At 70.5% G+C, this 57671-nt stretch carries 49 protein-coding genes and 4 pseudogenes; 19 read left to right on the top strand and 34 right to left on the bottom strand.

From position 1 onward, the window contains the following. Window positions 1–108: 108 nt before the first annotated feature. On the bottom strand, window positions 109–978 hold the full coding sequence (locus MDN94_RS17505) for a universal stress protein (RefSeq protein WP_482726680.1): 870 nt from the start codon (window positions 976–978) through the stop codon (window positions 109–111). A gap of 350 nt (window positions 979–1328) precedes the next feature. Between MDN94_RS17505 and MDN94_RS17500 the strand changes: the two genes are divergently transcribed. After that, window positions 1329–2198 carry a universal stress protein gene (locus tag MDN94_RS17500; protein ID WP_482726679.1) on the top strand — a complete coding sequence of 290 codons (870 nt, stop codon included), beginning with the start codon at window positions 1329–1331 and terminating at the stop codon, window positions 2196–2198. Between the two features lie 245 nt (window positions 2199–2443). On the opposite strand, the gene MDN94_RS17495 is transcribed toward MDN94_RS17500, so the two are convergent. Further along, entirely contained in the window at window positions 2444–3169 is a 726-nt protein-coding gene (locus tag MDN94_RS17495; RefSeq protein WP_482726678.1) for a response regulator, read from the bottom strand. Window positions 3170–3561: 392 nt separating this feature from the next. On the opposite strand from MDN94_RS17495, the gene MDN94_RS17490 reads away from it, so the two are divergent. Beyond that, window positions 3562–3888, top strand: a complete 327-nt coding sequence (locus MDN94_RS17490; protein ID WP_482726677.1) for an STAS domain-containing protein — start codon at window positions 3562–3564, stop codon at window positions 3886–3888. A 147-nt stretch (window positions 3889–4035) separates the two neighbouring features. Then, window positions 4036–4500, top strand: coding sequence for a pyridoxamine 5'-phosphate oxidase family protein (locus MDN94_RS17485; protein WP_482726676.1), 465 nt, complete (start codon window positions 4036–4038; stop codon window positions 4498–4500). Between the two features lie 162 nt (window positions 4501–4662). On the opposite strand, the gene MDN94_RS17480 is transcribed toward MDN94_RS17485, so the two are convergent. From MDN94_RS17480 to gap, 4 genes are all read right to left on the bottom strand, one after another. After that, window positions 4663–6357, bottom strand: a complete 1695-nt coding sequence (locus MDN94_RS17480) for a sensor histidine kinase (RefSeq protein WP_482727100.1) — start codon at window positions 6355–6357, stop codon at window positions 4663–4665. 95 nt (window positions 6358–6452) lie between these two features. Further along, complete coding sequence (gene adhE, locus MDN94_RS17475) at window positions 6453–9113, bottom strand: bifunctional acetaldehyde-CoA/alcohol dehydrogenase (protein ID WP_482726675.1); 2661 nt, start codon at window positions 9111–9113, stop codon at window positions 6453–6455. Between the two features lie 143 nt (window positions 9114–9256). Further along, complete coding sequence (locus MDN94_RS17470; RefSeq protein ID WP_482726674.1) at window positions 9257–9817, bottom strand: Rv1733c family protein; 561 nt, start codon at window positions 9815–9817, stop codon at window positions 9257–9259. Window positions 9818–9858: 41 nt separating this feature from the next. Further along, window positions 9859–10887, bottom strand: a complete 1029-nt coding sequence (gap, locus tag MDN94_RS17465) for a type I glyceraldehyde-3-phosphate dehydrogenase (protein ID WP_482726673.1) — start codon at window positions 10885–10887, stop codon at window positions 9859–9861. Between the two features lie 243 nt (window positions 10888–11130). On the opposite strand from gap, the pseudogene MDN94_RS17460 reads away from it, so the two are divergent. From MDN94_RS17460 to MDN94_RS17440, 5 genes and pseudogenes are all read left to right on the top strand, one after another. Continuing rightward, window positions 11131–11286, top strand: a pseudogene (locus MDN94_RS17460) (zinc-dependent alcohol dehydrogenase); the annotation flags it as partial. Between the two features lie 157 nt (window positions 11287–11443). Continuing rightward, window positions 11444–12109, top strand: a complete 666-nt coding sequence (locus MDN94_RS17455; RefSeq protein ID WP_482726672.1) for a CBS domain-containing protein — start codon at window positions 11444–11446, stop codon at window positions 12107–12109. A 399-nt stretch (window positions 12110–12508) separates the two neighbouring features. After that, window positions 12509–12769 carry an SHOCT domain-containing protein gene (locus MDN94_RS17450; RefSeq protein WP_482726671.1) on the top strand — a complete coding sequence of 87 codons (261 nt, stop codon included), beginning with the start codon at window positions 12509–12511 and terminating at the stop codon, window positions 12767–12769. Next, window positions 12766–13389, top strand: a complete 624-nt coding sequence (locus MDN94_RS17445) for a hypothetical protein (protein ID WP_482726670.1) — start codon at window positions 12766–12768, stop codon at window positions 13387–13389. The genes MDN94_RS17450 and MDN94_RS17445 overlap by 4 nt, the downstream gene beginning before the upstream one ends. A 283-nt stretch (window positions 13390–13672) precedes the next feature. Continuing rightward, window positions 13673–16366: a bifunctional acetate--CoA ligase family protein/GNAT family N-acetyltransferase gene (locus MDN94_RS17440; RefSeq protein ID WP_482726669.1), complete on the top strand. Its 2694-nt coding sequence runs from the start codon at window positions 13673–13675 to the stop codon at window positions 16364–16366. Window positions 16367–16640: 274 nt separating this feature from the next. Here the strand turns inward: MDN94_RS17440 and MDN94_RS17435 are convergent, their stop codons facing one another. Both MDN94_RS17435 and MDN94_RS17430 read right to left on the bottom strand, forming a co-directional pair. After that, a complete protein-coding gene (locus MDN94_RS17435; protein ID WP_482727099.1) occupies window positions 16641–18116 on the bottom strand; it encodes a bifunctional aminoglycoside phosphotransferase/ATP-binding protein in 1476 nt (491 codons plus the stop codon). A gap of 103 nt (window positions 18117–18219) precedes the next feature. Continuing rightward, a complete protein-coding gene (locus MDN94_RS17430) occupies window positions 18220–19095 on the bottom strand; it encodes a universal stress protein (protein WP_482727098.1) in 876 nt (291 codons plus the stop codon). A 189-nt stretch (window positions 19096–19284) separates the two neighbouring features. On the opposite strand from MDN94_RS17430, the pseudogene MDN94_RS17425 reads away from it, so the two are divergent. The 4 genes and pseudogenes from MDN94_RS17425 to MDN94_RS17410 form a co-directional block, all read left to right on the top strand. After that, a pseudogene (locus MDN94_RS17425) lies at window positions 19285–19587 on the top strand (universal stress protein); the annotation flags it as partial. Window positions 19588–19763: 176 nt separating this feature from the next. Then, window positions 19764–21113, top strand: a complete 1350-nt coding sequence (locus MDN94_RS17420; protein WP_482726668.1) for a nicotinate phosphoribosyltransferase — start codon at window positions 19764–19766, stop codon at window positions 21111–21113. A gap of 48 nt (window positions 21114–21161) precedes the next feature. After that, the gene (locus MDN94_RS17415) at window positions 21162–21446 is read left to right on the top strand and encodes a DUF1876 domain-containing protein (RefSeq protein WP_482726667.1); all 285 of its coding nucleotides are present in this window, start codon (window positions 21162–21164) and stop codon (window positions 21444–21446) included. A gap of 316 nt (window positions 21447–21762) precedes the next feature. Further along, on the top strand, window positions 21763–22677 hold the full coding sequence (locus MDN94_RS17410) for a pyridoxamine 5'-phosphate oxidase family protein (protein ID WP_482726666.1): 915 nt from the start codon (window positions 21763–21765) through the stop codon (window positions 22675–22677). A gap of 119 nt (window positions 22678–22796) precedes the next feature. Here the strand turns inward: MDN94_RS17410 and MDN94_RS17405 are convergent. Beyond that, window positions 22797–22973, bottom strand: a pseudogene (locus MDN94_RS17405) (BON domain-containing protein); the annotation flags it as partial. Window positions 22974–23475: 502 nt separating this feature from the next. Here MDN94_RS17405 and MDN94_RS17400 point away from each other — a divergent pair. After that, window positions 23476–23895: a CBS domain-containing protein gene (locus tag MDN94_RS17400; RefSeq protein WP_482726665.1), complete on the top strand. Its 420-nt coding sequence runs from the start codon at window positions 23476–23478 to the stop codon at window positions 23893–23895. Between the two features lie 753 nt (window positions 23896–24648). On the opposite strand, the gene MDN94_RS17395 is transcribed toward MDN94_RS17400, so the two are convergent. Further along, complete coding sequence (locus tag MDN94_RS17395; protein ID WP_482726664.1) at window positions 24649–25308, bottom strand: DUF4389 domain-containing protein; 660 nt, start codon at window positions 25306–25308, stop codon at window positions 24649–24651. Window positions 25309–25681: 373 nt separating this feature from the next. On the opposite strand from MDN94_RS17395, the gene MDN94_RS17390 reads away from it, so the two are divergent. Further along, entirely contained in the window at window positions 25682–26356 is a 675-nt protein-coding gene (locus tag MDN94_RS17390) for a hypothetical protein (protein ID WP_482726663.1), read from the top strand. A gap of 576 nt (window positions 26357–26932) precedes the next feature. Here MDN94_RS17390 and MDN94_RS17385 read toward each other — a convergent pair. From MDN94_RS17385 to MDN94_RS17365, 5 genes are all read right to left on the bottom strand, one after another. Beyond that, a complete protein-coding gene (locus tag MDN94_RS17385; RefSeq protein ID WP_482726662.1) occupies window positions 26933–27130 on the bottom strand; it encodes a hypothetical protein in 198 nt (65 codons plus the stop codon). A 193-nt stretch (window positions 27131–27323) separates the two neighbouring features. Further along, window positions 27324–28847, bottom strand: coding sequence for a YfcC family protein (locus tag MDN94_RS17380; protein WP_482726661.1), 1524 nt, complete (start codon window positions 28845–28847; stop codon window positions 27324–27326). Between the two features lies 1 nt (window position 28848). Continuing rightward, window positions 28849–29802: a carbamate kinase gene (locus MDN94_RS17375; protein WP_482726660.1), complete on the bottom strand. Its 954-nt coding sequence runs from the start codon at window positions 29800–29802 to the stop codon at window positions 28849–28851. 32 nt (window positions 29803–29834) lie between these two features. Next, complete coding sequence (gene argF / locus MDN94_RS17370; protein ID WP_482726659.1) at window positions 29835–30836, bottom strand: ornithine carbamoyltransferase; 1002 nt, start codon at window positions 30834–30836, stop codon at window positions 29835–29837. A 66-nt stretch (window positions 30837–30902) separates the two neighbouring features. Next, window positions 30903–32126 carry an arginine deiminase gene (locus MDN94_RS17365; RefSeq protein ID WP_482726658.1) on the bottom strand — a complete coding sequence of 408 codons (1224 nt, stop codon included), beginning with the start codon at window positions 32124–32126 and terminating at the stop codon, window positions 30903–30905. Between the two features lie 822 nt (window positions 32127–32948). On the opposite strand from MDN94_RS17365, the pseudogene MDN94_RS17360 reads away from it, so the two are divergent. Further along, window positions 32949–33242, top strand: a pseudogene (locus MDN94_RS17360) (S8 family serine peptidase); the annotation flags it as partial. Here MDN94_RS17360 and MDN94_RS17355 read toward each other — a convergent pair. The 5 genes from MDN94_RS17355 to MDN94_RS17335 all read right to left on the bottom strand — a co-directional run bounded on the left by MDN94_RS17355 (window position 33128) and on the right by MDN94_RS17335 (window position 38314). Next, on the bottom strand, window positions 33128–33925 hold the full coding sequence (locus MDN94_RS17355; protein WP_482726657.1) for an FAD:protein FMN transferase: 798 nt from the start codon (window positions 33923–33925) through the stop codon (window positions 33128–33130). The pseudogene MDN94_RS17360 and the gene MDN94_RS17355 sit on opposite strands and share 115 nt — an antisense overlap. Window positions 33926–33965: 40 nt before the next feature. Further along, window positions 33966–34616, bottom strand: coding sequence for an FMN-binding protein (locus tag MDN94_RS17350; protein ID WP_482726656.1), 651 nt, complete (start codon window positions 34614–34616; stop codon window positions 33966–33968). 69 nt (window positions 34617–34685) lie between these two features. Further along, entirely contained in the window at window positions 34686–36059 is a 1374-nt protein-coding gene (locus MDN94_RS17345; RefSeq protein WP_482726655.1) for a ferredoxin reductase family protein, read from the bottom strand. A gap of 249 nt (window positions 36060–36308) precedes the next feature. Beyond that, window positions 36309–37208 (bottom strand): universal stress protein, encoded by a 900-nt coding sequence (locus tag MDN94_RS17340; protein ID WP_482726654.1) that lies wholly within the window; start codon window positions 37206–37208, stop codon window positions 36309–36311. 230 nt (window positions 37209–37438) lie between these two features. After that, window positions 37439–38314 (bottom strand): universal stress protein, encoded by an 876-nt coding sequence (locus MDN94_RS17335; protein WP_482726653.1) that lies wholly within the window; start codon window positions 38312–38314, stop codon window positions 37439–37441. Between the two features lie 269 nt (window positions 38315–38583). Here MDN94_RS17335 and MDN94_RS17330 point away from each other — a divergent pair, with 269 nt between their 5' ends. Continuing rightward, window positions 38584–39018, top strand: coding sequence for a hypothetical protein (locus MDN94_RS17330; protein WP_482726652.1), 435 nt, complete (start codon window positions 38584–38586; stop codon window positions 39016–39018). 703 nt (window positions 39019–39721) lie between these two features. On the opposite strand, the gene MDN94_RS17325 is transcribed toward MDN94_RS17330, so the two are convergent. The 4 genes from MDN94_RS17325 to MDN94_RS17310 form a co-directional block, all read right to left on the bottom strand. Next, complete coding sequence (locus MDN94_RS17325; RefSeq protein ID WP_482726651.1) at window positions 39722–40126, bottom strand: hypothetical protein; 405 nt, start codon at window positions 40124–40126, stop codon at window positions 39722–39724. A gap of 112 nt (window positions 40127–40238) precedes the next feature. Further along, the gene (locus tag MDN94_RS17320; RefSeq protein ID WP_482726650.1) at window positions 40239–42530 is read right to left on the bottom strand and encodes an RHS repeat domain-containing protein; all 2292 of its coding nucleotides are present in this window, start codon (window positions 42528–42530) and stop codon (window positions 40239–40241) included. A gap of 368 nt (window positions 42531–42898) precedes the next feature. Further along, on the bottom strand, window positions 42899–44227 hold the full coding sequence (locus MDN94_RS17315; protein ID WP_482726649.1) for a class I SAM-dependent RNA methyltransferase: 1329 nt from the start codon (window positions 44225–44227) through the stop codon (window positions 42899–42901). Window positions 44228–44314: 87 nt separating this feature from the next. Beyond that, window positions 44315–46363: an APC family permease gene (locus MDN94_RS17310; RefSeq protein ID WP_482726648.1), complete on the bottom strand. Its 2049-nt coding sequence runs from the start codon at window positions 46361–46363 to the stop codon at window positions 44315–44317. A gap of 185 nt (window positions 46364–46548) precedes the next feature. Here MDN94_RS17310 and MDN94_RS17305 point away from each other — a divergent pair, with 185 nt between their 5' ends. After that, the gene (locus MDN94_RS17305; protein WP_441266615.1) at window positions 46549–47217 is read left to right on the top strand and encodes a potassium channel family protein; all 669 of its coding nucleotides are present in this window, start codon (window positions 46549–46551) and stop codon (window positions 47215–47217) included. Continuing rightward, window positions 47217–47894: a potassium channel family protein gene (locus tag MDN94_RS17300; protein WP_482726647.1), complete on the top strand. Its 678-nt coding sequence runs from the start codon at window positions 47217–47219 to the stop codon at window positions 47892–47894. Before MDN94_RS17305 ends, MDN94_RS17300 begins: the two co-directional genes overlap by 1 nt. Window positions 47895–47989: 95 nt before the next feature. On the opposite strand, the gene MDN94_RS17295 is transcribed toward MDN94_RS17300, so the two are convergent. The 8 genes from MDN94_RS17295 to MDN94_RS17260 all read right to left on the bottom strand — a co-directional run bounded on the left by MDN94_RS17295 (window position 47990) and on the right by MDN94_RS17260 (window position 55558). Continuing rightward, window positions 47990–48727 (bottom strand): DUF3159 domain-containing protein, encoded by a 738-nt coding sequence (locus MDN94_RS17295; protein ID WP_159686014.1) that lies wholly within the window; start codon window positions 48725–48727, stop codon window positions 47990–47992. Between the two features lie 3 nt (window positions 48728–48730). Continuing rightward, window positions 48731–49156 (bottom strand): OB-fold nucleic acid binding domain-containing protein, encoded by a 426-nt coding sequence (locus MDN94_RS17290; RefSeq protein WP_005310940.1) that lies wholly within the window; start codon window positions 49154–49156, stop codon window positions 48731–48733. Between the two features lie 33 nt (window positions 49157–49189). After that, window positions 49190–49873: a response regulator gene (locus MDN94_RS17285; RefSeq protein ID WP_482726646.1), complete on the bottom strand. Its 684-nt coding sequence runs from the start codon at window positions 49871–49873 to the stop codon at window positions 49190–49192. Window positions 49874–49937: 64 nt separating this feature from the next. Further along, window positions 49938–52481, bottom strand: coding sequence for a DUF4118 domain-containing protein (locus tag MDN94_RS17280; RefSeq protein ID WP_482726645.1), 2544 nt, complete (start codon window positions 52479–52481; stop codon window positions 49938–49940). Window positions 52482–52743: 262 nt separating this feature from the next. After that, window positions 52744–53472, bottom strand: coding sequence for an ABC transporter ATP-binding protein (locus MDN94_RS17275; RefSeq protein ID WP_482726644.1), 729 nt, complete (start codon window positions 53470–53472; stop codon window positions 52744–52746). Between the two features lie 172 nt (window positions 53473–53644). After that, window positions 53645–54424, bottom strand: a complete 780-nt coding sequence (locus MDN94_RS17270) for a DUF3710 domain-containing protein (RefSeq protein ID WP_482726643.1) — start codon at window positions 54422–54424, stop codon at window positions 53645–53647. Between the two features lies 1 nt (window position 54425). Further along, a complete protein-coding gene (dut, locus tag MDN94_RS17265) occupies window positions 54426–54938 on the bottom strand; it encodes a dUTP diphosphatase (protein ID WP_441266621.1) in 513 nt (170 codons plus the stop codon). Then, window positions 54938–55558: a PaaI family thioesterase gene (locus MDN94_RS17260; RefSeq protein ID WP_482726642.1), complete on the bottom strand. Its 621-nt coding sequence runs from the start codon at window positions 55556–55558 to the stop codon at window positions 54938–54940. Before MDN94_RS17260 ends, dut begins: the two co-directional genes overlap by 1 nt. A gap of 58 nt (window positions 55559–55616) precedes the next feature. Here MDN94_RS17260 and MDN94_RS17255 point away from each other — a divergent pair, with 58 nt between their 5' ends. Beyond that, a complete protein-coding gene (locus MDN94_RS17255) occupies window positions 55617–56075 on the top strand; it encodes a DUF3093 domain-containing protein (protein ID WP_482726641.1) in 459 nt (152 codons plus the stop codon). Between the two features lie 17 nt (window positions 56076–56092). On the opposite strand, the gene MDN94_RS17250 is transcribed toward MDN94_RS17255, so the two are convergent. Beyond that, window positions 56093–57079: a hypothetical protein gene (locus MDN94_RS17250; RefSeq protein ID WP_482726640.1), complete on the bottom strand. Its 987-nt coding sequence runs from the start codon at window positions 57077–57079 to the stop codon at window positions 56093–56095. A 13-nt stretch (window positions 57080–57092) separates the two neighbouring features. Continuing rightward, complete coding sequence (locus tag MDN94_RS17245) at window positions 57093–57389, bottom strand: DUF4193 domain-containing protein (protein WP_005310959.1); 297 nt, start codon at window positions 57387–57389, stop codon at window positions 57093–57095. Between the last annotated feature and the right edge of the window lie 282 nt (window positions 57390–57671).

Genomic DNA, 57671 nt, shown 5'->3' with positions numbered 1-57671 from the left:
GGGAGAGGCGGGGAGGTACCCGCTGGTGCCGCTCGGCTGCCTCACCTGTCCTGGGTGGATGCAGGACGGGCGGGCAGCGTCGGTGTGCCGCTGGGCCTTCGGGCCCGTTCAGTCGTGCGGGACGACCGCGACCGGGGCCAGGCAGTGGTGCAGGACCGCATGGGTGACGGCCCCGATGTGGGTGCCGATCCGCGCGCGCCGGACCCTGCGGCCGACGACGACGAGCCGGGCGTCGTGCGACAGCTCTATCAGGTCCTGCGCCGGCCGACCCTGGCGGCAGTCGGGAACCACAGGCACACCCGGGAACTTCTCGGTCCAGGGGGCCAGCGCCTCGTCGAGCGCCCGTCGTGCGTCTTCGGCGACCTCCGTCATGAGCAGCGGCAGTGCGCCGCCCATGTCGGGTCCGTAGAGCGCCGGAACGGCCCAGCTGTGCACCACCCGCAGGCCGCAGCCGTACCGGTCGGCCGCGGCGAAGCCGAAGGCGAGCACCTCGTCGCTGGGGGCGGACACGTCCAGACCGAGCACCACCTCCCCCGTGCGGTCCTGACGGGGCACCAGGGGGTTGTCCGGGCGGACGAGGACGACAGGTCGCCGCGTGCGGGCGAGCACGGCCAAGGAGACCGACCCGGCGAGGAAGCCGGCCAGGCCGCCCATACCGCGGGAGCCGAGTACCAGCAAATCCGCGTCCTCGGCAGCGGCGAGCAGTTCCTCCACCGGGTCGCCGGCCACCCACTTCGTCTCGACGTCCAGGCCCGGGTGGCGGCGCCGCAGCCGCCTTTCGGCGGTGGCGAGCGTGCGCTCACCCCATCCGCGTGCCGTTGCCGGGTCGACGAGACGGGTACGCGCGTCCTCGTCGCTGCTCCATGCCCGGAGAAGCCGCAGCGGCACCGCGCGGCGCAGTGCCTCCTGGGCCGCCCACTGCGTGGCGGTGAGACTTTCCTGGGATCCGTCGAGGCCGACGGTGACGGTGCGGGTCATGGGGACTCCGTAGGTCTGGCGGCCAAAGGGCCGGATGCGGCATACGTGGGCCGGCCTTCAGCGGCTCCCAGGGGAGTTGGCCGTTCGGCACTCCGGGGCGCCCTGACGGTGGGCCTGCCCTCCACAGTGGTCGGCCGGGGCGGTTCGGCGCAGGGGGCCACAGGTCCCTGTCGTGGGCCGGTGGACCTCGCGGCCGCGCATCACCGGCTGGAGGTTCACGACGCCGTGACCGAATGGCCGGCAGACAGGGCCGATGGGCCCTCGGAGGATCGTCGCCTCCTCACGGATGCTGAGGACAGGAAAGGGCGGCCGAAGCGGCCGTGACCGTCGAACCGTATGGAGGCACCCCCATGACCAGCGCCATCACTGTAGGAGTGGATGGTTCCGCAGAGAGCCTCGCAGCGGCCGATTGGGCGGCACGCGAAGCCGAACTGCGCGGGAGGCCGCTGCGTATCGTGCACGCCTGGCTCTGGCAGCCGCTGGACGTCCCGGTCGTCCAGGACAGGGAGACGCAGGCCAAATCCGCCCACACGGTGCTGCGCGAAGCCGAGACACACGTCGCCGGCCGTCACCCGGCTCTCACCGTCACCGCCGAAGTGGTCCAGGACACCGCTGTCGCCGCTCTGCTGAGGGAGGCCGAGGCGTCCGAGATGCTGGTGCTGGGTTCGCGGGGGCACGGGGCGTTCGTCGGCTTCCTCCTCGGCTCCTACGGTCAGCAGGTGATCGCCGCCGCGACACGGCCCGTCATCTCCGTGCGCGCCCATGACGGGCAGACGCAGGCGGAGGGCGGCGAGATTGTCGTGGGCCAGCAGGGCACGCCCGAGGACAGTGACGCGGTGCTCGGTTTCGCCTTCGCGGAGGCGGCCGCACGCGGCGCGGCCGTGCGTGCGGTGCGGGCCTGGAGCCTGCCGCCGATCTTCGCCTACGGCGCCGGCTCGATGCGCCTGGCGGACGAGGCGGGCGGACTGGAGCCGTTCGAGAAGAAGGCGCTGGCGGAGGCGCTCGCCCCGTGGCGGGAGCGGTTCCCCGACGTCCCCGTGACCGAGCACGTCGAGATCGGCAGCGCGGGACAGGTACTGCTGTCGGCCGTGTCGCACGCCCAGCTGCTCGTGGTCGGCCGACGGACCCGCCGCGCGACCGTCGGTACCCGCATCGGATCGGTCGCCCACGCCGCCCTGCACCACGCCCCGTGCCCCGTCGCTGTCGTGCCGCACGACTGACCACAAAGGCCCGAGTGCCGTGGCGGGGGACGGACGCGCGGCCGTACCCCGCCACGGAGCCGGGCACCTTGACCCGTTGTGGTACGTGATGACGGCCGTCGGCGGTCGACGCGCGGAGGCCCGGCGGTCGGCCGCCGGGCCGGTGATGTTCCTCGTACGCCGGGGAAGCGGACTTCAGCCCCTGCTCGCGGCCCCACGCCCAGAGCAGGGGCTGCTTCGTCGTAGCCGTGCGTGCGGGTCGGCGTTCAGCCTCGCGGGCGGCCTTCCCGCCCGGCCGAACCACCCCGGTCCTCCTGGACAGCCAGTGCCTGGGTAGCGATGACGGCGGCCTGCACCCGGCGTTCGACACCCAACTTGGCGAGCAGCCGGGAGATGTTGTTCTTGACGGTCTTCTCCGCCAGGTACAGCCGCTTGCCGATCTCCCGGTTCGTCAGCCCTTCTCCTACGAGAGCGAGGATCTCCCGCTCCCGCTCCGTCAGCCCGGGCAGCCCCTGCGGCTGCTCCACCTGGGGCGATCCGCCCCGCAGCCGGGCCATCACCCGGGCCGTGGCGCCGGGGTCGAGCATGGACTGGCCGGAAGCGACCGTGCGCACGGCGGTGACCAGGTCGGTGCCGGTGATCTGCTTGAGGACGTAGCCGGACGCGCCGGCCATGATCGCGTCGAGCAGCGCCTCTTCGTCGTCGAACGACGTCAGCATCAGACAGGCCAGGTCGGGCATGCGCGAGCGCAGCTCCCGGCACACGCTCACACCGTCCCCGTCCGGCAGACGCACGTCGAGGACTGCGACCTGCGGGCGCAGTGCGGGCACCCGGACCAGTGCCTGCTCGGCCGTGCCTGCCTCCCCGACGACGGTCAGGTCGGGCTCGGCGTCCAGCAGATCGTGCACACCGCGGCGCACCACCTCATGGTCGTCGAGAAGGAAGACCCTGACCGGTTCCTTCTCGGAGAGGCCGCCGCTGCTGTCTGTCATCACACACTCCGTGTTCGCCGAGTTCTCCGCCGAAGGCGGATCCGACTGCATCGTGCCGCTTCACCGGGTCTGCCGGCCAGGGCCGGATGGCCCTCATCCCCATGTCAGACCCCGGAACTCCGGTACCCGGTGCCGCTGAGCCCATGCACTGCCTGGGGTCGATGATCTCGGGAACGGGCGCACGGCGCACGGATCGTCAGCCCCGTCGTGTCCGCTCACGCGTCCCTCTCGTGACGACGAGGCAACACCGGCAAGGGACCTTCGGCCCTCTGGGAGGGACCCGCCGGACCTGCTGCCTTCGCTCGCGTTCTGATGGACTTCCCTGCGCCGGCACGGCCGGGGCAATCAGGGCCCCGGGACACCGCCTGGATCGCGAAAGTAGGGCTGCCGCCATGACGACGCCCCGGATCAGCCTGACCACGACCCCGCTGGACCACCGCACGACGGCCGTCGCCCTGGCCGGGGAGCTCGACCTGTACACCGTTGCGCACATCGAGGCGGAGCTGACCCGTCTCACACGGCAGACCGAGCGTGAACTGCTGCTCGACCTGACAGACATCACCTTCTGTGACAGTTCCGGCGTGGCGCTTTTCCTGCGCATGCACCACCGGTGCTTGGCGGCCGGCGTGCGCTTGAGCCTGTGCCGCATCCAGCGGCTTCCTGCTCGCGTCATCCGCGCCCTCGGTGTGGACCGCGACGTGCCCTGCTCCTTCGCCTGACCAATCGGAGAGGTCCGGCCGGCGGCGATGGCGGAACCGGCCCGGCTGAAAGGTCCGTTCGGCCCTACTGACGCAGCGTGTAACGGGAGACGCTGGCTGGGGGCAGCGAAGTCGTCCAGGACCGAGGTGGAGCAGAAGGTGGGCACGATGAAGGACGAAGCCACGCACACCACGGTGGACGACCACCGTGAGGCGGTGGCGCCCCGACGGATGGGACAGCTCGGCCGTGCCGAGGCCCTGCGGCTGCTCGGCAGCGTCTCGCTCGGGCGCATCGTCTTCACGCATCAGGCCCTGCCGGCCATCCGCCCGGTCAACCACCTCATGGACGGCGAGGACATCATCGTCCAGTTGCACGACGGCGCCACGCTCGCCTCCATCGTGACACCCACCCAGGCCACAGGTGTCGTGGTGGCCTACGAGGCTGACGTCATCGACCCCGAGACGCACATCGGCTGGAGCGTGGTGGTCACCGGATACGCCCACCGGGTCACCGACGAGAGGGAACTCGCGCGCTTCGCGGGCCGTCTGCGCCCGTGGGTGCAACACCCCGCCATGAACTCCGCGTTGCGCATCCGGCCGGGCCTGGTGACGGGCTTGCGGCTCACCGTGTAGGGGCCTGCCGGTCGCACCGGACGACCGAGTCCTGCGACGGCGAATGCCCCTGTCACCGCGGGCTGCGGGCACCCGCTCCACGGCACCCCCAGAACGTCGGGGGCCAGACCCGCCACCCTCCGGGAGGATCGGATGTGCGCCGGCTGAAGAACCGGCGGTCACTCAGCGGGGGCCGGAGGCGAGAGGTGCGCGCCACACCAGCCGGCTGCCGCCCTCGTCCGGGCACCCGATCTCCAGGGCGCCGCCCACGCTGCGGGCCCGCTCTTCGAGGTTGCTCAGGCCGCTGCGCCTGCCGTCGGTGGGAATGCCTCTGCCGTTGTCCGTCACGGTGAGGACGACTTCGTCGGAGGTGGCTTGCAGCGCGATCTCCACCCGCGTGGCGTGTGCGTGGCGGGCGGCGTTGCTGAGCATTTCGGTCAGGGCTGCCGTCACATGATCGGCCACCTGCGGCGGTACGTCCGTGTCGAGCAGGCCCTCCATGCTCAGGCGGGGCGGGAATCCGAGCGTGGTCGCCGTCTCGCCCACGGTGCGGGCTACGCGTGCGCGCAGGCTCGGCCCGGTGTCGTCCTCGCGGGCGCGCAGGCCGAAGATGGTGGAACGGATGATTTTGATCGTTTCGTCGAGGTCCCCTACCGCGCGCGAGACCCGTTCGGCGGCGCCCTCGTGCTGCACGAGCCGTGCTGCGCTCTGCAGGGTCATGCCGGTCGCGAACAGGCGCTGGATGGCGAGGTCGTGCAGGTCCCGGGCGATGCGGTCCCGGTCCTCCAGGAGCGCGAGCTGCTCGGCGTCGGTGCGGCGTTCGGCCAGCTCGAGGGCGAGCGTGGCCTGTCCGGCGAAGGCCAGCAGCGGCTCCAGCTCGGCCTCGGTGAAGACCGGCTCTCCTTGGTGCCTGGCCAGCAGCAGGACGCCCCGGGTGTCCTTGGCGGCGGTTCCCAGCGGAACGGCGACCGCCGGGCCCATGCCGTCGAAGCGACGGGACCCGGCGCTGTAACGGTCGTCCTGCGCGAGGCCGGCGGTGGCCACAGGTGCACCGGCCTTGTAGGCGGCGCCGGAGAGGGTGCCTTCGACCGGTACCACCAGGCCGCGGCGGGTGTCGTCGTCGGCACCGATGGCCAGCTCGACGACGAGGTCGTCCGTCCCTGCCACCGGCACGGACACGTCGGCGAGCGCTGCCTCGGTGATCTCCTGGGCGCGGCGGGCGATGAGCTCCAGCACCGCCAGTCGCGGACGGCCGGAGAGGAGGCTGTTGGTGATCTCCGCGTTCGCCTGGAGCCAGCGCTGCTGGCGCTGTGACGCCTCGTACAGGCGCGCGTTGTCGATGGCGACGCCGGCGGCGACGGACAGGGTCGAGATCACCGACTCGTCCTCGGCGTCGAAGTCCACGCCACCGTGCTTGTCGGTCAGGTAGAGGTTGCCGAACACCTCGTCGCGGACCCGGATGGGCACGCCCAAGAACGTACGCATGGGCGGGTGGTGAGCGGGGAAGCCGTAAGACGCCTCGTGGGCGCCGAGGTCGGTCAGGCGGAGCGGTTCGGGGTTGCGGATGAGCTCGCCGAGGATGCCGTGCCCGGCCGGCAGGGGCCCGATCCTGGCGATCTCTTCCTCGGTCAGTCCGACGGTGAGGAACTGCGACAGGGTCCGGCCGTCGGGGCCGATCACCCCGAGGGCCCCGTACTGGGCGTCGACAAGCAGGGCGGCGGCTTCCACGATGCGCCGCAGCACCTGTGAGAGGTCCAGTTCGCGGCCTACCGAGACGACGGCCTCCAGCAGGCTGTGCACCCGGTCCCGGGTGCCACGCGCGGCGTTGATGCGCGCCTGCAGTTCCCCCAGCAGCTCATCGAGCCGCATCTGGGGCATCCGCGACAGCGACTCCTCCACGCCCACCGGACCTCCTCCGTCGATCACCCGCCCGTACGGTGGACAGCCTATCGGCCGTGCGGGTGGCCGGAGGGTCAGATCAAGGGCAGTGGCCGGGGACCGGCGTAGTAGGCGGCGCGCATGATGTCCTCCATGTCGTCGAGCATCGGCATGCGCGGGTTGGCCGGGGCGCACTGGTCCTCATAGGCGTTCAGCGCTTGTCGGGGAAGGGCCGTGATGAAGGCCGTCTCATCGATGCCCAGGGCGCGGAAGGAGGGTTCGATACCGACGGCGTCACGCAGGCGTTCCACGGCGGCGGCGTAGGAGGCGACGCCTTCGGCGGGGGTGAAGGCGGGCAGGCCGAGGGCGCGGGCGATGTCCTGGAAGCGTTCGGGTGCCCGGTAGCTCTCGTACTTGGGCCATCCCGTGAGCTTGGCGGGAACGGTGCCGTTGTAACGGATCACATGCGGCAGGAGGATCGCGTTGGTGCGGCCGTGTGCGATGTGGAAGGTGGCGCCCAGGGTGTGGGACATGGCGTGGACGATGCCGAGGAAGGCGTTGCCGAAAGCCATGCCGGCGATGGTGCCCGCGTTGTGCATCTTCTCCCGGGCCGGGCTTCGCTGCGCGTCCTGACCGGTGACCGCCGCCTCCAGGTGGTCGAAGATCAGCTTGATTGCGTGCAGCGCCAGGCCGTCGGTGAAGTCATTGGCGTAGACCGAGACGTACGCCTCGGTGGCGTGCGTGAGCGCGTCGAAGCCGCTGTCGGCGGCGAGGGACGCGGGCAGGCCGGCGGTGAGTACGGGGTCGATGATCGCGACGCTGGGCGTCAACGCGTAGTCGGCGAGCGGGTACTTCTTGCCGGTGGCCGGGTCGGAGATCACGGCGAACGGTGTGACTTCGGCGCCGGTGCCCGAGGTGGTGGGCACGCAGACCAGGCGGGCGCGCTCACCCAGCACGGGGAAGCGGAAGGCGCGCTTGCGGATGTCGGAGAACTTCTGCCGCATGTCGGCGAAGTCGACGTCCGGCTGCTCGTACAGCAGCCACATCACCTTCGCCGCGTCCATGGGCGATCCGCCGCCCAGGGCGATGATGGTGTCCGGGCGGAAGTCGCGCATGAGGGCGGCGCCGCGCTGCACGGCGGCGATGCTGGGCTCCGGTTCGACATCGTCGATGATCTGAATGGTCACGGGGTGTTCCCGCTGCTGCAGGACGCGGCTGACGCGGTCGACGTAGCCGAGCCGGGTCATGGTGGCGTCGGTGACGACGGTGACACGGTGGATCTCCGGCATCGCGGCGAGGTAGCGGATGGCCTGCGGCTCGAAGTAGATCTTCGGCGGCACCTTGAACCACTGCAGGTTGTTCTGCCGGGTGGTGACGCGCTTGATGTTGAGCAGCTGGGCGGCGGAGACGTTGTCGGAGACCGAGGTGCTGCCCCAGGAACCGCAGCCGAGGGTCAGGGACGGCAGCAGGCGGTTGTAGATGCCGCCGATCGCGCCTTGCGAAGAAGGCGAGTTGACGATGATCCGTACGGTCTTCATGCGGCGGCCGTAGCGCTCCGCCAGGTCCGGGTCGCCGGTGTGGATCACCGCGCTGTGTCCCTGTCCGTGGAAAGCGACCATGGCGGCCGCGAGGTCGAAGCCGTCCTCGGTCGAGCCGGCCCGCAGGACGGTGAGGACCGGGCAGAGCTTCTCCCTGGTGAGCGGCTCGTCAGGCCCGACGCGGCTCGCCTCGGCCAGGATGAGCGCCGTCTCGGCGGGGATCGCGAACCCTGCCCGCTCGGCGATCCAGGCGGGGCTCTGGCCCACGGCCGCCGGATTGACACGGCCCTGCCGGCCGGCCGGGTCCGGCGGGAACAGGTAGGTCTCCAGCTTCCGCTTCTCCTCGGCCGTCGCGACGTAGCAGTGCAGGCGTCGGAACTCGGACAGGGCCTGCTCGTAGATGCCGGCGTCGAGGATGACGGCCTGTTCGGAGGCGCAGATCATGCCGTTGTCGAAGGATTTGGACAGCACCAGGTCGTTGACCGCCCGGCGCAGGTCCGCGCTGTGGTGCACGTAGGCGGGGACGTTGCCGGCGCCGACGCCGACGGCGGGCTTGCCTGCCGAGTAGGCGGCCTTGACCATGCTGTTCCCGCCGGTCGCGAGGATCAGAGCCACGCCCGGGTGGTGCATGAGGAGGCCGGTGGCCTCGATCGAGGGTGCCTCGATCCACTGCACGCAGTGCTCGGGTGCTCCGGCGGCCACGGCGGCGTCCCGCACGACGCGGGCGGCCTCGGCGCTGCAGGCTTGCGCGGAAGGGTGGAAGGCAAAGACGACCGGATTACGGGTCTTCAGGGCCAGCAGCGCCTTGAAGACGGTGGTGGACGTCGGATTGGTGACAGGGGTGATCGCGCAGAGCACGCCGACCGGTTCGGCGATCTCGATGATGCCCTCGATGTCGTCACGCGCGATGACGCCGACCGTCTTGGTCCGGGCCATGCTGTGGGTGACGTGCTCGCAGGCGAACATGTTCTTCGCCGCCTTGTCCTCGAACACTCCGCGACCGGTCTCCTCCACTGCCAGGCGCGCCAGGGCGGTGTGCTGGTCCAAAGCGGCAACGGACGCCTTGGCGACGATGTGGTCGATCTGCTCCTGTGTGAGGGACTCGAAGTCGGCAAGCGCCTTGGCAGCGTTGTCGACGAGTCGGTTCACGGCGATTCGCGCGCCGGAGGGGACGCCCCCGTCGGAGGTGTCGCGGCGGTCACTGGTTACCTGAGTCATGGATGGCTCCCTGGATGCGGGTGGATCGGCCGGTCACGGGGGATGGCCGCTCGACGTGTCAGCTACAGCCGTGCGCCGGAGATGCGCGTGGCTGAGGTCCCGAGGTCCGGGTGAGGGGCCCACTGGTCTCCGGAGCCTCTTGGTCAGGCGTTCTTGCGGTCCCACTCGGGGGCGATCCGGGCCCACTCCCGACCCAACTGCGCAGCGCGGCGCCGGTCGCAGTGCCGTCGCACGAGCTGGTGAACAGCGAGCACCGGGAAACCGAGGCTCACCGTGACGGCGAGGGCGGCTACCGCGGCATCGAACCGTGCGGCGGCCGGCCCTAGCGGCGCCGACGTCACCGCCCCCTCCTTGTCTGTCCACACCGGGACACGCGCTCCGCGCTCCAGGTGGGTTCCGACCGGCACCCGGCCTGTCTGAGTGGTGCCGTTGGGCGCGGTCCAACTGGCGGTGGCCCGGGTGCCTGTGCTGCCCCTGGCCCCGGGGGCGGGATCCTCCATCAGCACCGCATCGGTGAGGTGGCGCTCGCTCCGCTGTTGGGCCCGGCCCTCCAACGCGGCCTCCCAAGCCACCGCGCCGCCCAGCGGCGCACCGATGGACCCGGTCACGCCCAGGACCAAGAGGATCCAGCCCTCCACCGCGTGGGAGCGGTGGCGCAGCTCATTACGGCGCCACCGCCACAGCCGCACCCTCCTGACGCGCACCGTGGCACCTTCCTGTTCCCGGTCGGCCGGGCGCCCGGTGCTCACCGGGGCTCGAGCAGGGCGGCGACGTACTGGCTCAGGTCGACGAGACGGTTGGTGTAGCCCCACTCGTTGTCGTACCAGCCGAAGACCTTGACGAGGTTCCCGTGCGCCTGCGTCAGGGGGGCGTCCACGATGCACGAAGCGGGGTCACCGACGATGTCGCGCGAGACGATCGGGGCGTCGCTCACCCGCAGGATGCCCTTCAGCTGTCCTTCCGCGGCGTCCCGGAACGCGTAGTTCACGTCCTGGGTCGACACCGGCCGCTCCAGCACCAGGCTGAGGTCGGTCAGCGAGCCGTCCTCGACCGGCACGCGCACGGCGATGCCGTCCAGGGTGCCCGCCAGTTCGGGCAGGACCAGTCCCACGGCCCGTGCGGCGCCGGTGCTGGTCGGGATGATGTTCACCGCTGCCGTACGGCCCCGGCGCAGATCCTTGTGCGGGCCGTCGAGCACGACCTGGTCGTTGGTGTAGCCGTGGATGGTGGTCATCAGTCCCTTGACGATCCCGAAGCGCTCGTCGAGGACCTTCACCATCGGAGCCACGCAGTTGGTGGTGCAGGACGCGTTGGAGATCACGTGGTCGAGCCGCGAGTCGTAGGTGTACTCGTTGACCCCCATGACGATGGTGGCGTCGACCCCCTTGCCCGGCACCGAGAGCAGCACCTTGCGCGCTCCCGCCTTCAGATGCCGCCCGGCGTCCTCCCGGGTGCGGAAGCGACCGGTGGCCTCTATGACCACGTCCACACCCAGGGCCCCCCAACGCAGGTCGGCCGGGTCGCGCTCGGAGGTGACGGCGATGCGTTGCCCGTCCACCGTGATCGACTCGTCGTCGTGCTCGACGGTGCGGCCCAGCCGACCGTAGGTGGAGTCGTAGGTGAGCAGGTGTGCCAGCACCTGCGGCAAGGCGATGTCGTTGACGGCCACCACCTCCACCGGGGTGCCGCTTGCCGCCTCCGCGCGGTCCATGACACAGCGCAGGTAGTTGCGCCCGATGCGCCCGAAGCCGTTGATTGCTATGCGTACGGTCATCTCCGCCGCCCTCCCGAGGGGTGCCGAATGCAGGTGGTGCCAGCGTGCGGGCGTCCGCCTGCCCCACGGCAGGGGTCGACTGGGGCCGTCCCGGTGCCATTGGGCCCTCATCTCCCCCACGCCGAGTGGCCCGGCAGATCACGGGCCGAACGGCCCCCGGTACAGGTCCTGACCGGTTCTGTCCCCTCCTCGCGCCTCGCACCACTGTGGAAGCAACGACGTACAGGAGGAGCGAGCCATGCGGTCGGCACCCGGCAAGACCTGTCCGAGGTGTTCCAGCTGCACGCCGCCGGCCGTACCCGCGTGGTCTACGAGACCCGCCCGCTGTCGTCCGTCAACGAGTGCATCGACGGGGTCCTTCAGGGCCATGTCAAGGCGCGCATCGTCTTCGACGTGTGAGGCGCCTCAGCCTCCCGCAGCAGCCGCATCGACGCCCCGACGGTTGAGAAATGAGGATCGAACGTGCGCCGGGAACGAAGCCGTGGGCTGCGGCCGAGAACTACCCGAGCGAATGGAGATGAGAACCGTGGTGAAGCACCGGACTGTTGGCGAAGTGATGACCAGCGAAGTGGTCCAGGCACACCCGGACACCTCCTTCAAGGAGCTGGCCCGCCTGCTCACGTCCCACCACATCAGCGGTCTGCCGGTGGTCGACGACGACGACAAGGTCATGGGCGTGGTCTCGCAGACCGACCTGACCCGGCGACAGGCGGCCCGCGACCGGCCCGGGTCCGGCCGGTACCGCGTGCTGCGAGCCCTGAGGCGGATCGCCCACGCTCACCCCACCGCCACACCCGCCCTGACGGCCGGCGGGCTGATGTCGAGTCCCGCGGTCACCGTGCATCCCGAACAGCGCGTGGTCGACGCGGCGCGCATCATGGAACGCCGCCACATCGACCGGCTGCCCGTCGTGGACGAGGAAGACCGTCTCATCGGCATCACCACACGCCGCGACCTCCTGCGCGTCTTCCTGCGCACCGACGAGGAGATCCGCGAAGACGTAGCCGGCGCTGTCCGCCTCCACAGTCCCGCTGACGACGCCGACGAACTCCACATCGATGTCCGGGACGGGGTCGTCACCATCGAGGGCGCCACCGGACCTGAGATCAGCACCGTGACGCTGGTCCGGGCCGCATGGCGGGTCGACGGCGTCGTCGGCGTGTTCAACCGGCTGACGACCGACCGGCGAGACGCCTCCCCTGCACCGTCAAGCGGGGCATAGCAGACATTTTGTCGGTAAGTACGTGTACTCGGTCTTCCTGGAGCCGCTGGCGCGGCCAGGACCCTCCCGGCGAGGTGCCGGGAGGTGTCGCAGGTGTACTTGATCGCATCCAGGGCGCCGATCCGTGCCGGTGGGCGCGGTGGTGGACGTTCGAAAGGGCCGGCGGGAGGGCGTGCCGGTTGAGCCGGGAGAACTGCTCGATCTCGTGGACGGCTCATTGGGAGAGGTGGCTACCGGACGGGGAGGTTCCGCCGGCCCGGCACTGAGCCCCGCCCAGCACCCGAGCCGGCCACAGGGGGGCCGAGCGGCCCTTGTGCTCGTACAGGGATCCGGATCAGTGTGGACATACGGGACGCCGGCGGGTCGTCCGCAGCTCGAGCCCTTCGGAGGCGAGGGAGAATGATGTACTGGGACGGCGGCTGGGCCTGGATGGCTTTCATGCCGCTTTTGTGGGTCGCCTTGATCGGTCTCGTCGTGTGGGCGGTCATGCGGCTCACGCACCAGTCGGCCGGCCACGGGAACGGCCCCGACCACAGTTGGCCGCAGCGGGAGAGCCCGGAGGAGATCCTCGACCGCCGCTTCGCCTCCGGCGAGATCGATGCGGACGCCTACACCGAGGCGCGGCAGCGGCTGGCTGCTCACCGTCCGAGGCCGAGGTGACCTGGCTGCGGGGCCGCTGGGTTCCCCTGGCCGTGCTGGTGGGCGCGGTGGCCGCCCTCATTGCCTCCCTCGTGTGGGTCTCGGGCGCTTCCGGCGGGCAGTTCCGCCACGGGCCGATGACGGCAATCGCGTCCGGCGACGGTCCGGTGCGCAGCCTGGCGGACGCCGGCCGCGCGGCAGACCGCTTCGGTGACCGATGGGGCCTGCACGTCGGCGAGGTGATGCGGTTCACCAACGGCTACTACGCCGAACTCCTCGATCCTCGAGGCAACGGCGCCACCGAGGTGCTCATCGATCCTGGCGGCACAGTCCGTTTGGAGTTCGGCCCCGCCATGATGTGGAACACCGCCTACGGCATGATGCCTGCCCGCGCCGAAAGCAGGGCCGCGACGATCAGCCCGGAGCAGGCGTCGCGTATCGCCAACCGCCGGCTCGAAGAACACCGGCCGGGCCTGCGCGCCGCCCAGCCCGAGGACTTCCCCGGCTACTACACGCTGCACACCCTGCGCGACGGGAAGACCGTCGGCATGCTCTCCGTCAACGACCGGACCGGGGACGTCTGGTGCCACACCTGGCACGGCCGCTTCATCGAGATGCGAGAACCGGCCGACAGCCAGTAATCCCGTAGCGGGGAGCCGACCCTGGCCGGCGCCCTCCATGTCCACCGCACAGAGGCGGACCCGGACCCGCGCCGGAACATCGAGGTCCGCGTCCTGCGCCGATGGGGAACCGGCTCTGTCGCGGGCCCGCTGCGACCCGTTCCCTCGACTGTGGGGGGCAGGGAGCCCGGGCGAGGGCCGTACGGCCTGTCCGCGCTGCACCTGAAAGCCCTGTGCGTCGGGCTGTGCCCGGAGCGATGCTGGACGGTAGGCCTGTTCGAGTGGGCTCCCCTGGAGGTCCGACATGGCAGTTACCGACCGACTCCCCGAGCCCGTCCATGTTCTGCTCTCGGACGGAACCACTGTGCGCATCCGCCCGGTCCGACCCGGTGACGAGGGGGGCGTGCGCGGGCTGTACGAGGAGATGTCGCCCGAGAACCTGCGCCTGCGGTTCTTCAGCATCAGCCGGGACTCCGCCCGGAAGGCCGCCGAGAGGCTCTGCTCACGCCCTCGCCCCGGCGCCCGCGCCCTGCTCGCCGAGACCGGCTCCGAAGTCGTTGGCCTCGCCCAGTACGAGCGGCTCGACCGCGACGGCTTCGACGCGGATGTGGCGCTGGCCGTCGCCGACCGCTGGCACCACCGGGGTGTGGGGACACTGCTGTTGGAACACCTGGTGTCCATGGCACGTGCCGACGGAATCACGGCCTTCGTCGCCGACGCGCTCTCCGAGAACCGCGACGTGCTGAAGGTGTTTGCCGACCTCGGACTGAGCGTCAGCCGCCACTTCGAGGGGCCTGAGGTGCACTGCAGGGTCCGGCTCGCCGAGGACGAGAGCTATCTGTCGGCCGTCGAGGTGCGGGGCCGCACGGCCGATGTCGCCAGTCTCCAGGCGCTGCTGCGCCCGCGGTCGGTCGTGGTGATCGGGCCGGGACGCCATCCCGGTTCGGTCGGCCGCGCGGTGCTGCGCAACCTGCGCGGGAACGGCTTCAGCGGACGGCTTTACGCCGTGCACCCCGAAGCATCCGTGATCCTGCGCGTGCCGACGTACCGCTCAGTGGCCGCGCTGCCGCAGCAGCCCGACCTCGCCGTCGTCGCCGTACCAGCCGCTGCCGTGCCGGGCGTCGCGGAGGAGTGCGGTGCCCGTGGCGTGCGCGCGCTGCTGGTCCTCTCCGCCGGCCTCGACACACTGCAGGCGAAGGAGCTGCTGTCCGCCTGCCGCCGCCATGGAATGCGGCTCGCCGGGCCCAACTGTCTCGGCCTGGCCAACATGGAAGAGGACGTACGGCTCGACGCGACGTTCGCCGCCGACCGCCCCCTCGCGGGCACCGCGGGAGTCGCCGTGCAGTCGGGCGGCGTCGGCATTGCCCTGCTGGCGGGGCTGTCCCGGCTGGGCATCGGGGTGTCGAGCTTCGTGTCACTCGGCGACAAGTACGACGTGAGCGGCAACGACATGCTCCAGTGGTGGGAGTCCGACAGGCGCACCGATCTGGCACTGCTGCACCTGGAGTCCTTCGGCAACCCTCGTGCGTTCTCCCGGACCGCCCGCCGCGTGACCCGCCGCATGCCGGTGCTCACCGTCGACGCGGGACGTACGGACGCGGGCCGGCGCGCCGCGGCCTCGCACACCGCTGCTGCCGCCACCCCGACCATGACGCGCCAGGCACTCTTCCGGCAGGCCGGTATCACCGCGACCCGGAGCATCGCCGAACTCCTCGACACCGCCGCGCTCCTGCACACGCAGCCACCGCCCACCGGACGGTGCGTGGCGGTTGTCGCCGACGCCGGCGGTACCGGTGTGCTCGCCGCCGACGCCTGTACAGAGGCGGGGCTGAGCGTGCCCTCGTTCACGCCCGAGCTGGTGGAGAGGCTCCTCGCCACGCTGCCCGCAAGTGCCTGTGCCACCAACCCGGTGGACACCGGTGCCGCCGTCTCGGAGGACCAGCTGCGCGACTGCCTCGACGTGCTGACCGCGCACGCCGAGGTCGACGCGGTCCTGGTGTCGCTCGTCCCCACCGCCGTCGCGACGGCGACCGGCGACGACCTCACGCGGGCAGTGACCGAGGCCGCCGAGCACCCGGCGTGCACGCTCGCCGCCGTGCTGCCCGACCAGGAGGCGTCCGTCCGGTTGCTCACCACGGGGGCCGGGGCGGTTCCGGCCTACGCCGACCCGCAGGCCGCGGCCCGGGCCCTGGCGCACGCCGCGGCGCGCGCACAATGGCTCGCCAGGCCGATCGGAACCGTTCCGGCCCTCGACCGCGTCGACTCCCACACCGCCACGGCCGTCGTCGCGACGTATCTCGGCCGCGAGACCGAAGGAGGGTGGCTGACCCCCCGGGACTGCGCGGCGCTGCTGGACTGCTACGGCATCCCTCAGCTCCCATGGGCCTGGGCCGACACCGAGGACGAGGCGACAGCAGCGGCCGAACGTCTGCGGCTGCCGGGCGGCGCGGTGGTCCTCAAGGCCCACTGGCCCGGCCTGGTCCACAAGAGCGAGGAGCACGCCGTGCGGCTCGGCCTGCGGGACGACGAACAGGTGCGCTCGGCATACCGGGACTTCGTGGAACGCTTCGCCGGCAGACTCGACGGCGTGCTCGTGCAACCCATGGCCGAGCGCGGTATCGAACTCTTCGCCGGCGTGGTGCAGGACGAGGTCTTCGGCCCACTGGTGCTGTTCGGCCTCGGCGGGACGGCGACCGAGATCCTGGCAGATCACGCGGCCCGGCTCGCCCCCCTGACGGTCGAGGACGTCCACGACCTGACGGCAGCGCCGCGGTGCGCCCCGCTGCTCCATGGCTACCGGGGCACCGCCCCCGTGGACCTCGAAGGAATTGAGCAACTGCTCCTGCGGCTGTCCCACATGGCCGCGGACCTGCCGCAGCTTGCCGAGGCCGACTTCAACCCGGTCACGGCGACCCCATCGGGCGTCGCCGTGGTCGACGCTCGCGTACGTCTGACTCCCCGGCGGCCACATGACCCGTATCTGCGCCGGCTGCGCTGACATGTTGCTGCCCTCGAGGCGGGAGTTCCCGCCGGTCGAGGTCGTCGAGGTTCACCCATCGGCGTGCCCGAACTCCAGTCGGTGCACGCCGCGGCAGACGCGGTTGTTCCGCATGTGTCCCGCGGCCCACGGCGTCGAGACGGAGGACGAAGAGGCCGAGGGACGCGAGGGGAGGCAACCACCGACGGCGCAAGCCGGCCCCGACATGGACCGTCGACCCCTGCGAGGGACGTCGGGCGGCGGGCCGGTCGCTGCCGCGTCGCGGTGCGTTTCCTCAGTCCGGCTCCATATAGGAGCGGCGGAAGACCGGGGCCTGGCCGGTGCCCCACGGCCGTACGGCTGCCATGGCCCGGACGACTGCGGATTCCAAGGGGCCGCTGGTGTCGACCGTCACAGCCTCTGCCCACGGCGGTTCCTTGGCCGCCATGGCGGTGGCCACGTCGAGGTCGGCGTCGGATGCTCCAGGGGCACGAGAATTGAGGCGGGCCGCCGTTACGTTGCTCGGAGCCTGGCAGTGCAGGGCCATCAGGTCGGCGCTGGTGCGTTCGGCCATGCGCAGGGCCGCTTCGCGCTGTGCCGCATCGGACCATGTGGCGTCCAGGACGACGGACTCGCCGGAGGACAGCAGGGCGGATGCGCGGTCCAGCAGAGTGGAGTAGGTCCTGGCCGTCCACTCGGGTGTGTACAGGCCCTCGCCGTAGCCGGCCGCCGCGGACTGCTCCGCCGGGATCCCCGCCAGCTCCTTGCGGAGGCGGTCACTGCTGAGCAGCGTGACCCCCAGCCGGTCGGCCAGTGCCCCGGAGAGCGTGGATTTCCCGCTGCCCGGCAGCCCGCCCACGAGTGTCAGGCCGACCGTGGAAGTACGCAGATGGCGCAGCGCCGTGGTGATGAGTCGCCGTGATGCCGCCTCCGCGCCGGGTGTGCCCTGGCGGGCCTGGATCAGGGAGACCTTGGCGCGGACGAAAGCGCGGTAGGCGACGTAGTGGTGCCACAGGGAAGGGGGTGCGGGGTCGCCGGAGTACTCGCTGTACCGGGCGAGGAAGAACGCCGCAGCCTCCGGGGCGCCCAGCTGTTCCAGGTCCATGGCGAGGAAGGCGGCGTCGTCGAGGCCGTCGACGTAGCGCAGGTGGTCGTCGAACTCCAGGCAGTCAAGGACACGGGGGCCGTCGTCGGGGCAGAAGATGTCCTCGGCGAGCAGGTCGCCGTGGCCGTCTACGATCCGCGCCTGTTCGATGCGCGCGTCGAACAGCCTCTTGCGGCCGGCGAGGTAGCGGCGCACCAGCCGCTCGATCTCCGCCACGCCGTCGGGCACACGCACCCCGTCCGCGAGCGCGCGGACTTGAGCGAAGCTCGCCTCCCAGCGCGACGACAGCGCGTCCCGGGTGCCCTGCTCGTCCACCTCGGGGGCGCGGCGCGCGTCCGCGTGACGGGTGGCGAGCAGCCGGGCGACGGCCCGCAGGGCATCGTCGACGGACGCGCCCTCCCGCACGAGCCGGGAGAGGCGCCGCTCCGCCGGCATACGGCGCATCACGACGAGGGGTTCTGGCATGTCCGTGTCCGGACTGCGGAATTCCCCCAGGCCGAGGTAGACGTCGGGAGTGAAGCGACGGTTGAGCGCAACTTCCCGCTCGCACGCGGACCGCCGAGCCTCCACGGTCGTGTAGTCGAGGAACCCCAGGTCTACCGGCTTCTTGAGCTTGTAGACACGATCCCCGACGAAGAACACCACCGCGGTATGGGTCTCGCACACCTCCGCGCGGGGAAGCGGAGCAGCGCCGAGGGCGGGGCTGCGCCGGAGCGCGGACGCGTCGGTCTGATGCACCGGCACCAGAGGCTCGCTGCGGGGTCCGGGCTCAGTCATGAGGGATCACGGCCACAGGGCAGCGCGCGTGATGGATCGCTGCTTGGACGACGGGGCCCAGACGCGGTCCCAGGGCGGGGCGATGCCGGCGTCGGCCGACCACCAGCAGCCCGGCGCCCTCAGCAGCCCGTACGACAACCTGGGCGGGGCTCTCGAGGGCGATGCTGTCGGTGACCTCCACACGCGGAAACTTCTCGCGCCAAGGGCGGAGGGCCTGGCTCAGCCGCTGCTGCGCGTCCTGCCTGATCTCATCGGTGACGTCGTGGTCCACGCCCCAGGGAGCATAGGCGTGGAGCGGTACTGGTTCGCCGTGGGGGACCCGAAGGGGCATGCCCCCCGACGCGGCGGTGGTGAAGGCGAATTCGAGGAGGTCGTCGCAGGGGCCGTGCAGTTTCAGCGCCACCACTACGCCGCCTGCCGTACCCGGCGTGGGCGGCGGCGCCTCTTCGCGTCTTTCGGCACGCACCAGAACGACGGGTCGTTCGGCCCGTGCGACAACAGGCATGCTGATGTCGCCCAGGAAGTAACTCTCGACGAGCTCCAGCCCCCGCGAACCGAGCACGGTCATCTCGGACTCCGATGCCGCCTGGAGCAGTGCGCTCTCGGGGTTGTCGGCGACCAGGTTGCCGACGACGGCAAGGCCTGGGTGGCGCGCCCGGAGTTCGGTCTGTGCGTTGTGTACGAGCCGCTTCGCCCAGTAGTTCTGGTCGATCTCCGAGGGGATGCGGGTCGGTTCCGGCACCAGCATCGGCCATGCATGCAGCAGACGCAGCGTGAGCCTGCGCCGTTCGGCTTCATCCGCTGCCCAACGAGCAGCGGCGAGACTCTCGGGTGAGCCGTCGAGGCCCACGGTGATGACTGGCTCCATGGCGACTGTCTCCGTCTCGTAAGAAGCTGGAATGAAGGTGAACGAGTCCGCGTGTCCGGACAGCACCGGCCTGCCGAGCACGGACCCTCCTCCCATTCGAGGAGTACCCCAGACCTTTCTGCGGTGCATGTGGACCCGTGTGGGGCGGGCTCTGAAGGGTGGGGTCCGGCGAGAGAAGAGACAAGGGCCGTGACGATTCCCCTGGTGGTCGGCATCGATGGATCCGAGGCGAGTCTGGAGGCGGTGGACTGGGCCGCCGACGAGGCATGCCGACACGAGGTGCCGCTTCTCCTGGTGCACGCCGGGGCGCCGCATCACGAGGCAACCGCCCTCATCGACGTTGCCTCGGATCGTGCGAGGACGGGCGCCCCGAGGGTGCGGCTGTCCAGCGAGGTCCTGCATGAGGACGCCGCCTCCGCCCTGGTCCACAAGGGACGCAATGCCTTCGCGCTGGTGCTCGGGTCCAGAGGGCGCGGAGACCTGGCCGGGATTGCGACGGCCACCGGCCGGCTGGTGGGCGGCATGAGTTCTTCGCGGCGCGGGCGGGCCTGCGCATGGTGCTGGACCGTAGAAGGTGAGCGCAGTGGGACCTGGTGGAGCCCGGCTGGTCGGCGCGCTTCCGCCAGTGACAGTCAGCGCGCCGCAGAGGAGCCGAGGAGGTCACTCTGATGTCCGATGCGACGACCACCGATCTGTACGAAGTGACGATGGCCATGTCCTACCTGCGGGAGAACATGACCGGTCCGGCCACATTCAGCCTCTTCGTCCGCGACGTGCCCGCCGATCGCGGCTTCCTGGTGGCCGCGGGACTGGAATCGGCACTCGAGTACCTGTCCGGCTTCCGGGTCGGCCCAGAGGACGTCGCTGCCTTCGCCTCCGCGCTGCGCCGGCCGGCGCGCGCTCTGGAACCCCTGCGCGGCCTGCGGTTCACCGGTGACGTGCGGGCGGTACCCGAGGGACGCATCGTGCTGCCCGGCGAACCGCTGCTCGAGGTGACCGCGTCTCTTCCGCAGGCACAGCTTGTCGAAACGTATGTGCTCAACCAGCTCAGCCATCAGACGACGATCGCGTCGAAGGCGGCACGGTGCGTGCTCGCGGCGGCCGGACACCCGGTCGTGGACTTCTCCCTGCGGCGGACCCATGGGCCGCAGGCCGGCTTCCAGGCCGCCCGGCTCAGCGGGATGACCGGCTTCGCCGGGACCAGCAACGTGGCCGCGGCCACGGCCGTGGGGATACCTGCCGTCGGCACGATGGCCCATTCCTTCGTGGAAGCGTTCCCGACGGAGGAAGAGGCGTTCCGCGCGTTCGCGCGGTCCCACCCGGGTCCGGTCACGCTGCTGGTGGACACCTACGACACCGAGGCGGGCACCCACATCGCGGCACGCGTGCTGCGGGACCTGGACCTCGGGCCCGGCTCGGCGGTCCGGCTGGACAGCGGCGACCTCGGAGCCCTTGCGGCACGGGCGCGCTCAATCCTCGACGGCGCGGGCCTGCCGGATGTGGGGATCGTCGCGAGCGGCGGCCTCGACGAGTACGCCGTGGACGAACTCGTCCGCTCCGGAGCGCCGATCGACACCTACGCGGTCGGCACCCGCATGGGGGTCTCGTCCGACGCACCGTATCTGGACTCCGCCTACAAGATGGTGGAGTACGACGGCCGACCGGTGATGAAGCTTTCCTCGGCGAAAGTGACGGCACCCGGGCAGAAACAGGTGTTCCGTCGCCCCGGTTACGCCGACGTGATCGGTCTGGCCGACGAGCAGCCACCTGAGGACGGCAGACCGTTGCTCGAGACGGTGATGCAAAGCGGCACACGCACCGGCAAGAGATCCGCACTCGGCGAGTGCCGTGAGAGGTTCACCGCCGATCTGGTCGCACTGCCACCAGCGGCCCGGCAAATCCGGGCTCCCGTCGCGCCTCGAGCCACGGTCTCCGCACGGCTGAGCGCACTCGCCGACCGGGTCCGGCGCAGCATCGAGGAGGAGACGGGGGCCACCGCGCGGCGCCGAAGCCAGTAGAGAACCGCATCCGGATCGCAACGGCCGTACCGATGTGAGGAGGAAAGGATGCCGCATACCGTGGAATGGAAGGTTCGCCTCTACCTCTTCGAGGACGAGGGAACGACGAAAGCGCGCGTGGTACTCGACACCGGAACGACGGCACTCACCGGCCACGGGGTCGCCCACCGAAATCCGACGGACACGGATGTGCCGGAGATCGGTGACGAACTGGCGGCCGGTAGGGCCATGCACGACCTCGCCCAGCAGCTGGTGAACGCCGCCGAGCGTGACATCGAGGGGATGGGCGCGACCGGGTCACGTACCCGCCGGACTGCCGGGTGGCCCATGTGACCGCCGATCCCCGAGCCACATGGGCACCTCGCGAGTGTCCGGCGCCGGCTTGGGGGCCCGGCCGGGTGAGCAGCACGTGCGCCTTCCGCCGCACGCTGCTGTCCGAGATCAAGGAAGGAACTCACCGGCGTGCACCGCATCGCGATCACCGGCTGAGCCACGGCGGACCCGCAAGGGTGGGTGCAGGCAGAGAGGCGGTCCCCCGTCGCCTCCACGAAACCGGTGCCCGCCGCCCCTCTCAGCGTTCCTCCTTCAGCGCGGCGGCCCGCCGCGTGGCACGTTGGATGCAGCAGCATTCTGAGGAACGGCGGCGGTCATGCGAGCTCACCTCGGCGATCAGCTTGTTGTCGAAAGCCCGGCCACTGGCGCCACCAGGCGCGACGGCGAGATTGTCGGACTCCACCACGAGGACGGAACACCGCCCTACGACGTGCGCTGGTCGGACACGGACGAAGTGACCCTCGTGTTCCCCGGGCCCGACGCGCACATCCGACACATCGGGCACGGGCCCGGCACCCACGAGCATTCCCGGCCGAGCGCGGATGGAACAGGCGCCCTGTCGGAGGAAACCTCGCTCGGTGGGACACACAACGCCGGCGACATCGGTCGGCGCGTGGCCGCTGAACGCGAGCGACAGGGGCTGAGCCGGGCAGAGACGGCCCGCCGCGCCAGGATGGCGCCGGAGTACCTGGCACACCTCGAGCAACGGCCGGCCGATCCGAGCCTGGCGACTCTCATCAGACTGGCCGGCGCGCTCGGCACGAGCGTCGCGGCCCTGCGCGGGGGCGGCATCGATCTGCCGCCCGGCCAGGGACAGGCACTCCTCCATCCCCAACTGCGGGATCTCACGCCCGACGAATGCCGCGCCCGGCTTTCCACGCACGGCGTGGGGCGCATCGCGGTGTCGACACCCGACGGCCCGGCGGTCGTCCCGGTGAATTACGAAGTCATCGGCGATGCGATCGCCTTCCGGACAGCGCCGGACTCGGTGCCTGCGGCGGCCGTCGGAACGGACGTCGCATTCGAGGTCGACCATCTGGACGACGCCATGAGTCAGGGCTGGAGCGTGCTCGCCGTCGGCCCTGCGCGGGTTGTCACGGACCCCGACGCGGTGCGGCGGCTGGCCGATCGTGCCCACACCATGCCTTGGGCCGGGGGTGAACGCGAGATGTGGGTGTCGATCCAGCCCACGCGCCTCACGGGCCGTCGCATCACTCCGGCCGATCAGTGAAGGACAAGCGGCGTGCCGCTCGCCCTGCATGCATGTCACGACCGGTCCGCGGGAACCGAAGGGAGGAGCCGCCGTCCACGGCATGAATTCCGGCGCACCTGTCACTGTGCGCGGTCCGGTCAGTGCGGTGCGGCGGAGGCACCGGTGAGCCGGGGCTCGACATCTACCACGCCCTCCACGGCACGGACGAGCCGTACAGCCACCGATATGAGCGAGGTGTCCCGGATCTGCCCGCGCAGGGTGACGACTCCGTCATGCGCGTTCACGTGGATGGTGTGGCTGAGCGCTGGGAAGAGAGGCCACTTCGGTCTGCAGCTCGGCAGGGTCGCCCACGCCCTGCTTTTCGCCGATCTGGACCGAAGATTCCGCCTGTCGTACGGACTGATACCCGGCGCGGGTGAGGTCGCAGTCGTGGGTGTGTCGTCCTTCAAGTGCCCCCGTCGTCGGCCGCGCGGTAACGGATCGTGAGCCTCCACCCCCTTGGCGACGAGTTCGCGCCGTCCTGCAGCGCGACGGACCCGCCTGTCCCGGGCCAGTAGCAGTGTTACGCGGAAGGCAGGTCGTTGAGGACGCGGCGGCTTGACATGCCGTCCTGCCGCTGGCCAGGGAGGGAGCGTTTCGGGGTCAGCCGCAGGCAGTGGCTTCTTGTCCCTCGCCGCTCACATCGGCTTTGCAGCAGGCCTTACCGGCATGCGTAACGGATGCGATGAACCCACACTGGCCCTATGGAGTTCCGGTCGGGAGGGGCCGACTCTCTGGGCTTCTCCGCGCGGATCTCGAGACACGAAGGAGATGACCATGACCACTGCACGGGAGATCATGCACTCCGGTGCCACCTGCATCCAGGAGAACGACACGCTGGAGGTCGCGGCACGCAGGATGCAGGAGCTGGACGTCGGCGCCCTCCCGATCTGCGGGCCGGACGACCGGCTCCACGGGATCGTCACCGACCGCGACATCGTGGTGAAGTGTCTGGCCAAGGGCAAGGACCCGAAGACCATGACCGCGGGCCAGCTCGAGCAGGGCAAGCCGATCACGATCGACGCCGGGGCCGACACGGACGATGTCCTGCGCGCCATGGAGGAGCACAAGATCCGGCGGCTGCCGGTCATCGAGAACCGTCGCCTGGTGGGCATGATCAGCGAGGCGGACCTCGCTCGCCGTCTGCCTGAGGAGCAGGTGGGCCACTTCGTCGAGGTTGTCTGCGCGGCGAGGTGAAGTCGGCCGGGCCCATGCCGGCCCCGGCCGTCATGGGAATGCGGCGTGGATCTCCTGGCGCGGTGGGAGACGCCCAGTTCGTCGCCGGGCCGGAGCCGCAATCAGGAGGCGCGAGCCGTGGCCCGGTCACCGCCCGGCGTCAGTACGGGGGTTCCAGTACACATGGTCGGACACCTCGGCGGAGCGGGGGGTAACGGTGTCGCGACCCGTACGGCGGTGACTTTGTACTCGGGGCAGGACGGGACGGTGTCCGCGTGGACCGGAGGTGAGGCGGTTCACCCCGCTCGTGGGGAAGTGGAAGGAACAGAAGACCGGCCGGGGGCCGGCACGGGGAGCGGTTCGCCACGCCGGACGGGCGGGCCCACCCGGCCGCCGCCCCCTGCCTCCCACCTGGGGAACAGCCTGACGACGACTGCCCGCTGGTCCTGGTCACCGGGCAGCGCGCTGGGCGCACTGCAACTCCGGCAGTACGACCCGGCGCAATGGCAACCTCGCCCTCGATCCGGTCGACTTCCTCGACCTCCACCGCCGCCCGGTACGGCCTGCGGGACGGCGTTGAGGCTGTGGTGGAGAGCCGACACGGCCGCGCCCGGCTCACCGTGGAACGACATCGGCCACCCGCCCACCCGGGGGGACCATGCGGAGGACGATGCGCGACACCAGCAGACCATCGCCGGGGCGAACGGTGCGCACGTCGCCGCCGACCTCGACGACATCGGGCCGAACAGCCCTGGTAGGCGGTTGGCGCCGATGTCACGCTCCGGGCCGGTACTCCGGCTCTGTCGCGCCCATGTCCAGACGGAACGGTGGGTAGTCGTCCGTCATGAGGCTCGCGTACGCGGACACTCGCAGTACCCAGCGGTTGAGCCCCATGATCAGGTCGTACAGGTCTCTCGGGTACTTCTCGGTGAAGGTGAGGATCACGGCGGCGATGACAGTCAGCACGAAGATCAGCCCGCCTGGCCCCCATTCGCTGTGGAAACCCCCAGCGAAGAAGCCGATCACGATGTAGTGCGGGATGGCGAAGAGCCACCACTTGACCAGGACAAGTCCTCGCGACAGCCGCTGGGGGTAGACGATGTCCAGCCGGGCGGGGTATTCGGGGACCTCGCTCAGGCTGAAGGGCGGGTAGCGGTCCGTTCCGAGGGCGGCGTAGGAGTAGTACGCCACGCGCCATGTCCAGCGCATCACACCGAGATTGAAGTCGAACAACGCACGGGGATATCGCTCCGTGAACAGGATCGCGAAGAAGGCGACCACGCTTACCAGGAAGAACGCTATCCACAGGAAGAACAGCACGATGTAGTGCGGGATCACCAGGATCCACTTCACCAGCCACAGCCACTGAGACAGGGGCGCATCCAGCGTCGCCTCGACTCGGACAGGACGGTAGACGGCGGGGGGCGTCGTCATGAGCGTCAACTCCTTCGCGTGGGCACGGAGTACTCGGACACCGCCGCGCCACGGCGAGCATGCGGCGCGGCGCCTGGGAGGCGGTTGCTTCGTGGTGATGGGGGCATGGTGCTCGCCGCTCTTCGCTCTCTCACCAGCTGTTCGAAAAGGCCGCTTCCCGTGTTCCAGGACGAGGCTCGGCCCACGAGGTTCGGAACGACGAGTAGCTCGTGCCAGTGGCACTCGCCCCTGTGCGGCCCGGCCGCTCCTCAGCCCAGTGTGTCCTGCCTCGTCAGGTCCCGCGAGGTACGGAAGGGGGCCGACCCCGCATGCGGACATCGGGGAGGCAGGCATTCCGGTGGCGCGGTGGCGTCGCTGGGGCGATGCTCGGCGCATGGGCACAGACGGCTTCGTACGAGGGCGAACCTGGGGTCTGGTGGCCCTGACATCGCTGGCCGCTCACAGCGCCTTCATCCGACCTCGGTTGCTGACCTGGGGGGCTTCGAGCGATGAGGCAGCACGCGCCTATCCGGGTGATGAACTGGTGCCGAACGCGGACGGCTCGTCGACCATGGCCACCACCCTGCCGGCGCCGCCGACGGAGGTTTGGCCCTGGCTGCTGCAAATGGGGTGCAACCGCGCAGGCTGGTACAGCTGGGACCGGTTCGACAATGGCGGACGGCCCAGCGCCGAACGCATTGTCGGAGACTGGCAAAGCCTGGAGGTGGGGCAGCGGCTGGACGCGGTTCCGAGCGGCGACGCCTGGTTCACTGTGGCGGTCCTCGATCCGCGGAAGACTCTGGTGCTGCGCTCCGCCCTGGTTCTTCCCTTCGGCCGCCCCTTCGACCCGTTGTCGGGGACAGCGCCAGGCTCGTACGTGGATTCGATCTGGGGTTTCCATCTTGCCCCAGCCGCCGGTGGCACCCGATTCGTCGTCCGCACCCGGTCTCGCAGCCGACCGCGGCTGCTGACCAGGCCCATGGACGTCCTGTTCTGGGAACCGGCTCACCTCGTCATGCAGAGGCGCCAGTTCCACAATCTACGTATGCGTCTTCGCGAAGAGGCCTGACACATCGCTCGGTCAAGGGGCCCCGAACGCGGGCGCCGTGGCTGCGGGGCATGTCACACGCGAACTCGTGCCGAGGCCGACATCGGTTACGCGTTGGCTGCGTCGAGTCGAATGGCTACGGCTCCCGCGACCGCGCGGACGGCTCAGGCCACCGGTGGCACCAGCGCCCGTCGAATCTCGGCGCCCTGAGGGTCGTTCGCGGGTGGGACACACCCTCGTGTTCGGATACGACCCCGTGGCCGTCGGTCCCGGACACGGCGTCGCGACGGGACGGCGGGAAGCAAACGCGCTCACCGGCGCGCTGCGGCCGTGGCGGGACAAGTTCCTCGGCGATCGGCACACACATCGGCCCGGTCACCCATGCGGTGCCGCACCATTCTGCGGCGCCCGTTGCGGCGCCCGTTGTCGGTGGTGCCCCACCTCTGACCGTCCGTCGGAGACGGCCTCGCAGATGTGGACCGATGCCCCGGCGCAAGGATTTCGTGCGCGGGGCAGACGGGTCCCGGCCCGCTGCCGATGAAGCGGTGGCGACGAGTGGTGCGCATCCCGCTGGTTCCTGAACCTGGCCCCGCGAACTCACGATGTCTTCCCGGAGTGGGAGTCGTGGCCGCCGTACATGGTCGTGGCGGCGACCAGGGCGAGCATGCCGACCGCCATCATGATCAGTCCCACCAGTGGCCGGTCGGCGCCGTCCCATTGCCAGTCGACGGCGAATACGAGAATCGCGCCGAGCCCGATCGATGTGACGGCTCCGATGGCCAGCAGTCCGGGCATGGGGCCCACCTCCTTGAACGGCTGATGGGCACCCTGCCCCCGCCGGATCCCACTGTCGCCGCACAGCGGGGCGGCGCCCAAGGGCCTGATGGCCCGTCCGTCGTCGCCATGAGGCCCGCTCCGCGGCGGACACAGTGGTGGGGCCGGCGGGCCGAAGGCATCGGCCCACCGGCCCGGTACATCACGCCCGGACTCAGCTGAGGGCCGCGCCGAGTGCCAGGAAGCCGGCGACCGCCACCAGCAGCATGCCCATCAGGGGTGCCATGAAGCGCAGGTACTGGTCGTAGCGGACCTTCGCCAGGGCGAGGCCGCCCATGACGACAGCGGAGGTGGGGGTGATGAGGTTCACCCATCCCGAGGCCGACTGGAAGGCGGTGACGACCAGGGCTCGGCTGACTCCGGCGAAGTCGGCCAGCGGCGCGAGGATCGGCATGGCGAGGGCCGCGTGGCCGGAGGAGGAGGGGACGAAGAACGCCAGCGGGAGGTTCACCCCGAACATCAGGACGGCGAAAACGCCGGATGCCGTGCCGGACACCGCCCCGTGCAGGGTGTTGAGGATGGTGTCGGTGACGCCGGCGTTGTTCATGATGACGGTGACGCCCCTGGCCAGCATGACGATCATGGCCGCGCCGATGAAGTCTCCCGCTCCGGCGATGAAAGCCTCCGCGGTCCCCTTCTCCCGCAAGCCTCCGATCAGCCCGACGAGGACGGCTGCGACGATGAACAGGGCGGCGAGTTCGGGGAAGTACCAGCCGAGTGTGGGCAGGAAGGTGATGTGCAGATCGCCCCAGGGGACCACGGCGAAGATCATGAAGAGGAAGGTGGTCGCGAAGAGGCCCAGGACGATGCGCTGACGACTGGTGAGTTCCACCTGGCCGCCGCCCTCGACCCGCAGGCGGTGGTCGTCCTCGGTGAGCGGGGTCAGGGAGCGGGTGGGGTCTGCGGTGATGCGGCGGGCGTAGCGCAGCACGTACGCGGCTACCAGCGCCGTCAGGCAGGTCCACATCGCCAGGCGCAGCAGGATGCCGTCTCCGGTGCCGATGCCGGCGCTGTCGGAGGCCACTCCGGTGGCGAACGGGTTCACGGTGGAGGCGAGCGTGCCTACTCCGGCGCCGACCATGATGACGGTCGCGGCGACCATGCGGTCGTAGCCCAGGCCGAGCATCAGGGGGATCATGAGCCCATAGAAGCCGAGAGTTTCCTCCGCCATGCCGTAGGTGGTGCCGCCGAGGGAGAACACCGCCAGCAGGACCACGAGCAGCACCGCTCTGTGGTGGCGCAGGCGTTGTGCGAGACGGGCCACCCCCGCGGTGAGGGCTCCGGTGCGCATGGTGACGGTGATGAAAGCCCCCACGGCCAGGATGAAGAGGAACACTCCGGCGGCGCCCGCGAAGGTTCCGGTGCCACCGGGTGTGGTGAGACCGCTCTGGGCGTCGGTGACTCCGTACAGGCCGTTGACCGGTGAGAGGAACAGGTCCTTGAGCCGCTCCCAGAAGCCGGTGGTCACCTCCACCGACCGGTAGGTGCCGGGTACGGGGCTGCCGTCCTTGGTGTCGTAGCGGCCGGCGGGCAGCACGAAGGTCAGGGCCCAGACCGCGACGGTGACCGCTATCAGCACCGTGAACGCGGAGGGGAAGGACAAGCGCCGCTTCGTGGGCGCGGTGCCGGCATTGTCGGCGGCGGGCTCGGGGGCCATGGGGGCGGTGCCGAGGCTCATGTCAGGTCCTCATGTGCGTCGAGGCGGCCGTCGAGGTCGCGGCCGGTGGGGTGGGTGTGACGACGGTGCCGGCGGTCCCGTCGAGGATGGCGCGGGCGTCCTGGAGGGCACCGATGGCTGCCGTGCCGCCCGTGAGTTCCACGAACCGGCACACGGCGTCGACCTTGGGGCCCATCGATCCCGCCGGAAAGTGCTGGGCGCGCAGCACTGCGGGGGTTGTTCGTCCGATGGGTTGGGCGTCGGAGGTGCCGTAGTGGAGCGAGACGTGGGGAACGTCGGTGAGCAGTAGCAGGGCGTCGGCGTCGAGCGCCTCGGCCAGGAGGGCCGCGGTGAGGTCCTTGTCCACCACCGCTTCGACGCCGGTCAACTGCCCCTGCCGGTCCCGGATGACCGGTACGCCGCCGCCTCCGGCGCACACGGCCACCGCTCCCGACTGGAGCAGCAGCCGGATCAGCCGGGTCTCCACGACCCGCTGCGGCCGGGGCGAAGGCACGACGCGCCGCCAGTGCCTGCCGTCCTGCTTGACCGTCCAGCCCCGGTCGGCGGCCAGCCGTTCGGCCTCGTCCCGTTCGTAGACGGGGCCGACGAACTTGGCCGGGTCGGCGAAGGCGGGGTCGGCCGCGGAGACCAGGGTCTGGTTCAGCAGGGCGCACACCTGGCGGCCGGGCAGGGCGTTCTGCAGGGACTGCAGGAGCCAGTAGCCGATCATGCCCTGGGTCTCCGCGCCCAGGACGTCGAAGGGGTAGGGGTTGCTCAGGGAACGGTCTGCGGCGCTTTCCAGGGCGAGGACGCCGACCTGGGGGCCGTTGCCGTGGGTGATGACGAGCTCGTGCTCGTGTGCGAGCGGGGCGAGGGCCGCCACCGCGGCGCGGACGTTGGCGAGTTGCACGGCGGCGTCCGGCCGCTCCTCGCGGCGGAGCAGGGCGTTGCCACCCAGGGCGACGACGACACGCATGAGTGTTCTCCAGGGGGTGGGTGGCGGGTGGGTCAGTCGACGAGGGTGGCGACGAGAACCGCCTTGATGGTGTGGAGCCGGTTCTCGGCCTGGTCGAACACGATGGAGTGGGAGGACTCGAAGACCTCGTCGGTGACCTCCAGCGCGGTCATGCCGGTGCGGGCGGCGATCTTCGCGCCGACGGTGGTGTCGCTGTTGTGGAAGGCCGGAAGGCAGTGCATGAACTTCACCCGCGGGTTCCCGGTCGCCTCAAGGACGGCGGAGGTCACCTGGTAGGGCCTGAGCAGGGCGATGCGTTCGTCCCAAAGCTCCGGCGGCTCCCCCATCGACAGCCAGACGTCGGTGTAGACGAAGTCGACCCCGGCCACGCCTTCGGCAACGTCCTCGGTGAGCGTGATCCGCGCGCCGGTGCCGGCTGCCACCTTGCGTGCCTCGTCCACTGTCTCCGGGGCGTTGTGCAAGGAGCCGGGGCCGACCATGCGTACGTCCATGCCCAGCATCGCCCCGGTGATCAGCAGTGAGTTTCCGACGTTGTTCCGGGCGTCCCCCAGGTAGGCGAAGGACACCTGGTGCAACGGCTTGTCGGTGTGTTCCCACATGGTGAGCACGTCGGCGAGCGACTGGGTGGGATGCCACTGGTCGGTCAGCCCGTTCCACACCGGCACGCCGGCGTACTGGGCCAGCTCCTCCACCAGGCGCTGGTCACTGCCCCGGTACTCGATGCCGTCGTAGTAGCGACCCAGCACCCGGGCGGTGTCCTTGATCGATTCCTTGTGTCCGAGCTGCGAGCTCGAGGGCTCCAGATAGGTCACGTGCGCGCCCTGCTGATGGGCGGCCACTTCGAACGCGCAGCGGGTCCTGGTCGAGGTCTTCTCGAAGATGACGGCGATGTTCTTGCCGCGCAACCTCTGCTCCTCGCAACCGCTGCGGCGGGCCGCTTTGATCCGTGCGGACAGCTCCAGCAGGTGGCGCAACTCCTCCGGGGTGAAGTCGAGTTCCTTGAGGAAGGTGCGGTGGCTCAGGTCGACGGACATGCTCTGGCTCCTCGGGGCGTGCGTCGCGGGTGTGAGAGAGGTGGGGTGGCCGGAGGCCGGGGTGCGTCAGGCGGCTTCTCGTTCGATGGGGCAGCTCATGCACCGAGGGCCGCCACGGCCCCGGCCGAGCTCACTGCCGCGCACGGTGATGACCTCGATCCCGCTCTTGCGCAGGTGGGTGTTGGTGGTGACGTTGCGCTCGTAGGCGACGACGACCCCTGGCTCGACGGCGAGCACGTTGCAGCCGTCGTCCCATTGCTCCCGCTCTGCGGAGCGCACGTCCTGACTCGGTGTGAGCACGTTGATGGACGTCAGGCCCAGGGCGTCGGCGATGGCCTGGTCCATGTACTCGGGTGCGTGGTCCGTGATCTTCAGTCCCTGCCCGCCCGTGCCGGGTTCGATCGTGGACGCCGGCAGCATGCCCAGGCCGGCATAACGGGTGAAGGTGTCACCGCTGACCATCGTCATCACGGTGTCCAGGTGCATGAAGCTGCGGCGCTTGGGCATGTTGATCGCCACCACCCGCCGGGCGGAGCCCGCGGCGAACATTCGCAGAGCCAGGTTCTCCACCGCCTGCGGGGTGGTGCGTTCGCTCATGCCGATGAGTACGGCGCCGTTGCCGATGACCATGACATCGCCGCCCTCGATCGTGGCGGGGTAGGCTCCTTCGCCGTTGGTCCACCGTTGGAACTCGCCCTTGTCGAAGAGGGGGTGGTGGCGGTAGATGGCCTCGAAGTGGACCGTCTCGCGGCGGCGGGCGCGCTTGCTCATCGGGTTGATGCTCACCCCGTCGTACACCCAGCACGATGTGTCGCGCGTGAACAGGTGGTTGGGCAGCGGTGCGAGGAGGAAGTCGTCGGGCGCCATGGCATGGAGCCGGACACCCGGTGTGGTCCCTACGCGCTCGACCAGTTCACCCTTGGTGACACCACCGATGAGGCAGGCGGTCAGCGCGGCCGGCTCAAGTGAGTCGAAACAGGCCCGGAACCGGTCGGTGGCCAAGGCCCCGAACTCCCGCTCGTCGAAGACCCGATCCATGATCAGCTGCCGGGCGGCGGGCAGTGCCAGCGTCTCGGTCAGCAGGTCGGCGAAGAGGTGGACGCGCACGCCGCGGTCGCGGAGCGTGTCGGCGAAGGCGTCGTGCTCCTCGCGGGCGCGCTTGACCCACAGCACGTCGTCGAAGAGGAGAGCGTCCTTGTTGGTGGGAGTGAGGCGTTTCAGCTCGAGGTCAGGCCGGTGCAGGATGACCTGCTTCAGCCGTCCCGTCTCGGAGTCGACGTGAAAGGACATGGGACCCCCGTGAAGTCGGTTTCGAAGTGCCGCGGAAGCAGGGCGCATGACGTGCTCCCCGGCGTCTGCGCGAGGCCCGGGGAGCACTTGAACCCTGTCACTCGCGGCCGACCGACCCGGACGGCAGAAGTCCCTGGTGGCAGGCCGTGCGGTACCCGGCGGTGAGGGCCCGTTCCGCCGAGGTCGCAGGGCCTTTCGGCTCTGGGTGCCGGACGGAAGGACAGGCTCACGGGATGCGTGGTCCGTGTATCGGCGCCGCCGGCCGCGCAGTGCCCCTGGCGACCTGCTCCACTGCGAGCCTCTTCGCGCAACCACGGCCACCGACCCGCAGTGGTGCAGCCGGCGCACGTGACGCAACCTGGGCCGGCGCCGACCCACGACAGGCGGGCGCGATGGCCCACAACGGCCAACTCCGCTTCCGGGGAGGCTTCATCCACACCATGCGACGGTTGACCGGGACGAGAGAAGGGCCGCTTCAGCGCCGCTTGACGGACAGGCAGTCATGCCGGAGGCCAACCTGAGCATGTGTCGAGCAAGCGGCACGGCGAAGGTGGCCCGTCCGCCCGATAGGAGTTGACGGCGGGCGGGACGCTTCAGGCTGAAGCCGGGGCCGGTCGGCTGCAGGAGGGCCGGCGTCAACTTTGCGCCTGCGCGTGGCACCTGGCCATTAGAAAGACGCGGAGACCGGCGAAACCAGAGCCGCGATCGCCGACCCATGTCCTCCCGGTCCGAGAGGGCGCGTCGCTGCCAGGCAGACACCCTGCGCCGACCGCTCCAAGGACCACGGCTGCCGCGCCGGCCCCTGCGGGACACGCACCACCGACCGCCACCGACACCATCAGCGGTATGTCCATGGCCACCCCGCACGTGGCGGGAGCCGCGGCCCTCTACCTCGCCGCCCACCCCTCCGCCACGCCCGCGCAGGTCCGGGACGCGATGGTCGCCGCCACGACGAGCGGCGTCGTGAAGGGCGCGGGGAACGGTTCGCCGAACAGGCTGCTCTACTCCTTGTTCCGACCTTCTCGCGCCGGTGATCGTCCCGCGCCCGCGCGCCGGGACGCCCACCGCCCGAAGCCGCTGGTCTGCCAGGTGGTGCCGTCGGGCTCCGTCGCGTAACTCTCCGTGTCCGGCTGCAGTTCCAACCAGGCCCTCGCGCCGGCGCCACGGGCGTACGCGGCGGTGGCCAAGGCATCCGCGTCGGTGAGTGAGGGGCATACGACGGTCAGGGCCGCGAGTGCGGGGGCCGGTGGTGCTCCGGTGTGCGGGTCGAGGATGTGGCAGCCCCGCTCGGCGGGACCGGACGTGGCGATCGCGGCACAAGGCACCTCCGCACCGACCTCGACGACCGTGGCGAGCGTGCCGGGGGCGAGCGGGTCGGCGATGCCGATGCGCCAGGGGCCGCCCAGGAGCTGGATGTCGCCGCCGCCGTTCACGCACACGGCCGCGTCCGGCGCCGCCTCGGCCAGCAGGTGGGCCGCGCACTCCGTGGCCCAGCCCTTCACGAGCCCGGTCGGATCCCAGGCCACCGGGTGACCCGCACGTCTGCCGTAGCCGGCCGTGAACCAGCCCTCCGTACGCCGCTCCGCCTCCTCGCACAGCAGCCTGACCTCCTGGACCACCGGTTCGCAGTTCTCCGGGGTGAGCTCGCCGCGGGCCAGACGGCTGACGTCGCTGTCCGCCCGGTACGTGGAAAAGACCGCGTCCATGCGGTGAAGGAAAGCGACAGCCCGGCCGAGCGCCTCGTGCGTGCTGGAGTCGTCCGCGCAGCCGCGTACGTCGAAGGAAAACACCGTGCCCATGACGTGCTCCACGTGCCGCACGCGGCCTTCGGCGCCCGAGTCAGACACCGGCCTTGTCCAGGGCGCTCTGGAGGGACTGGCGGTAGCCGGTGCTGGTGTAGGTGGCTCCGGACACCGAGTCGATGTCCGCGCTCTGTGCGGCGAGGGTCCGCTGGTTCAGCGTGGGAATGGCCGTGGACGAGATCTCCCGGCTCCGCGGCGTGGAGGAGGGCGACTGGACGGCGGTCGCCCCGGTGATCGTGTCGCCGTTGAGGGTGATCTTCACCTGGACCGGCCCGTACTGCGTACTGGTCGTGGCGCCGGTGACGGAGCGGGTGGTGGAGCCGCCGGAGCCGCCGCCCGAGGTGGCGGCGGTCGTCTTCGGCGCGGACGGGGCGCTGCTCGTCCGCGCCGGGGCGACGGAGGGGGCACGCGAGGCGGGGGCGCTGGAGGACGCAGACGCGCTGCCGGATGCTGAGGGGGCGGCCGTGCCGCTCGCGGAGGGCGAGGCCGAAGCGGTCGTTGACACCACAGCCGCGGTGGAGCTCACGGCCGGGTCGGCGGAGGCCGCCGGGACGCCGGAGGCGCCGGGGTCCGCGGCCCGGGCGAGCGCCGGGTCAGTGCTCGGCTTGAGCGCGAGCAGCAGCACGATGGCGGAGACGGTGCCCGCCCCCGCGAGCATGGCCCGGCGGATCGGGTGTTTCTTCCTCACAACACACACAGCGCCGAGGAGCCACCCGACGTCACACCGATGCCGCCCCCGACACCGTAGCCCCGTCCGTCAGAAGGCGAAGGACTCGTGGTGGATCCGGCGGTCCGGCACGCCGGCCTCCCTGAGAGCGATGTACGACTCCTCCGCCAACCCCTGCGGGCCGCACACGTACACGTCGTGCCGCGCTATGTCGGGCAGGATCCTACGGAGCATCGTCGCGCTGATCGCCGGTCGTTTTCCGTCCGGCCCGTTGACCGCGTACAGCAGCTGCGCCCCGCGTTCGTCCGCGATCGCCTCCAGCTCCTCGCGCAGCGCCAGGTCGTCGGCGGTCCGGGCCCGGTACAACAGCGTCAGGTCTCGGCCCGCGCCCGGCAGCGTCTCGAACAGGGGCCGCAGCGGAGTGATGCCCGCGCCGCCGGCGATCAGCAGCACCTTGCCCCGACTGCGGCGGGCCGCGGTCATCGACCCGTACGGGCCCTCCGCCCACACCCGCGTCCCCGGCCTCAGCCCGACGAGCGCCGAGCTGTGGCCGCCGACCGCCTTGACCGTGATCCGCAGCAGGTCGGGCCTCGGCGGCGCGGAGAGCGAGTACGGGTTCGCCGTCCACCGCAGCCCCTTCGCCAGGAAGCGCCACCGGAAGAACTGGCCCGCCTCCGCGCCCAGCCGGTGCAGCCGCCGTCCGCGGATATAGACGGAGACGACTCCCGGCGCCTCGGGAACCACCTCCTCGACCCTCATCCGGTGGACGAGGTTGAGGCGGATCGGCGTCAGCAAGCGGTACCACAGCAGCAGCGCGGCGACCGCACCGTACAGCACGTACCAGACCGTGCGGGCGGCCGGACTGCCGATGAACTCGGCACCGGTGGCCAGCTGGTGCCAGAACGCGAGGAACACCGCGAGGTAGGTCAGCAGATGCAGGTAGTACCAGACCTCGTAGCGCATCCTGCGCCGTACCGCCCCCACCGACACGAGACCGACCAGGAGCAACAGCGCGGTCCCGACGGCCGCCTTGCCCATCTCGGGGTACTCGGTCACCAGGGCCACCGTCTGCGGCACGACACCGATCCGCCCCTGGAGCGCGTACCCGTACACCGTCAGGGCCACATGAGCGAGCGCGAGGGAGAGCGCGTACCGACCGCTCGTCGCGTGCCAGCGCGACACCCGGTCCGAGCCCACCCGTCTCTCCAGCGCCGGTGCCCGCGCCATCTGCACCACGACCAGCGCGATCACGTACCCGGCCAGCAGACCGGTGATGCGGCCCGCGTGGATGAGCCGGTCCCCTTGCTCGGGCAGCACCGCGGGCGTGTTCCGCCACCACAGCCACACCACCGCGCAGGCCCCGCCCCAGGCGAGCGCGACCAGCGGTACCGCGGGCGAGCGCCGACGGCGGACACGGCGCTGCGTCTGCCGCCTGCCGGCTCGGCCGTATCGGATCGTGGCCACGAACGAGAACCTCCGGTTGTTGGGTGCCGGCACCCTACCGGGCCGTCCGCTGCATCGGGGCAGCAGTCCCGGCCCTGTCGATCCATGACGTTCGTCGTCGGTGAGCACCATGTCTGCGGCCACTTTGGCGCAGCGCCTCTGCGATCGCGCCGACCTCGGTCGCTCCTCGGCGACCAAGGGCTGACCGGATTCCCGTACGACGGCTGCTGCCTTTACGACGTCCTCGTTCCTCTTTCGCTGCGACGCGCGTCAGTCGTGGGCGATGACGGCGACGGGTGCGGTGGAGTGGTGGAGCAGGGCGTGGGTGACGGCGCCGATGTGCGTGCCGAAGGGGTTGCGGCGTACGCGCCGGCCCACGACGACGAGGGAGGCGTCTCGGGAGGCGTCGATCAGGAGGGCGGCGGCGCTGCCCGGGCGGGACGCCTCGACCACCTCGACGTCCGGGTACTTCTGCCGCCAGGGACGCAGGGTCTCGGCGAGTGCGTCGGCCCTCTGCCGGGAGAACTCCTCGTGGGGCTCGAAACCCGACCCAACGGTGTAGACGGCATAGGGCCACGTGTCCCAGGCCCGGACCGCGTACAAGGCGGTCTCCCGGCGCTGCGCCTCCTCGAAAGCGAAGGCGATGACGGCGTCGTCGGGGTGGTCGAGGCCGAGGACGACGGGCCGGAACGCGGTGGCGGCCGACGGAACGCCGGCAGGGTCCGTGACGTGCTCGTCGGCGGCCCGCTCCCCGGCACGCACCAGTACCACCGGCGCGTCCGTCTTGGCGATCACGGCCTGTCCGACGGAACCCACCAGGAAACCGCCGAGCCCGCTCAGCGCACGGGACCCGAGGACCAGCAGCTCCGCGTCACGTGCGGCTTCCACGAGGACCTCGGCAGGCGTCCCGGTACGCTGCTCGGTGCTCACCTCGACCCCCGGGTGGCGCAGCCTCAGCCCCTCGGCGGTCTCGCGAGGGATGCGCTCGGTCCAGTGTTGGTGGGTCTCGGCTCCCAGGAGCGGGGCCTGAGCCATCGGCTCCGGCGCCGGCATCCACACCTGGACCAGCCGAACCGGCAGTTCACGCAGTGCGGCTTCACGCGCCGCCCACTCCGCGGCGGCCCGGCTCTCGGCAGATCCGTCGAGTCCTACGGTGATCGTGCGGGCCATGTCTCCTCCTGTGTCGGATGATCTGGCTCCAGCATCGCGTTCGGCAGGTTCTCGCCACAGGGGCCACCGGTCCCTTGCTGGGGCCGACCGGCCCCAGCAAGGGACCGGTGGTGTTCGGCGCAGCCATCCGCTGCCGCGGACGACCGGAAGCCGGGCCCACAGCCGTCCCGGACGGAGGGTGGTGCCCGGCGGCGACGAGCGGTCGCGGCACGGCGATGGGGGCGGCGGCCTTACCTCGGGGGACAGTCGTGAGGTACGACCGCCACGGGAGCTGTGGCGTGATGCAGAACGGCGTGGGTGACCGGACCGAGCCGCCGCAGGCCCGCCTCATGGCTGCGCCGCCCGACGACGAGGAGGCCGGCACGGGCGCTGTTGGACAGCAGGACCTCGGATGCCGAGCCGATCTCGAAGTGCTCAATGACCTCCAACTGCGGGTACTTGTCGCGCCACGGCTTGAGCGTGTCGGCCAGGACCTTCCTGTTGATCTGCTCCAGACCGTTCGCCTCGTCGACCAGATACAGCGAACCCGGACTCCAGGCGAGGGCCGTCGGGACGCTCCAGGCATGTATGGCACGCAGGGTTGCTCCGCGTTCGGCCGCGGCCGAGAAGGCGAACTCCAGGACCGGATCACCGATCTCTCCAGGTTCCACGCCCACCAGCACTTCCGGGGCCTGCTGGGGCGAGCCGGAATTCGGCCTCCCCACCATGACGACCGGCCCGGCTGCCTGGCGCAGCACCTTCAGCGATACGGAACCGATCAGGTATCCGGTCAGGGTGCCGTATCCGCGTGACCCCAGCACCAGCATGTCGGCGCGTGCGGCTTCGGCGAGGAGCATGGGCACCGGGTCGTCGACGAGAAGCTCGGTGGTGACGTCCAAGGCCGGATGCTGCCTGGCCACGCGGGACCGGGCGTCGTCGAGCATGTTGCGCACCCAGCGCTCCTCAGCCGCCCGGTCTCCGACGTACACCACGTCGGAGGGGCGCCAGACCCAGGCGTGAACCAGTCGCAGGGCCGATCCCCGGCGCTCCGCCTCCTCCGCCGCCCAGTCCGCCGCCGCCGAGGCGTGGTCGGTCCCGTCCAGTCCTACGGTGATGGTGCCGGACATGTTGCCTCCCCGATGCTGCCGCTGAGAGCGAACTCCAGCGGACGTGACGACGTGAGCTTCACACGGGGCCGGCATCCGGCACTGGTGCCGATCGTCCCTGGTGCGGGCCGCTGGTCCCGGCTCGCGTGCCCTGACCGGACCGGGAGGACAACCGGGACCACGGTCCTGCGTCCTGCGTGCGAGAGGGGCTGGGCGGTCGTGGACTGTTGAACCAGAGGGTGCCTGCCGCTGGGCAGCGGCAACACTTCTCCGGCTCTCTCAGGAGTGTCATGCTGTGTGCCGAGTCGGCCTCGCTGATGCGGGCCGAACTGCCTCAAGAAGTCACCCTCCGCGGCGCAGCCGCCGAACGCAGCCGCGTGGACGAGATCCAAGCGGCACGCCGGAAGCGCATCCGCCGGGAAGCCGCCATGGAAGCCCGCATCCGGTATGCCGAGGCGTGGCGCGTCAGGCATCTCGAAGGGCAGGAAGCGGCATGGCGCCACGCCACCCGACTGACCGAATGCATGAGCGCTGTACACGCGCGAGTCGACGCCATGGCGCCAGGCCCGAACCGAGGGCGAAGCATGGATCAGCCGGGCAGCGGCCACCGTAGAGGGCCTCGACCCCTGATCACACCGCCCCCGCTGACCGACATGCCCGAGACACGCGCCGACGACCTGAAGCCCTTGCTCGGGCACTGGAGCCCCTACGGCACCACCTACTGACGCCCGCTCCACCAAACGTCCGGCCCGCCGAAATACGGCGGCAGCGCGCCTGCCACCGCAATCAGCAGTGCCGGGAAACCAACCGATCTTTCTCCAAGTTCGGCAGAAACCAGCCCTCGGGAGCGCGCCTCCCAGCCAACGTGTCCTGCACGATCAGTCAGGTGAGGTCCCGTCAGAACGAGCGTCATTTCAGCGTCAGGACATCGCACCGTAACGCCCGCACCGCACATGATGCGCACAGACGAAATCGCAGGTCAGGAGCCCTTTGCGGCCGGTTCAAGGATCGCGACGCACTCGACATGGTGGGTCATCGGAAAGGGGACGGCCTGTTCGGGTCGCGGAAAATGCCTGTTCAGAGCCGGTTTCACTGCTCGCCGCGCAGAGCGCGGGGGCCCAGAGCGTCAAACGAGCGTCACAGCCGACAGCGCGTCCCGCCCTGCTCAAGGCCCACAGAGCTGCGCAACACCCCGAGCCTCAATATGTCCGGCCCGCGCACACCAGACACCTCCTCGCTCATCGTGACCCGCGCCACGTGTCCCGCCGCCGCAGTGGGCTCATGCCCTCCAGTTCACAGCAGCCCGCACCGCGCCGAGAAACCCTCCAGGTGTATTGCCCTGCAGCGTTGTGACGCGGCGGACATGACGTCCTGGGTGTTGCCGGGCCGCATTTGGGGTGCGGGCGGGCACCGCCGACCGTGTCCATCTCACCTCTTGCGGCGGGCCCGACGGGCGGCGATGACGCCGAGGTCGGCGCGCATGTGGGGCGGGACGACGAACTTGGGGCGGTTGAAGAGGATCACGCTCAGCTCACACAGCAGGCAGAGCAGGATGACCACCACCGCGGCCGCGATGACGTATGCGCCGGCGGTGGAGACCTCGGCCTCGGTCAGCGTGAGCCCGCCGACAAAGAGGACCGCCGCACTCCACAGCGTGACGACGGTGAGCAGGACGGACCGCACCTCGCCCCTGCGTACGTCCTTGCCGAAGGGGAGGAAGGCGAAGGCGGTCGCGAAGTCGTCGATCACCTCGGGGTGTCTCCACAGCCGTATGGCCTTCCATGTCATGAAGACGAGAGCGATGCCGAGGAACGCGGCGATGACGTAGTACACGCTTCTTCCTTCCGGAGCGGGGTCCCGGCACGGGGCCGGGGAGAGGGCGCCGGGCCGGCTACGAGCGTACGTCGCGCCGCGCAGCCGACCCGGCGGTTACTTCGGTGACTGATCAGCCGAAGAGCTTCTTCCAGCCCTTCGATATGGCGTTGTTCACCGGACCCGTCGCGAGAATGCCTCCGACCGCTCCGGCGGCGCCGCCGATGGCCGCGCCGACCACGGTGCCGACACCTGGTGCGATGGCGGTACCGATGGCGGCGCCGAGTGTGGCACCGGCTTTGGTGGCGCCGATCACGACGGCCGTGTCGACGGCGGTCTCGGTGGCCGCCAACGCGACGTTGCCGTCCGTGTTCTCGAGGTTCGACCAGTAGGTGAACGCGACGCCGGTCACCAGATTGGCCTTGCCCAGCTTCTGCACCGCCGGGTTGCGCCCGATCTCCACCAGACGCTTCATTCCCTGATTCGTCTGGAGCGTGCGGAGCGTCTTGGCCGCGTTGCTCCGCGTCTTGGGATTCGAGTGGCTGCGCATGTCCCTGGCGGACTTCCGGACGATCTCGTTCGACTGGTTGAAGCCCTCGTGGAGGTACGACCCCGAGGTGACGAATCCGTTACCGGCGTTGCACAGGTAGTTACGGATGTCCATGATTCCGCAGTCGGCGGAGAACGAGAGGATCGGCGCGGGATCGGGCCCCATCAGGAGCGGCTGCGTCACCGGCCCGAGCACGGGCGGACAGGCCAGCAGGGGCGGTGTGCCGCAGGAGGGAGCAGGAGCGGGGGGCCCGTACACGGTGCCGCCCGTGGCGGTGCCGCCGGTGGATCCGCCGCCACCGCCGCCGTTGCCCTTCCCGCTGTCTCCCTTCCCCTTGTCGCCGCTGGGAACGGGGATGCCGCCCCGGCAGGTGATGCCGTACTTCTGCGGCTCGTCGCACTCGGGGACCTTCTCGCCGGTCGGGTCGGCGAAGGTGGTCGGGTTGTTGTTGGCGTACGCGTATCCGTTCAGGGACTGCGCCTGGTCGGTGCTGAGCCTGGGGTCCGCGCTGATGAACTGCCCGATTCCGGGGTCGTACTCACGCGCGTCGACATGCGTCAGACCCGTCGTCCTGTCGTTCGTCTTACCGAGGAACCCCTTGTCGTCCGGCCACGTGCCGCCCGTCGCCGCGCCGCGTTCGGCGCCGAACGGCGTCGTGCGGCGCTTCGTGAACGTCTGCGCGGCGTCCGTGGCCACCGCCAGGCTCTGCGTGCCCTGGTGGTCACCGGCGAGGTACGTGAGCTTGTTGCTGCCGGACTCGTTGCTCCGGACGGCGATCTTCAGGCTGCCGGACGAGTAGAACCGCTGCGCCCAGGTGGTGCCGTCGGCACGCAGGTGCAGTTCGGTGTTGCCGGTGTACAGGACACGCTCGCCGTTCTGGGCGGAGCGGATAAGGAGCTGGCCGTCGGCGTCGTAGACGTAGTCGGTGCTCCTGCCGCTCTCCGTGAGCCGCTCGAGCTTGCCCTCGGTGGACCAGGACAGGCTCTGCGCCGCGGACGGGCCGGGGCGCGCGGTCGTGTTGCCGGACGGGTCGTAGCCGTACGAGGTCTCCGGCGTGGTGCAGTTACCGGTCTTGCTGGTGCCGGACAGCAGGTGCGGGCGGCCCTCCTTGTAGCAGTAGGTGGTCGTGGTGTCGCCGGCCGCCTTGTGCTGAGTCTCGGCGGTGCGCTGGCCGGCCGCGTTGTACGCGAAGTCCGTCCAGTACGGGGCCGGGCCCGACAGGCCGGTCGCGCTGCGGGTGTCGGCGCAGTTCTGCGACGACGGGGTCCAGGCGCTGGTGAGACGGCGACTGCCGTCGTACCGGAAGCACTGGGTCTCGGCCGCGCTCGAACCGCCCAGGGTGGTCGGGTCGGAGATGGCCGTGACGTTCCCGGCGTCGTCGAAGGTGTAGTTGAGGTCCATCAGCATGTACGGGTGTGTCTGGTCCGTGACATGGCTGCGGATCAGGCGTCCGGTGCCCTCCTCGTACCGGTTGGTGACGTACAGCTTCTTCGCCGACTCGGTGTTCGCCGTGCCGAGCGCGTACTGCTGGACGCGGCCCGTAGCCGAGTAGTCGGCGTCCAGCAGGTAGCCGGTGGCGCCGGTGATCGAGGTGACCTGCCCGAGCTGGGTGTAGCGGTAGTCGATCACCTCGGACGGCAGGCCGCCCAGCGCGGGCTCCGCGTTGTTGCCCAGCGTGCCGTCGAGACGGTAGTGGCTGGTGAACTCGACGGTGGCCGGGGCACCGGCCGCCACCAGCGGATCGGTGGCCGGCAGGGTGAGTTTCGTGGCCGTCGCTCGGGCGAGGCTGTCGTACCCGGTGATCGTCTTGGTGTACGCCTTCCCGGCGCGGCCGCCCACGTAGCGGGTGTTGCCGCCGGGCAGGCCCTTGAGCACCGTGTCGTAGGTGCGTTCCGTCAGCAGGTGGGCGTCGTCCTGGACGCCGTCCCAGGTGGCGGTGGGCCGGCCGAGCTCGTCGTACGCGGTGAGTACGCTGGTCCTGGTGATGTCCCGAGCAGCTTCGACCAGCGCTCGACAGCCGGCCGACCGTCATGACGCCGCGCGGGCATGAGCGTCGAACGAGCGTCAAGACGTTCCCCGACTGCCTTCGGGGAGCCGGAGGCAGGCACTTCCTCACCCCATCCCTGCTCCGCAAAGCCGCAGGTGAGACACATGCGCGAGCCTGCGAAACACTCCACATGGTGGGCTCACGGAAACATGTCGGACGACCCGCCAACACCCTGGGACATCAGGAAAGCAGCAGGTCAGATGCCCTTTGGTACGGGCTCAAGGATCGCCACGCACTCCACGTGGTGGGTCATCGGAAACAGGTCGAACGCCCGCAGCGTCCTCGGCTTGTAGCCGCCCTCGCGGAAGTACGCCAGGTCGCGCGCCAGCGCCGCCGGGTCACAGGCCACGTAGGCGATGCGGCGGGCGCCCAGCGAGGCCAGGTGCTTCACGGTCTGCTTGCCCGCGCCCGCGCGCGGCGGGTCCAGGACGATGATGTCCACGTCCGTGATGCCCGTGCGCGGGAGGACCGACTCGACCTTGCCCTGTTCGATGCGGACCCGCTCGAAGTGCTCGAGGTTGTGGCGGGCGTCCTCGACCGAGCGCTTGCCGGACTCGATGCCGAGGACCGCGCCCTGGTCCCCCACCCGGTCGGCGAGGGCGCCCGCGAAGAGGCCGACGCCGCAGTAGAGGTCCAGTGCCATGTCGCCCTTGCGCGGCAGCAGGCCCTGCATCACGGCCTTGACCAGCATGTCCGCCGCCTGCGGATGGACCTGCCAGAAGCCGCCCATGCCGACGCGGTACGTGCGGTCGTCAGCGCGCTCGCGGACGAAGGCGCGGCCGTGGACACGGTGCACTCCCCCGTCGCGTTCCTCGACGCGGAGCACCGAGACGGGCTTGTCGAGTTCGACGAGGGGCAGCCGGCCGCCGGGGCGCGGGGTGAGAACGACCTGGCGGTCGTGGGAGCCGGTGGCCGCGATCGCCTCGACGGAGGCGATCTGCGGCCACTCGCGCTTCTCGATGCCGAGTTCGCTGACGCCCGGCGCCGCGATCATGCAGTGGTCGATGGGCTGGACGTCGTGCGAGCGGTGCTTGCGCAGTCCGGCCCGGCCGTCCTCGTCGATCGCGTACTGGACGCGGGTACGCCAGGCCGGCACCTCGCCCGCCGGAAGCTTGTCCCCGGGGGCGGGCATGACGGTGCCGTCCCAGCCGGCCTCTTCCGGGGTCAGGCCCGCGAGGCGCTGGAGCTGCTCGGCGATCACCTCGCCCTTGAAACGGCGCTGGGCTCCCGGCTTGGCGTGCTGCCAGTCGCAGCCGCCGCACATCCCCGGCCCGGCGTACGGACAGGGCGCCTCGACCCGGTCCTTGGAGGGTTCGAGCACGCGTACCGCGTCGGCACGCAGGAAACGGGAGGTCTCCTCGCCGTCGGTGACGCGGGCGACGACCCTCTCGCCGGGAAGCGTGTGCCGGACGAAGAGCACACGCCCTTCCTCGGTGCGGGCGATGCAGTGGCCGCCGTGCGCGACCGGGCCTACCTCGACCTCGTACTCCCGCCCGACCAGCGACGTCTCGGGTGCGTTCTGCATGGTGGGGTGACTCCAGAGATCAAAGGGGTGCGGCACTGTACGGCGAAAGGACAACGACCGACCAGTCTACGTCCGCCGCGGAGTGCCTCACGCCTTGCCGCTCGGCTCCTTCGGCCGGCGGTCCACCGGCCCCCGCCGCACGGAGCCCGGGGCGTTCCAGTCCTGGCGCTTCCTGGCCCGCTGCTTCGCCGCCTCGGACGACGCCAGCTGGTACGGCACCGACGTCACCATCACGCCGGGCGTGAACAGCAGCCGGCCCTTGAGCCGCAGCGCGCTCTGGTTGTGCAGCACGTGCTCGTACCAGTGGCCGACCACGTACTCCGGGATGACCACGCTGACCACGTCACGCGGGCTCTCGCGGCGCAGGCCCTTCACGTACTCGATGACGGGCCGGGTGATCTCGCGGTACGGAGAGTCGAGGACCTTCAGGGGCACGTTGATCCCGCGCCGCTCCCACTCGGCCTGGAGCGCCTTGGTCTCCGGGGGGTCGACGCTGATGCTGACCGCCTCGAGCCGGTCGAAGCGCATGGCCTTGGCGTAGGCGATGGCGCGCAGGGTGGGCCGGTGCACCTTGGAGACGAGGACGATCGCGTGGACCCGGGACGGGCGCACGCTGTCGTCGCCCGGCTCCTCCGGTGCGGCGATCTCCTCGGCGACGCGGTCGTAGTGCTTTCGGATCGCGCTCATCGTGCCGTAGAAGATGACCATGCCGAGCAGGGCCACCCAGGCGCCGTGGGTGAACTTGGTGGCGAGCACGACGACGAGCACGAGGCCGGTGAAGAAGGCGCCGAAGGTGTTGATCGCCCGGGAGCGGATCATGTGGCGGCGCTTGGCCCTGTCCCGTTCCGTCTTCAGGTGCCGGTTCCAGTGCCGGACCATGCCGGTCTGGCTGAGGGTGAAGGAGACGAACACGCCGACGATGTACAGCTGGATCAGCTTGGTGGAGTCGGCTTCGTACAGCCAGACCAGCAGGATCGCGGCACCCGCCAGCAGCACGATGCCGTTGGAGAAGGCGAGGCGGTCGCCACGGGTGTGCAGCTGCCGCGGCAGGTAGCGGTCCTGCGCGAGGATCGAGCCGAGCAGCGGGAAACCGTTGTACGCGGTGTTCGCGGCCAGGAAGAGCACCAACGCGGTGGCGGCGGCCAGCAGGATGAAGAAGAAGGTCCCCTCGCCGAAGACGGCGGCCGCGACCTGGGAGATCACCGGGTGCTGGACGTAGTCCGGGCCGACCGGGACGCCGTTCGCGATCAGGTCCTTCGCCGGGAACTCCGCCATCTTGACGTCGGTGGCCATGGCCAGGCCGATGATGCCGCAGAACATGGTGACGGCCAGGGCGCCCATCATCAGCAGCGTCGTCGCGGCGTTCCTGCTCTTCGGCTTGCGGAAGGCGGGGACGCCGTTGCTGATGGCCTCGACGCCGGTGAGGGCGGCACAGCCGGAGGAGAACGCGCGCAGCAGCAGGAACAGCAGCGCGAAACCGGCGAGGCCCTCGTGCTCCGGCTTGATCTCGTAGTCGGCGGTCGGTGCGCGCATGGATTCGTCGAGGACGATGCCCTTGAAGGCGCCCCAGGCGATCATGAGGAACACGCCGGCGACGAATACATATGTCGGGATCGCGAAGAGCTTGCCCGATTCCTTCACACCACGCAGGTTCATCAGTGTGAGCAGAACGATTATCCCGATGGCGCAGAGCACCTTGTGCTCGACGACGAACGGGATCGCGGAGCCCAGGTTCTCCACTCCGGAGGAGATGGAGACGGCGACGGTGAGGACGTAGTCGACGAGCAGTGCGCTGGCGACGGTGAGGCCGGCCTTCGGGCCGAGGTTGGTGTTGGCCACCTCGTAATCGCCGCCGCCGCTGGGATACGCGTGCACGTTCTGGCGGTACGACGCGACGACCGTGAACATCAGGACCACGACGGCGACCGCGATCCACGGGCTGAAGTGGTACGCCGACACACCGGCGACGGAAAGGACCAGCAGCACTTCGCCCGGCGCGTATGCCACGGAGGACAGCGGGTCGGAGGCGAAGACGGGGAGGGCGATGCGTTTCGGGAGAAGCGTCTCCCCCAGCTTTTCACTGCGCAGCGCCCGGCCGATCAGGATCCGTTTGGGAACGTCGGTCAGTTTGGACACGCTGAGGATCGTAAGCGTTCGTTATGAGCCAAGCCCAACCGGAGAGGCCCAACCTGCGGGATCTTAACGCTTCCCATTCGTCCGGCCCCCTCGGCGGACGTGCGTACCCGGTCCGGGCCGTGGTCTGAGACCCTGTAATGCCTTGTAAAGCTTGTACCGCAACTGATTGAGCCGGAAGGACGGTCGTGCACATCGTCATCATGGGATGCGGGCGAGTGGGAGCCGCTCTCGCGCAGACCCTGGAGCAGCAGGGACACACGGTCGCCGTCGTCGACCGGGACCCCACCGCCTTCCGCCGTCTGGGATCCGGGTTCGGCGGCCGCCGCGTCACCGGGGTCGGCTTCGACCAGGACACCCTGCGTGAGGCGGGTATCGAGGACGCCGGTGCGTTCGCCGCCGTCAGCAGCGGCGACAACTCCAACATCATCGCGGCGCGGGTGGCCCGGGAGATGTTCGGCATCGAGAACGTCGCCGCCCGCATCTACGACCCCCGGCGTGCCGAGGTCTACCAGCGTCTCGGCATCCCGACGGTAGCCACCGTCCGCTGGACCGCCGACCAGATGCTGCGCCGGCTGCTGCCGTCCGGTGCGGAGCCGCTGTGGAGCGATCCGAGCGGCGGGGTCCAGCTGGCCGAGGTCTACACGTCACCGGCGTGGATCGGCCACAAGGTCAGCCGGCTCCAGGAGGAGACGGGGGTACGGGTCGCGTTCCTGACCCGGCTGGGAGAGGCGATCCTGCCGACCTCGCAGACCGTGCTCCAAGAAGGTGATCTTGTGCACGTGATGATGCGCACGGACGAGATCGCGAAGGTCGAGGAGGCCTTCACGGAAGGTCCTGAGGAGGGCGGTCACTGATGCGTGTCGCAATCGCGGGCGCCGGTGCGGTGGGCCGTTCCATCGCGGGCGAACTTCTGGAGAACGGGCACGAGGTCCTCCTCGTCGACAAGGCGCCGACCGCGATCTCGGTGGAGCGCGTGCCGCAGGCCGAGTGGCTGCTGGCCGACGCCTGCGAGATCACGTCGCTGGACGAGGCGGCGCTGCAGCGCTGCAACGTGGTGATCGCGGCGACGGGCGACGACAAGGTCAACCTCGTCGTGTCGCTGCTCGCCAAGACCGAGTACGGGGTGCCGCGCGTGGTGGCGCGGGTCAACAACCCGAAGAACGAGTGGCTCTTCAACGAGTCCTGGGGCGTCGATGTCGCCGTCTCCACGCCGCGTCTGATGTCGGCGCTCGTGGAGGAGGCGGTGAGCGTCGGCGACCTGGTGCGTCTGCTGCGCTTCAGCCACGGCGACGCGAACCTGGTCGAGCTGACGCTGCCGCCGGAGTCGGCGCTGGCGGGGACACGCGTGGGCGACGTGGCATGGCCCGAGGACACGTCGCTCGTCACGATCATCCGCGGTTCGCGGGTGCTGACGCCGAGCCCCGAGGAGACGCTCGAGGCGGGCGACGAGCTGCTGTTCGTCGCGGCGCAGGCACGTGAGGAACAGCTGGAGGACCTGCTGTCGGTCCGCCGTGAGATCCCGCCGGCCTGATCACGCTTCCCGTGTGACGCCCCGGGGGCGCGTCCGACCTGGTGAGGGTGGACGCGCCCCCGGGGCGCGTTCGCGGCGTGGTGGGCGGCGGCGGTCTACGCCTCGCGCTCCGCGGCCTGCTTGCGGGCCTCCTCGGCCCGTTCCTCCGCCTCCATCTCCGCGAAGACGTCGATGGGCGGCGGGGCCTTCGCCAGGAAGACCCAGGTGAGATAGACCGCCAGCAGGAACGGCGGGATCTTCAGCGCGACCAGGACCCAGCCGAGCTGGGTCGTGTCGGCCCACCAGTACAGCGGGAAGAGGATCGCGCACTTGGCGAGGAGGATCAGTCCCCACGCCCAGCTGGCCTTGGCGTACGCCTTCTTGCGGCCGGGGTTGCGGGTGCGCCAGGAGAGGTTCTCCTTGAAGACCGGCCCGAGCATCAGGCCGATCAGCGGGACGCCGGCCAGCGTGGTCACGATGTAGGCCAGTGCCAGGCCGAGCGTGTAGAGCATGCCCGGCAGGTAGAAGTCCTTCGCGTTGCCGGTCATCATCGCGAACACGACGCCGAAGGCCACGCCGAAGACGCCGCTGAAGGCGTGCTTGACGGTGTCCTTGCGGATCAGCCGGACGGCGACGAGCACCAGGGCGACGGCGAGGGCCGCGATCGCCGAGAGGTGCAGGTCCTTGTTGACCGTGTAGATCGAGACGAAGAGCAGGCCCGGCAGGACCGTCTCCACCATGCCGCGCACGCCGCCGAAGGCCTCGAACAGCGCGGCCTCCGTCACGGTCTTCACATCCGCGTCGGTGTCCTGCTGGTCGTTGGTCGTAGGGGTCGGCTTGTCGACAGACGCCACCGGCTACTCCTGTCCGAGTGGTCGGAGTTCGTATTTGGGATTGAACAGCACCCGGCGGCCCTGGCTCATCGAGACCCGGCCGGAGGCGATCAGCCTGCGACCCGGCTCTATGCCGACGATGGAACGGCGGCCGAGCCAGACCACGTCCAGCGGGGCCGTGCCGTCGAAGAGCTCCGCCTCCAGCGCGGGCACGCCGGCCACCGGACGCAGGGTGACCGTGCGCAACGTACCAGCGACCCTGACGATCTGACGGTCGCCGCAGTCGCAGATCCGGGTGCACCCCGATGCCTGTGCGTCCTCCTGGAGCTCCTCGGACTCGAGGTCCTGCTGCGAGCTGGAGAGCCGGCCGAGCATGCGCCGGAAGCGGCCGGCCGGTCTGGCCGCCGTCTCGTCCTTCGCCGCCTTGGCGGAACGGGGTACAGCACTCATGCAGAAAGCCTACCGGCCCGCACCAGGACCGGATCAACGTTCGAAGCGGTATCCCATGCCGGGCTCGGTGACGAAGTGCCTGGGATGCGAGGGATCGGCCTCCAGCTTGCGGCGCAGCTGGGCCATGTAGACGCGCAGGTAGTTCGTCTCGGTGCCGTAGGAGGGGCCCCAGACCTCCTGGAGCAGCTGCCTCTGGCTCACGAGACGCCCGGTGTTGCGCACCAGGACCTCGAGGAGATGCCATTCGGTGGGCGTGAGGCGTACGTCACGGCCGTCCCTGTGCACCTTCTTCGCCACCAGGTCGACGGTGAAGCCCTCGGTCTCGACGGTGGTCACGTCGTCCTCGCCGCCGACGGGCTCCGCCCTGCGTACGGCGGCGCGCAGCCGGGCGAGGAGTTCGTCCATGCCGAAGGGCTTGGTGACGTAGTCGTCCGCCCCGGCGTCCAGCGCCTGGACCTTCTCGTCGGAGGAGTGACGCGCGGACAGGACGAGGATCGGGACGCGGGTCCAGCCGCGCAGCCCCTTGATCACTTCGACGCCGTCCATGTCGGGCAGCCCCAGGTCGAGGACGACGACGTCGGGGTGGTGTGCCGCTGCCGTCTCGAGGGCACCGGCGCCGTCGGAGGCCGCGTCCACCTCGTACTTGCGTGCCTTCAGGTTGATCACGAGCGCGCGCACTATCTGCGGCTCGTCGTCGACCACGAGCACCCTGGTCATGTGCTGCCCGCCTTTCCGCCCCTGTGGGCTGCTGTCACTGCCGGTCGCCGAGTACGGCCCGCGGTCATGGCGCGGCCTCGGCCGGGAGGCCTGCCGCGGTCGTGCCGTGGCCGGACACGGCCGTGAGGGTGAGGACCATGGTCATACCGCCGCCGGGCGTGTCCTCCGCGGTCAGCGTGCCGCCCATCGCCTCCATGAACCCGCGGGCGACGGCGAGTCCGAGACCGACGCCCGCACCGCGCGGGGCGTCACCGTAGCGCTGGAACGGTTCGAAGATCCGCTCCTTCGCGTCGTCCGGCACGCCGGCGCCGCGGTCGGCGACCCGCAGCTCGACCCGGCGCCCGAGGGAGCTGGCGGCGACCGTGACGGGCACCGTGTCGGGGCTGTACTTGACGGCGTTCTCGACGATGTTGGCCACGGCCCGCTCGAGCAGCCCGCGGTCCACGGCCACCATCGGCAGCGACTCGGGGATGTCGAGCTCGACACTGTCCGCGGGGACCCCGACGAGCGCCAGCGGGATCACCTCGTCGAGCGACGTCTCGCGGATGAGCGGGGTGACGGTCCCTGTCTGGAGCCGGGACATGTCGAGCAGATTGCCCACCAGGTGGTCGAGGCGGTCGGCGCCCTCCTCGATTCCGGCCAGCAGCTCTGCCTCGTCCTCCTCGGACCAGGCGACGTCGTCGGACCTCAGCGAGGTGACCGCCGCCTTGATGCCGGCCAGCGGGGTACGCAGGTCGTGGCTGACGGCGGCGAGCAGCGCCGTGCGTATCCGGTTGCCCTCGGCGAGCTCCCTCGCCTGTTCCGCTTCCCCAACGAGCCGCTGGCGGTCCACGACGACGGCCGCCTGCGTGGCGAAGGCCGCCAGCACGCGGCGGTCCTCCGCGGGCAGCACCCGGCCGGAGAGCGCCATGGCCATACGGTCACCGACCGGCATGTCCACGTCCGCGTCGTCGGGGCGGGTCGCCGGCCGGGGGCCGACGCTCGCTGTGCAGGTCCACGGGTCGACGTCGCTCTCGCGCTCGAGCAGGGCGACGGACTCCATGGCGAACGTCTCCCGTACCCGTTCCAGGAGGGCGTCCAGGGCGGTGTCGCCGCGCAGGACGCTGCCGGCGAGGAACGAGAGGATCTCGGACTCGGCCTTCAGCCGGGCCGCCTGGTGGGTGCGGCGTGCGGCGAGATCCACCACGGAGGCCACCGCCACACCGACCGCGAAGAAGATCACGATGGCGACGAGGTTCCGCGGCTCGGCGATGTCGAGGGTGTGGGTGGGCGAGGTGAAGAAGTAGTTCAGCGCCAGTGATCCCACGGCGGCGGAGGCCAGCGCCGGCAGCAGCCCGCCGAGGAGGGCCGCGATCACGGTCAGGAAGAGGAAGAGCAGGACGTTGTTGGCGAGACCCGGCCCGTTCTCGAGGCTCGTGAGCAGCACGGTGAGCAGGGCCGGGCCGGCCACGCCGACCAGCCAGCCGCCGGCGATCCGGGAACGGCCGAGCCGGGTCCCCCGTGGCCCCGGCAGGCCCCTGCCCTTGCCCGCCTCGTCGTGGGTGACGATGTGGACGTCGAGGTCGGGGCCGGAGTCGCGGGCGACGGTGGCGCCGACGCCCGGCCCGAACAGGTACTGCCAGGCCTTGCGGCGGCTGGAGCCGAGGACGATCTGGGTGGCGTTGACGCCGCGTGCGAACTCGAGCAGCGCGGAGGGCACGTCGTCACCGATGACATGGTGGAAGGTGCCGCCGACGTCCTCGACGAGGGTGCGCTGTACGGCGAGTTCCTTGGGCGATGCGGACGTCAGTCCGTCGCTGCGGGCGATGTAGACGGCGAGGACCTCGCCGCCCGCTCCCTTCTCCGCGAGCCGGGCCGCGCGCCGGATGAGGGTGCCGCCCTCGGGTCCGCCGGTGAGACCGACGACGATGCGTTCGCGGGCCTGCCAGGTGGAGCGGATGTTGTGCTCGCCGCGGTACTGCTGGAGGTACTCGTCGACCCGGTCGGCGAGCCACAGCAGGGCAAGCTCCCGCAGCGCCGTGAGGTTGCCGGGGCGGAAGTAGTTCGACAGGGCCGCGTCGACCTTGTCCGGCTGGTAGATGTTGCCGTGGGCCATCCGCCGGCGCAGGGCCTGGGGGGCCATGTCGACGAGTTCGATCTGCTCCGCCCTGCGGACCACCTCGTCGGGGACGGTCTCCCGCTGCCGCACACCGGTGATCGTCTCGACGACGTCGCCGAGTGACTCCAGGTGCTGGATGTTGACGGTCGATATGACGTCCGTCCCGGCCGCCAGGAGCTCCTCGACGTCCTGCCAGCGCTTGCTGTTGCGTGAGCCGGGGACGTTGGTGTGGGCGAGCTCGTCGACGAGGGCGACGGCGGGGCGGCGTTCGAGTACGGCGTCGATGTCCATCTCGGTGAAGACGACGCCCCGGTGGGTGATCTTCCGGCGCTCGATCTGCGGGAGGCCGTCCAGCAGACGTGCGGTGCGGGCGCGGTCGTGCGTCTCGACGAGCGCCACGACGCAGTCGGTACCGCGTTCCGCACGGCGGTGCGCCTCGGACAGCATCGCGTACGTCTTGCCGACGCCCGGTGCCGCGCCCAGGTAGATCCGTAGCTTGCCGCGTCCCATGGCCTCATTGTCTTTCGAACACTGCGTTGCGCAGCGTCGACCTTACGTCGAAAGAAAGGGGCGAACCGGACGGTCGGGACCACGGGGTGCGTATTGACGTGATTCTGATGCGGCGGCGCGACCGCTCCCGGGCGCCGCAGGGCGCGGCCGTCGGGTCTTCCCGTGCCCCCGCCTCAGGTCCGGGCGGCCCCCTCGCCGGGGCGCGGGACCGCCCGGCGGGACCGGCTCGTTCTCGGAGCCGGTCGGACGCCGACAGCCCCGGTCAGGCCTCGACGATCCCGCCGTCGGCCAGTTCCAGTACCCGGTCGGCGAGGCCCAGGAGCTGAGGGTCGTGCGTGGCGACGAGGGCTGTCACGTTCTCGCTGCGGACCACCGCGCGCAGCAGCTCCATCACGGCCAGTCCCGTTTCCGCGTCGAGCTGTCCGGTCGGCTCGTCCGCGATGAGCAGCTTGGGCCGGTTGGCGAGCGCGCGGGCGATGGCGACACGCTGCTGCTGTCCACCGGACAGCTCGCCCGGGCGCTGCGCGGCATGGTCGGCGAGGCCCACCAGGGCGAGCAGCAGCGCGACGCGCTCCTCCCGCTCACGCGGGTCCGCCTTGCGCAGCCGCATCGGCACACCGACGTTCTCCGCCGCGCTCAGGATCGGGATCAGCCCGAACGACTGGAAGATGAAGCCGATCCGGTCGCGCCGCAGCTCCAGCAGGCCGTTCTCGCCGAGTTCGCAGAGGTCGGTGCCGTCGACGGTGATCCGCCCCTGGTCCGGCGTGTCGAGACCGCCGACCAGGTTGAGCAGCGTGGTCTTGCCGGAGCCCGACCGGCCTTTGAGGGCGACCAGTTCGCCCCGGGGGATGTCGAAGGACACTCCGCGCAGCGCGTGGACGGCCGCGGCTCCCGTGCCGTACGAACGGTGCAGGTTCTCGATCCGCACCATGGGCCGCGACGCGTCGTCGACGACGGCCGTGCCCGACTCTGCGCTGCTGCTCTCGATCATCCCGATGTCCCCCCGTGCCTGATCGTGTCGGCACAGTATGTGCAGGGGCCATGCGCATGGGCAACGGCCGCGCGGAAACCCGTGCGGGGGCATGCGGAACGGTCCGTGGGCCCGCACCCGGGGGTGCGGGCCCACGGGCCACAACGCTGTCGTACGAGGTCGCCGACCGCTGTCAGCGCACCTCGGTGATCTCGGGGCCGCGCTGGAGCTGGCCCATGCCCCCGGAGAACCGGGAGCCTTCCTGCTCCTCCTGCTGGACGCCCTCCGGCACCATCTGCGCGTCTTCCGGCAGCTTGAGGACGATCGGGTCGCGAGGCGCCATCGGGCCTTCGCCGCGCACCACGACGGTGTCCCTGAAGATCTGCTCGAGCAGACCGGCCGCCTGCGGCTGCACCGCGCCCTGCCCGGAGATCACTCCGCGCAGGAACCAGCGGGGGCCGTCGACGCCGACGAAGCGCACCAGCTGCACACCGCCGGTGCCGTCCGGGAGCTGTACGGGTACCTGAGCGCGCAGCTCCCAGCCGAGGGGGCCCTCGACCTCGTTGATGATGCCGCCCTGCTGGGTGATACCGGAGGCGATCTCCTCGCGGACCTCGCCCCAGATGCCCTCCTTCTTGGGCGCCGCGAAGGCCTGGAGCTGTACCGCGCTGTCGCGCAGCACGACGGTGGCCGCGACGATGGCGTCACCGGCGACCTCTACCCGCAGTTCCATGCCCTCGACCCCGGGCACGAACAGGCCGCCGAGGTCGACCCGGCCCTCGCCGGGCCTGGAGACCTCGGAGACGTCCCAGGGGCCGTCGGGCCGGGGCGCCGGCGGGAGGTTCACCCGGCGGGCACCGCTGTCCCCGGCTTCCGTGCCGAGCTCGGCAGACTCGTCGGCGACTCGCTCGGCGCCGTCCGCTGCGTCCGCCGCGTCCCCGGCGGAACCACTCTTCTTGCGACGTCCGAACACGTCACTGTCCTTCCCGGTCGGATACGACCGAAGCGTATCGATTCCCACCCGTAGAGCCGTCCACGGCGGCATGACCGCCGGTGGACCCGAAGCCCCCCTCGGCCCGCGCAGAGCCGGGAAGCTCCGCCACCTCGTGGAAGCGCACCTTCTCGACCTGCTGGACGACCAGTTGGGCGATCCGGTCGAACCGTTCGAACCGCACGCTCTCGCGTGGATCGAGATTGACCACGATCACCTTGATTTCCCCACGGTACCCGGCATCAATCGTCCCTGGGGCATTCACGAGGGCGACTCCGCAGCGGGCGGCGAGCCCGGACCGGGGGTGAACGAAGGCCGCGTACCCGTCGGGCAGGGCGATCGACACTCCGGTGGGCAGCACGGCACGCTCACCTGGGGCGAGTTCGACTGCCTCGCACGTCACCAGATCGGCGCCCGCGTCGCCCGGGTGACCGTAGGCAGGAAGCGGCACCTCGGGGCGCACGCGGCGGATGAGGACGTCGACGGGATCACGCATCAGGGGTTCACCTCGAAGGCGCGTGCGCGCCGGACCTGGTCGGGGTCGGCCATCGCGGCCTGGATCTCGGCGGGGCGGCCGTTCTCGATGAAGTGGTCGACCTTGACCTCGATGAACAGGGCGGACGCCCGCACGGCCACCGGTCCGTCGGGGCCTGCGATGCGTCCGGTGGCGGTCGAGTAGATCTTGCGGCCGGCGACAGCGGTGACCTCGGCGTCGAGGTGCAGCACGGTGTCGACCGGCACGGGCCGCACGAAGTCCGTCTCGAGCTTGCCGGTGACCGCGATGACCCGCAGCAGCCAGTTCAGCGAGCCGAGCGTCTCGTCGAGCGCGGAGGCGAGCACACCGCCGTGCGCGAGACCGGGGGCGCCCTGGTGCGCGGCCTTGACGGTGAATTCGGCGGTGACGCGGACGCCTTCCTGTGCCCGTGCCTCGAGGTGCAGGCCGTGGGGCTGCTGCCCGCCGCACCCGAAGCAGTGCCCGTAGTGCGCGCCGAGGAGTTCACCCGGGGCGGGCGCGTCGGGGTGCCGCACCGGCGCCGTGGCGTCGGCCGGCGGGGTCAGGGCCGGGGAACCGGCCGGGGGTTCGGGGGTCGCCCCCCGGGAGTTCGCGTTGCTCACAGGCGCAGACCTTACCCGCGCGGCTACCCGCGGGTCGCACCGTGCCAAGCTTGGATTCATGCAGCCTTCCGCCCCGCAGTACGCAGAACGTCTGACCGCGCCCCGATCGTGGTGGGCCGTCACCGCCCTCGTCGCCCTCTCCGGCGGTCTGATCCTGCTGCCGCTGGGGCCCCTGCCGATGCTCGGCGGGGTGATCGCCGCGGGCGCGATGGCGTCGGCGCTGGTCAGCTCCTACGGCTCGGCCCGGATCCGGGTGGTGGCCGGCTCCCTCGTCGCCGGGGACGCGCGCATCCCGGTCTCCGCGCTCGGTGAGGCGGAGGTGCTCGACGCGGAGGAGGCGCGGGCCTGGCGGCTCCACAAGGCCGATCCGCGGGCCTTCATGCTGCTGCGCAGCTACATCCCCACGGCTGTACGGATCGAGATCACCGATCCGCAGGACCCGACGCCGTACGTCTATCTGTCGACACGGGAACCGCAGGCGCTGGCTGCCGCCCTGACGGCCGTCCGCGCGGCGTAGGCCCGGGGCGCCGGCGGTCAGGCGCCGTTCGGTCCCAGGGGCAGTTGCGGGAGCCGGATGGGGTGCTGCGGCTGCTCCAGGGGCGGCAGTGCGGGAAGCGCGTCCCACGGGACCTGCCTGTTGCGCAGGTCGGCGCGGATACGCTCGGCGAGCTTCCTCGTGTCCCGGCGGTTCATCACGGCGCCGACGGCCGCGCCGACCATGAACGGCATCAGGTTCGGAAGATTGCGGACCATGCGCTTCATGATCTGCTGGCGTAGCTGGCGCTTGAGCTGTCCGCCCATCGAGGCGTTGTACGTCGAGGGCTTGGTGACCTCGATCCCGCGCTCCTGCGACCAGGCGTTCAGATACGCGGTGCTGCGGTCCTTGAGGCCGCCGGGCGGCCGCACCCCGTAGACCTCGTGGAGCTCGGCGATGAGCTTCAGCTCGATGGCGGCGACGCCGACGATCTCCGCCGCGAGCTCGGTCGGCATCGCCGGCGGCACGGGCATCATCGCGGCGGCGCCGATACCGGCGCCCACTGTGGAACTGGCGTTGGCCGCTCCCGCGACCAGCTTGTCGGCAAGCTGCTCGGGGGAGAGGCCGGGAAACTGCCTGCGCAGCTTCTCCAGATCACGCACCGGGATACGCGGCGCGTTGTCGATCAGCATGTCGGCGATGTGCCCGAGCGCCGCCTTGGCGCTCTCCTTGCTCCTCACGAGCCTGGTGCGCGCGCCCTGTCCCCGCCGGACGAGGCCCGCCCTGGCGCTCTCGCCGCCCTTGACGACGCCCTTCGTGACCGTCGCCAGGCGTTGGGCCCTGGTCGGGGGCCCTGCCTGGCCGGTTGTTCCGAGCGAGGCCGGCAGGCCTCGCTCCACACCCTCGGTCGCGTCGTACGGCGGCAGCGCGGACGAGTCCTCCGAGGACGCCGCTGCGTCCTGTGAGGGGCCCGTACCCGCCTGGTGCGCCTCCGGCTGTCCATGACGCCGGAAGCGCCGCTTCCCGGACGGTTTCTCGCCTGCCACTGGCGGCCCTGCCTCAGTCGCAGTCGCGGCAGATGGGCTGGCCGTTCTTCTCGCGCGCCAGCTGGCTGCGGTGATGCACGAGGAAGCAGCTCATGCAGGTGAACTCGTCGGCCTGCTTGGGCAGGACCCGGACGGCGAGCTCCTCGTTGGACAGGTCGGCGCCGGGGAGCTCCATGCCCTCCGCGGCCTCGAACTCGTCGACGTCGACGGTCGAGGTGGACTTGTCGTTCCGCCGGGCCTTCAGTTCCTCAAGGCTGTCCGAATCGACGTCGTCATCGGTCTTGCGTGGGGTGTCGTAGTCCGTTGCCATGTCGCTCTCCCCCTCTGGGTGGTTGCGGTGTCTCAGCGCACGTAACGCGTGAGAGGCCGGACTTGTGCCCGACCTGAGGCGGAGATTTTGCCTCACATCAAGGTCTGTTACTCAATCGACACCCAACCGGACCCCTGGGGAGTGATCGGGTTGGATGGCGATGGGGACCGTACACGGTCCGCAAGCGTGCTTCACGAGCGCCACCCCGTGTACTTCCCGTGATGTCACCCCCCGGAAACCCGGGCTTTTACCGGCTTTCCACACGATGATCGATCACGCAGC

Source organism: Streptomyces sp. WAC00040, assembly GCF_056835925.1.
This window is presented reverse-complemented; position numbering and strand designations above follow the sequence as displayed.

Coding starts and splice junctions, on each gene's coding strand:
- MDN94_RS17400 (WP_482726665.1), top strand. CDS start 23,476: ATGACCACTGCACGGGAGATCATGCACTCCGGTGCCACCTGCATCCAG.
- MDN94_RS17485 (WP_482726676.1), top strand. CDS start 4,036: ATGAAGGACGAAGCCACGCACACCACGGTGGACGACCACCGTGAGGCG.
- MDN94_RS17255 (WP_482726641.1), top strand. CDS start 55,617: ATGCAGCCTTCCGCCCCGCAGTACGCAGAACGTCTGACCGCGCCCCGA.
- MDN94_RS17285 (WP_482726646.1), bottom strand. CDS start 49,873: ATGACCAGGGTGCTCGTGGTCGACGACGAGCCGCAGATAGTGCGCGCG.
- dut (WP_441266621.1), bottom strand. CDS start 54,938: ATGCGTGATCCCGTCGACGTCCTCATCCGCCGCGTGCGCCCCGAGGTG.
- MDN94_RS17335 (WP_482726653.1), bottom strand. CDS start 38,314: ATGTCCGGCACCATCACCGTAGGACTGGACGGGACCGACCACGCCTCG.
- MDN94_RS17330 (WP_482726652.1), top strand. CDS start 38,584: ATGCTGTGTGCCGAGTCGGCCTCGCTGATGCGGGCCGAACTGCCTCAA.
- MDN94_RS17495 (WP_482726678.1), bottom strand. CDS start 3,169: ATGACAGACAGCAGCGGCGGCCTCTCCGAGAAGGAACCGGTCAGGGTC.
- MDN94_RS17505 (WP_482726680.1), bottom strand. CDS start 978: ATGACCCGCACCGTCACCGTCGGCCTCGACGGATCCCAGGAAAGTCTC.
- MDN94_RS17375 (WP_482726660.1), bottom strand. CDS start 29,802: ATGCGTGTCGTCGTCGCCCTGGGTGGCAACGCCCTGCTCCGCCGCGAG.
- adhE (WP_482726675.1), bottom strand. CDS start 9,113: ATGACTCAGGTAACCAGTGACCGCCGCGACACCTCCGACGGGGGCGTC.
- MDN94_RS17315 (WP_482726649.1), bottom strand. CDS start 44,227: ATGCAGAACGCACCCGAGACGTCGCTGGTCGGGCGGGAGTACGAGGTC.
- MDN94_RS17450 (WP_482726671.1), top strand. CDS start 12,509: ATGATGTACTGGGACGGCGGCTGGGCCTGGATGGCTTTCATGCCGCTT.
- MDN94_RS17340 (WP_482726654.1), bottom strand. CDS start 37,208: ATGGCCCGCACGATCACCGTAGGACTCGACGGATCTGCCGAGAGCCGG.
- MDN94_RS17390 (WP_482726663.1), top strand. CDS start 25,682: ATGGGCACAGACGGCTTCGTACGAGGGCGAACCTGGGGTCTGGTGGCC.
- MDN94_RS17440 (WP_482726669.1), top strand. CDS start 13,673: ATGGCAGTTACCGACCGACTCCCCGAGCCCGTCCATGTTCTGCTCTCG.
- MDN94_RS17490 (WP_482726677.1), top strand. CDS start 3,562: ATGACGACGCCCCGGATCAGCCTGACCACGACCCCGCTGGACCACCGC.
- MDN94_RS17415 (WP_482726667.1), top strand. CDS start 21,162: ATGCCGCATACCGTGGAATGGAAGGTTCGCCTCTACCTCTTCGAGGAC.
- MDN94_RS17365 (WP_482726658.1), bottom strand. CDS start 32,126: ATGTCCTTTCACGTCGACTCCGAGACGGGACGGCTGAAGCAGGTCATC.
- MDN94_RS17500 (WP_482726679.1), top strand. CDS start 1,329: ATGACCAGCGCCATCACTGTAGGAGTGGATGGTTCCGCAGAGAGCCTC.
- argF (WP_482726659.1), bottom strand. CDS start 30,836: ATGTCCGTCGACCTGAGCCACCGCACCTTCCTCAAGGAACTCGACTTC.
- MDN94_RS17245 (WP_005310959.1), bottom strand. CDS start 57,389: ATGGCAACGGACTACGACACCCCACGCAAGACCGATGACGACGTCGAT.
- MDN94_RS17480 (WP_482727100.1), bottom strand. CDS start 6,357: ATGCCCCAGATGCGGCTCGATGAGCTGCTGGGGGAACTGCAGGCGCGC.
- MDN94_RS17275 (WP_482726644.1), bottom strand. CDS start 53,472: ATGATCGAGAGCAGCAGCGCAGAGTCGGGCACGGCCGTCGTCGACGAC.
- gap (WP_482726673.1), bottom strand. CDS start 10,887: ATGACCGTACGCATAGCAATCAACGGCTTCGGGCGCATCGGGCGCAAC.
- MDN94_RS17430 (WP_482727098.1), bottom strand. CDS start 19,095: ATGGAGCCAGTCATCACCGTGGGCCTCGACGGCTCACCCGAGAGTCTC.
- MDN94_RS17380 (WP_482726661.1), bottom strand. CDS start 28,847: ATGAGCCTCGGCACCGCCCCCATGGCCCCCGAGCCCGCCGCCGACAAT.
- MDN94_RS17290 (WP_005310940.1), bottom strand. CDS start 49,156: ATGAGTGCTGTACCCCGTTCCGCCAAGGCGGCGAAGGACGAGACGGCG.
- MDN94_RS17395 (WP_482726664.1), bottom strand. CDS start 25,308: ATGACGACGCCCCCCGCCGTCTACCGTCCTGTCCGAGTCGAGGCGACG.
- MDN94_RS17455 (WP_482726672.1), top strand. CDS start 11,444: ATGACCAGCGAAGTGGTCCAGGCACACCCGGACACCTCCTTCAAGGAG.
- MDN94_RS17355 (WP_482726657.1), bottom strand. CDS start 33,925: ATGGGCACGGTGTTTTCCTTCGACGTACGCGGCTGCGCGGACGACTCC.
- MDN94_RS17300 (WP_482726647.1), top strand. CDS start 47,217: ATGCGTGTCGCAATCGCGGGCGCCGGTGCGGTGGGCCGTTCCATCGCG.
- MDN94_RS17385 (WP_482726662.1), bottom strand. CDS start 27,130: ATGCCCGGACTGCTGGCCATCGGAGCCGTCACATCGATCGGGCTCGGC.
- MDN94_RS17280 (WP_482726645.1), bottom strand. CDS start 52,481: ATGGGACGCGGCAAGCTACGGATCTACCTGGGCGCGGCACCGGGCGTC.
- MDN94_RS17410 (WP_482726666.1), top strand. CDS start 21,763: ATGCGAGCTCACCTCGGCGATCAGCTTGTTGTCGAAAGCCCGGCCACT.
- MDN94_RS17420 (WP_482726668.1), top strand. CDS start 19,764: ATGTCCGATGCGACGACCACCGATCTGTACGAAGTGACGATGGCCATG.